Origin of the sequence: Geminicoccus roseus DSM 18922 (genome assembly GCF_000427665.1) — a bacterium.
GTDB classification, from domain to species: domain Bacteria; phylum Pseudomonadota; class Alphaproteobacteria; order Geminicoccales; family Geminicoccaceae; genus Geminicoccus; species Geminicoccus roseus.
Genome location: NZ_KE386572.1, coordinates 5,301,087 through 5,356,570 on the forward strand (window position 1 = coordinate 5,301,087; position 55,484 = coordinate 5,356,570).

General features: G+C 68.9%; 53 protein-coding genes and 1 tRNA gene (2 of these 54 cut by a window edge). 23 read left to right on the forward strand and 31 right to left on the reverse strand.

The window, feature by feature from the left end:
- The 5 genes from GEMRO_RS0125890 to GEMRO_RS34510 all read right to left on the reverse strand — a co-directional run.
- Window positions 1-332, reverse strand: the start of a protein-coding gene (locus GEMRO_RS0125890; protein WP_035486045.1) for a DUF3483 domain-containing protein. The gene continues 1,594 nt to the left of window position 1, outside the view; 332 of the gene's 1,926 nt are visible here — the first part of the coding sequence; it begins with the start codon at window positions 330-332; the stop codon falls past the left edge of the window.
- Window positions 332-2,377 (reverse strand): NADH:flavin oxidoreductase, encoded by a 2,046-nt coding sequence (locus tag GEMRO_RS0125895; RefSeq protein WP_027136324.1) that lies wholly within the window; start codon window positions 2,375-2,377, stop codon window positions 332-334. Before GEMRO_RS0125895 ends, GEMRO_RS0125890 begins: the two co-directional genes overlap by 1 nt.
- Window positions 2,378-2,582: 205 nt before the next feature.
- Window positions 2,583-4,487, reverse strand: a complete 1,905-nt coding sequence (locus GEMRO_RS33105) for a TfuA-like protein (RefSeq protein ID WP_157505752.1) — start codon at window positions 4,485-4,487, stop codon at window positions 2,583-2,585.
- A gap of 86 nt (window positions 4,488-4,573) precedes the next feature.
- On the reverse strand, window positions 4,574-5,689 hold the full coding sequence (locus GEMRO_RS32000) for a YcaO-like family protein (RefSeq protein WP_051329495.1): 1,116 nt from the start codon (window positions 5,687-5,689) through the stop codon (window positions 4,574-4,576).
- The gene (locus GEMRO_RS34510) at window positions 5,679-6,032 is read right to left on the reverse strand and encodes a hypothetical protein (RefSeq protein ID WP_027136325.1); all 354 of its coding nucleotides are present in this window, start codon (window positions 6,030-6,032) and stop codon (window positions 5,679-5,681) included. Before GEMRO_RS34510 ends, GEMRO_RS32000 begins: the two co-directional genes overlap by 11 nt.
- A 276-nt stretch (window positions 6,033-6,308) precedes the next feature.
- Between GEMRO_RS34510 and GEMRO_RS0125915 the strand changes: the two genes are divergently transcribed.
- The 3 genes from GEMRO_RS0125915 (at window position 6,309) to GEMRO_RS32010 (ending at window position 10,214) form a co-directional block, all read left to right on the forward strand.
- Window positions 6,309-7,967 (forward strand): adenylate/guanylate cyclase domain-containing protein, encoded by a 1,659-nt coding sequence (locus tag GEMRO_RS0125915; protein ID WP_027136326.1) that lies wholly within the window; start codon window positions 6,309-6,311, stop codon window positions 7,965-7,967.
- Entirely contained in the window at window positions 7,964-8,740 is a 777-nt protein-coding gene (locus GEMRO_RS33110) for a Crp/Fnr family transcriptional regulator (RefSeq protein WP_051329496.1), read from the forward strand. The genes GEMRO_RS0125915 and GEMRO_RS33110 overlap by 4 nt, the downstream gene beginning before the upstream one ends.
- Window positions 8,741-8,897: 157 nt before the next feature.
- Window positions 8,898-10,214, forward strand: a complete 1,317-nt coding sequence (locus tag GEMRO_RS32010) for an MFS transporter (protein WP_051329497.1) — start codon at window positions 8,898-8,900, stop codon at window positions 10,212-10,214.
- A 21-nt stretch (window positions 10,215-10,235) separates the two neighbouring features.
- Here GEMRO_RS32010 and GEMRO_RS32015 read toward each other — a convergent pair whose 3' ends face one another.
- Together GEMRO_RS32015 and GEMRO_RS0125935 are read right to left on the reverse strand one after the other, a co-directional pair.
- Window positions 10,236-11,852: a sensor domain-containing protein gene (locus GEMRO_RS32015; protein WP_035486048.1), complete on the reverse strand. Its 1,617-nt coding sequence runs from the start codon at window positions 11,850-11,852 to the stop codon at window positions 10,236-10,238.
- A 255-nt stretch (window positions 11,853-12,107) separates the two neighbouring features.
- Window positions 12,108-13,535, reverse strand: a complete 1,428-nt coding sequence (locus tag GEMRO_RS0125935) for a gamma-aminobutyraldehyde dehydrogenase (protein WP_027136327.1) — start codon at window positions 13,533-13,535, stop codon at window positions 12,108-12,110.
- A 192-nt stretch (window positions 13,536-13,727) separates the two neighbouring features.
- Here GEMRO_RS0125935 and GEMRO_RS32020 point away from each other — a divergent pair, with 192 nt between their 5' ends.
- Window positions 13,728-13,946: a DUF6726 family protein gene (locus GEMRO_RS32020; protein WP_157505753.1), complete on the forward strand. Its 219-nt coding sequence runs from the start codon at window positions 13,728-13,730 to the stop codon at window positions 13,944-13,946.
- A 20-nt stretch (window positions 13,947-13,966) separates the two neighbouring features.
- Here the strand turns inward: GEMRO_RS32020 and GEMRO_RS0125945 are convergent, their stop codons facing one another.
- The 6 genes from GEMRO_RS0125945 to GEMRO_RS0125970 all read right to left on the reverse strand — a co-directional run bounded on the left by GEMRO_RS0125945 (window position 13,967) and on the right by GEMRO_RS0125970 (window position 20,689).
- Window positions 13,967-15,628: a bifunctional metallophosphatase/5'-nucleotidase gene (locus GEMRO_RS0125945; protein WP_157505868.1), complete on the reverse strand. Its 1,662-nt coding sequence runs from the start codon at window positions 15,626-15,628 to the stop codon at window positions 13,967-13,969.
- A gap of 123 nt (window positions 15,629-15,751) precedes the next feature.
- Window positions 15,752-16,558 (reverse strand): ABC transporter permease, encoded by an 807-nt coding sequence (locus tag GEMRO_RS0125950; protein ID WP_027136329.1) that lies wholly within the window; start codon window positions 16,556-16,558, stop codon window positions 15,752-15,754.
- A complete protein-coding gene (locus tag GEMRO_RS0125955; RefSeq protein WP_051329498.1) occupies window positions 16,548-17,480 on the reverse strand; it encodes an ABC transporter permease in 933 nt (310 codons plus the stop codon). The genes GEMRO_RS0125950 and GEMRO_RS0125955 overlap by 11 nt, the downstream gene beginning before the upstream one ends.
- Window positions 17,477-18,460: an ABC transporter ATP-binding protein gene (locus GEMRO_RS0125960; protein WP_027136331.1), complete on the reverse strand. Its 984-nt coding sequence runs from the start codon at window positions 18,458-18,460 to the stop codon at window positions 17,477-17,479. The genes GEMRO_RS0125955 and GEMRO_RS0125960 overlap by 4 nt, the downstream gene beginning before the upstream one ends.
- Window positions 18,461-18,518: 58 nt before the next feature.
- Window positions 18,519-19,601, reverse strand: coding sequence for an ABC transporter substrate-binding protein (locus GEMRO_RS0125965; protein ID WP_322100081.1), 1,083 nt, complete (start codon window positions 19,599-19,601; stop codon window positions 18,519-18,521).
- Window positions 19,602-20,056: 455 nt separating this feature from the next.
- The gene (locus GEMRO_RS0125970) at window positions 20,057-20,689 is read right to left on the reverse strand and encodes a helix-turn-helix transcriptional regulator (protein WP_027136333.1); all 633 of its coding nucleotides are present in this window, start codon (window positions 20,687-20,689) and stop codon (window positions 20,057-20,059) included.
- Between the two features lie 110 nt (window positions 20,690-20,799).
- Between GEMRO_RS0125970 and GEMRO_RS32025 the strand changes: the two genes are divergently transcribed.
- The 11 genes from GEMRO_RS32025 (at window position 20,800) to GEMRO_RS0126025 (ending at window position 29,775) form a co-directional block, all read left to right on the forward strand.
- A complete protein-coding gene (locus tag GEMRO_RS32025) occupies window positions 20,800-21,192 on the forward strand; it encodes a hypothetical protein (protein WP_035486055.1) in 393 nt (130 codons plus the stop codon).
- A 76-nt stretch (window positions 21,193-21,268) separates the two neighbouring features.
- Window positions 21,269-22,753 (forward strand): portal protein, encoded by a 1,485-nt coding sequence (locus GEMRO_RS32030; protein WP_051329499.1) that lies wholly within the window; start codon window positions 21,269-21,271, stop codon window positions 22,751-22,753.
- The gene (locus tag GEMRO_RS34515; protein ID WP_027136334.1) at window positions 22,750-22,980 is read left to right on the forward strand and encodes a Bbp19 family protein; all 231 of its coding nucleotides are present in this window, start codon (window positions 22,750-22,752) and stop codon (window positions 22,978-22,980) included. Before GEMRO_RS32030 ends, GEMRO_RS34515 begins: the two co-directional genes overlap by 4 nt.
- A 44-nt stretch (window positions 22,981-23,024) precedes the next feature.
- Entirely contained in the window at window positions 23,025-23,843 is an 819-nt protein-coding gene (locus GEMRO_RS0125990) for a capsid assembly protein (protein ID WP_240476774.1), read from the forward strand.
- A 172-nt stretch (window positions 23,844-24,015) separates the two neighbouring features.
- The gene (locus tag GEMRO_RS0125995) at window positions 24,016-24,834 is read left to right on the forward strand and encodes a phage capsid protein (protein ID WP_027136336.1); all 819 of its coding nucleotides are present in this window, start codon (window positions 24,016-24,018) and stop codon (window positions 24,832-24,834) included.
- Window positions 24,835-24,837: 3 nt separating this feature from the next.
- Window positions 24,838-25,107, forward strand: a complete 270-nt coding sequence (locus GEMRO_RS0126000; RefSeq protein WP_027136337.1) for a hypothetical protein — start codon at window positions 24,838-24,840, stop codon at window positions 25,105-25,107.
- Window positions 25,108-25,167: 60 nt separating this feature from the next.
- Window positions 25,168-25,740: a hypothetical protein gene (locus GEMRO_RS0126005; RefSeq protein WP_027136338.1), complete on the forward strand. Its 573-nt coding sequence runs from the start codon at window positions 25,168-25,170 to the stop codon at window positions 25,738-25,740.
- Window positions 25,737-27,662 carry a hypothetical protein gene (locus GEMRO_RS0126010; protein ID WP_027136339.1) on the forward strand — a complete coding sequence of 642 codons (1,926 nt, stop codon included), beginning with the start codon at window positions 25,737-25,739 and terminating at the stop codon, window positions 27,660-27,662. The genes GEMRO_RS0126005 and GEMRO_RS0126010 overlap by 4 nt, the downstream gene beginning before the upstream one ends.
- A complete protein-coding gene (locus tag GEMRO_RS0126015) occupies window positions 27,662-28,093 on the forward strand; it encodes a hypothetical protein (protein ID WP_027136340.1) in 432 nt (143 codons plus the stop codon). Before GEMRO_RS0126010 ends, GEMRO_RS0126015 begins: the two co-directional genes overlap by 1 nt.
- Window positions 28,094-28,147: 54 nt before the next feature.
- Window positions 28,148-29,641: a phage terminase large subunit gene (gene terL / locus GEMRO_RS0126020; RefSeq protein WP_027136341.1), complete on the forward strand. Its 1,494-nt coding sequence runs from the start codon at window positions 28,148-28,150 to the stop codon at window positions 29,639-29,641.
- A gap of 46 nt (window positions 29,642-29,687) precedes the next feature.
- Window positions 29,688-29,775, forward strand: a tRNA-Ser gene (locus GEMRO_RS0126025).
- A gap of 171 nt (window positions 29,776-29,946) precedes the next feature.
- Here the strand turns inward: GEMRO_RS0126025 and GEMRO_RS0126030 are convergent.
- Entirely contained in the window at window positions 29,947-30,936 is a 990-nt protein-coding gene (locus GEMRO_RS0126030; RefSeq protein ID WP_027136342.1) for an aldo/keto reductase, read from the reverse strand.
- 301 nt (window positions 30,937-31,237) lie between these two features.
- Here GEMRO_RS0126030 and GEMRO_RS0126035 point away from each other — a divergent pair, with 301 nt between their 5' ends.
- The 3 genes from GEMRO_RS0126035 (at window position 31,238) to GEMRO_RS0126045 (ending at window position 35,101) form a co-directional block, all read left to right on the forward strand.
- Complete coding sequence (locus tag GEMRO_RS0126035; protein WP_027136343.1) at window positions 31,238-32,416, forward strand: sugar ABC transporter substrate-binding protein; 1,179 nt, start codon at window positions 31,238-31,240, stop codon at window positions 32,414-32,416.
- A 101-nt stretch (window positions 32,417-32,517) separates the two neighbouring features.
- Window positions 32,518-34,035 (forward strand): sugar ABC transporter ATP-binding protein, encoded by a 1,518-nt coding sequence (locus tag GEMRO_RS0126040; protein ID WP_051329501.1) that lies wholly within the window; start codon window positions 32,518-32,520, stop codon window positions 34,033-34,035.
- A gap of 13 nt (window positions 34,036-34,048) precedes the next feature.
- On the forward strand, window positions 34,049-35,101 hold the full coding sequence (locus tag GEMRO_RS0126045; RefSeq protein ID WP_027136345.1) for an ABC transporter permease: 1,053 nt from the start codon (window positions 34,049-34,051) through the stop codon (window positions 35,099-35,101).
- A gap of 76 nt (window positions 35,102-35,177) precedes the next feature.
- On the opposite strand, the gene GEMRO_RS32035 is transcribed toward GEMRO_RS0126045, so the two are convergent.
- On the reverse strand, window positions 35,178-36,377 hold the full coding sequence (locus GEMRO_RS32035; RefSeq protein WP_240476775.1) for an AI-2E family transporter: 1,200 nt from the start codon (window positions 36,375-36,377) through the stop codon (window positions 35,178-35,180).
- 597 nt (window positions 36,378-36,974) lie between these two features.
- Here GEMRO_RS32035 and GEMRO_RS0126055 point away from each other — a divergent pair.
- Complete coding sequence (locus tag GEMRO_RS0126055) at window positions 36,975-37,799, forward strand: BKACE family enzyme (protein ID WP_035486057.1); 825 nt, start codon at window positions 36,975-36,977, stop codon at window positions 37,797-37,799.
- A 292-nt stretch (window positions 37,800-38,091) separates the two neighbouring features.
- Window positions 38,092-38,910 (forward strand): IclR family transcriptional regulator, encoded by an 819-nt coding sequence (locus tag GEMRO_RS0126060; RefSeq protein WP_027136347.1) that lies wholly within the window; start codon window positions 38,092-38,094, stop codon window positions 38,908-38,910.
- Here the strand turns inward: GEMRO_RS0126060 and GEMRO_RS0126065 are convergent.
- The 11 genes from GEMRO_RS0126065 to GEMRO_RS0126115 form a co-directional block, all read right to left on the reverse strand.
- Complete coding sequence (locus tag GEMRO_RS0126065; protein ID WP_027136348.1) at window positions 38,889-39,248, reverse strand: VOC family protein; 360 nt, start codon at window positions 39,246-39,248, stop codon at window positions 38,889-38,891. The genes GEMRO_RS0126060 and GEMRO_RS0126065 overlap by 22 nt on opposite strands.
- A 15-nt stretch (window positions 39,249-39,263) precedes the next feature.
- On the reverse strand, window positions 39,264-40,610 hold the full coding sequence (locus tag GEMRO_RS0126070) for an aspartate aminotransferase family protein (protein ID WP_027136349.1): 1,347 nt from the start codon (window positions 40,608-40,610) through the stop codon (window positions 39,264-39,266).
- Between the two features lie 21 nt (window positions 40,611-40,631).
- The gene (locus GEMRO_RS32040) at window positions 40,632-41,198 is read right to left on the reverse strand and encodes a flavin reductase family protein (RefSeq protein WP_051329502.1); all 567 of its coding nucleotides are present in this window, start codon (window positions 41,196-41,198) and stop codon (window positions 40,632-40,634) included.
- Window positions 41,199-42,266 (reverse strand): LLM class flavin-dependent oxidoreductase, encoded by a 1,068-nt coding sequence (locus tag GEMRO_RS0126080; protein ID WP_027136350.1) that lies wholly within the window; start codon window positions 42,264-42,266, stop codon window positions 41,199-41,201.
- Between the two features lie 99 nt (window positions 42,267-42,365).
- Window positions 42,366-43,124 (reverse strand): SDR family NAD(P)-dependent oxidoreductase, encoded by a 759-nt coding sequence (locus GEMRO_RS0126085; RefSeq protein WP_027136351.1) that lies wholly within the window; start codon window positions 43,122-43,124, stop codon window positions 42,366-42,368.
- A 125-nt stretch (window positions 43,125-43,249) separates the two neighbouring features.
- Window positions 43,250-44,020 carry an SDR family NAD(P)-dependent oxidoreductase gene (locus GEMRO_RS0126090; protein WP_027136352.1) on the reverse strand — a complete coding sequence of 257 codons (771 nt, stop codon included), beginning with the start codon at window positions 44,018-44,020 and terminating at the stop codon, window positions 43,250-43,252.
- A 1-nt stretch (window position 44,021) separates the two neighbouring features.
- The gene (locus GEMRO_RS32045) at window positions 44,022-45,167 is read right to left on the reverse strand and encodes an ABC transporter ATP-binding protein (protein WP_051329503.1); all 1,146 of its coding nucleotides are present in this window, start codon (window positions 45,165-45,167) and stop codon (window positions 44,022-44,024) included.
- A complete protein-coding gene (locus GEMRO_RS32050; protein WP_051329504.1) occupies window positions 45,164-45,976 on the reverse strand; it encodes an ABC transporter permease in 813 nt (270 codons plus the stop codon). The genes GEMRO_RS32045 and GEMRO_RS32050 overlap by 4 nt, the downstream gene beginning before the upstream one ends.
- On the reverse strand, window positions 45,973-46,875 hold the full coding sequence (locus GEMRO_RS32055; protein WP_084507654.1) for an ABC transporter permease: 903 nt from the start codon (window positions 46,873-46,875) through the stop codon (window positions 45,973-45,975). Before GEMRO_RS32055 ends, GEMRO_RS32050 begins: the two co-directional genes overlap by 4 nt.
- Window positions 46,876-46,884: 9 nt before the next feature.
- Window positions 46,885-47,970, reverse strand: a complete 1,086-nt coding sequence (locus GEMRO_RS0126110) for an ABC transporter substrate-binding protein (protein ID WP_027136353.1) — start codon at window positions 47,968-47,970, stop codon at window positions 46,885-46,887.
- A gap of 67 nt (window positions 47,971-48,037) precedes the next feature.
- Window positions 48,038-48,784, reverse strand: a complete 747-nt coding sequence (locus GEMRO_RS0126115; protein WP_205625096.1) for an SDR family NAD(P)-dependent oxidoreductase — start codon at window positions 48,782-48,784, stop codon at window positions 48,038-48,040.
- Window positions 48,785-49,081: 297 nt separating this feature from the next.
- Between GEMRO_RS0126115 and GEMRO_RS32060 the strand changes: the two genes are divergently transcribed.
- Both GEMRO_RS32060 and GEMRO_RS0126130 read left to right on the forward strand, forming a co-directional pair.
- Complete coding sequence (locus GEMRO_RS32060) at window positions 49,082-50,449, forward strand: NAD(P)/FAD-dependent oxidoreductase (RefSeq protein WP_051329506.1); 1,368 nt, start codon at window positions 49,082-49,084, stop codon at window positions 50,447-50,449.
- A 72-nt stretch (window positions 50,450-50,521) separates the two neighbouring features.
- The gene (locus tag GEMRO_RS0126130) at window positions 50,522-51,397 is read left to right on the forward strand and encodes a BKACE family enzyme (protein ID WP_027136355.1); all 876 of its coding nucleotides are present in this window, start codon (window positions 50,522-50,524) and stop codon (window positions 51,395-51,397) included.
- 140 nt (window positions 51,398-51,537) lie between these two features.
- Here GEMRO_RS0126130 and GEMRO_RS0126135 read toward each other — a convergent pair whose 3' ends face one another.
- A complete protein-coding gene (locus GEMRO_RS0126135; protein WP_027136356.1) occupies window positions 51,538-52,269 on the reverse strand; it encodes an SDR family oxidoreductase in 732 nt (243 codons plus the stop codon).
- A 137-nt stretch (window positions 52,270-52,406) separates the two neighbouring features.
- Here GEMRO_RS0126135 and GEMRO_RS0126140 point away from each other — a divergent pair, with 137 nt between their 5' ends.
- Complete coding sequence (locus GEMRO_RS0126140; RefSeq protein WP_240476776.1) at window positions 52,407-52,982, forward strand: TetR/AcrR family transcriptional regulator; 576 nt, start codon at window positions 52,407-52,409, stop codon at window positions 52,980-52,982.
- Between the two features lie 26 nt (window positions 52,983-53,008).
- Here GEMRO_RS0126140 and GEMRO_RS0126145 read toward each other — a convergent pair whose 3' ends face one another.
- From GEMRO_RS0126145 to GEMRO_RS0126160, 4 genes are all read right to left on the reverse strand, one after another.
- A complete protein-coding gene (locus GEMRO_RS0126145; protein ID WP_027136358.1) occupies window positions 53,009-53,446 on the reverse strand; it encodes an ATP-binding protein in 438 nt (145 codons plus the stop codon).
- 23 nt (window positions 53,447-53,469) lie between these two features.
- Window positions 53,470-53,838 carry an STAS domain-containing protein gene (locus GEMRO_RS0126150; protein ID WP_035486061.1) on the reverse strand — a complete coding sequence of 123 codons (369 nt, stop codon included), beginning with the start codon at window positions 53,836-53,838 and terminating at the stop codon, window positions 53,470-53,472.
- A gap of 9 nt (window positions 53,839-53,847) precedes the next feature.
- The gene (locus GEMRO_RS0126155) at window positions 53,848-55,098 is read right to left on the reverse strand and encodes a PP2C family protein-serine/threonine phosphatase (RefSeq protein ID WP_084507656.1); all 1,251 of its coding nucleotides are present in this window, start codon (window positions 55,096-55,098) and stop codon (window positions 53,848-53,850) included.
- 155 nt (window positions 55,099-55,253) lie between these two features.
- Window positions 55,254-55,484 carry the end of an endo-1,4-beta-xylanase gene (locus GEMRO_RS0126160; RefSeq protein ID WP_035488152.1) on the reverse strand. It continues 867 nt past the right edge of the window, so 231 of the gene's 1,098 nt are visible here — the last part of the coding sequence; the start codon falls outside the window, past its right edge; it ends in the stop codon at window positions 55,254-55,256.

A 55,484-nucleotide genomic window follows, 5' to 3' on the forward strand; every position in this document is an offset into this window, starting at 1 on the left:
TCCACGCCCACCAGGGTGATGAGGCAGGCGGCCAAAAGCGGCCAGGCGGTCCAGGGACCGCCCAGATGGACGACATGGACCAGGAGCAGCAGCAGCAAGGCCGCCACCAGGCCGCCGGCCGCCAGGATGTGCATGGTCGAGGCGTAGCGGTCGCGGGCGACCACGTGGTGGACGTCGACCAGGTAGCGGCGCGGCAGGGCCAGCAGGCCGGACCACCAGTCGACCCTGGCCGGGCGTCCGGCCAGCCAGCCGGCGGCCCGGCCCAGCAGGCCGATCGCCGCCCACAGAACGGCACCCAGCAGCACAACCGGGACGATCAGCGCCGAGCCCATCAGAAGGTCATGCAGAGGCGGAGGGAATCGTAGAGGGCGGCGTGGATGTTGCGGCAGGCGACCGCGTCGCCGACCCGGAACAGCATGAAGCTGCCGTCGGGGTTGTTGACGATCTCCTGGGGCTGGCGGTCGCGCAGCCGGCGGACATCGACCTCGCCCAAATTGCGGCTGAACGGTTTCAGACTGAAGTAGATCTCGTCGTTCGGCAGGGTGCCGTGCTCGATCACCACCTGGTCGACGACCCGCTCCTCCTCGGCGTCGGTGTACTCGTTGACCAGCACGGCGATCAGCTTGTTGCCCTCGGGATAGACCTCGGTGAGCCGGGTGTCCGGGGTGATCACCGAGCCGGACTGGTAGAGGTCGCGCAGGTAGTGGGGGAAGTTGGTCATGCCGACCTCCACCAGCAGCTTGCGCTCGGGCGTCACCACCTCGACCTTGCTGCCGCGCTTGGCCATGAAGGTCGCGACCGAGGGGCCGTGATGGTCGGCATGGTCGTCGAACAGCAGGACGTTCTCGCCGGGCGCCACGGCGCCGTTCAGGATGTCCCAGGTGCTGACCACGTGGCCGGGTGCGGCCTTGACCTCGTTCAGGTTCGGGTGGCCGCCGGTGGCGACGATCACGATGTCGGGGTCAAGATCCCGGACCGCCTCGGCGCTGGCCTCGGTGGAGAGGCGGAGCTCGACGTTTAGCCGGCGCAGCTGGCCCTGCAGCCAGCGGGTGATCCCGTTCAGGCCCTCCCGCCAGTCGGCCTTGCCGGCAAGGGCGATCTGGCCGCCCAGCGCCGGGGCCTTCTCGAACAGGACGACGCGGTGGCCGCGCTCGGCGGAGACCCTTGCGGCCTCCATGCCGGCCGGGCCGCCGCCCACCACCACCACGGTCCTGCCGCCCTGCCCCTTGGGCACGATGTGCGGCAGGGTCGCCTCGCGGCCGGTGGCGGGGTTCTGGATGCAGATCGCGTCGCCGCCGGTATAGATCCGGTCGATGCAGTAGCCGGCACCGATGCACTGGCGGATGTCGTCGGGCCGGCCTTCCCGCAGCTTGTTGACGATGTGCGGGTCGGCGATGTGGGCGCGGGTCATGGCGACCATGTCGACATGGCCTTCCTCGATCGCCCGGGCCGCGGTGTTGACGTCGGGGATGCGGCCGGCATGGAACACCGGCACGGTGCCGATCTCGCGCTTGATCAGGCTGGCCAGCGCCAGGTAGGGCGCCACCGGCATCGACATGTTGGGGATCAGGTTGGCGAGGCCGCGCTCGGTGTAGACGTGGCTGCAGTTGACGTTGAGATAGTCGATGTGGCCGTCGCCCACATGCAGGCGGGCCAGGCGGATCGCCTCCTCGGGCGTGATGCCGTCGTCCAGGAGCTCGTCGCCGGACATGCGGATGCCGAACACCATGTCGTCGCCGATGGCCCGGCGCACCCCCTCGAACAGCTCGCGGGTGAAGCGGCTGCGGTTCTCGGTGGAGCCGCCATAGGCGTCGGTGCGGCGGTTGACGTGCGGCGACCAGAACTGGCCGGGCAAATGGCTGTCGACCAGCACCTCGACCCCGTCGAAGCCGCCCTCCTTCAGGCGCAGCGCCGCGGCGGCATAGTCCTTCTGGATCCGCCGGATGTCCCAGTCCTCCATCTCCTTGGGAAAGGAGCGATGCGAGGGCTCGCGGACCGGCGAGCTGGAGACCGTGGCCATCCAGTTCTCGGCATCCCAGCGGGTGCGGCGGCCCATATGGGTGATCTGGCAGAAGATCTTCGCGCCGTGCCTGTGCACCCGGGCGCTGAACTCCTGCAGGTAGGGGATCACCTTGTCGTCGCTGATGTCCAGCTGGTTCCACAACGCCGCCGGGCTGTCCGGGGCCACCGAGGAGGAGCCGCCGACCGAGGTCAGGCCGATGCCGCCCTTGGCCTTTTCCTCGTGGTAGAGCTGGTAGCGCTGCTGCGGCATCCCGTCCTTGCCGTAGGACGGCGCGTGGGAGGTGCTCATCACCCGGTTGCGGATGGTGCAGTTGCGGATGGTCAAGGGCTGGAACAGCGCGTCGGTCGACGCCATCGCGAAAGGTCCCCTTCGGGCGCGGCTCCCAGATGGAACGGCGCGCGTCGGATGCGATGGTGGCCAGCGGCTCCGGGGGGCGTCAAGCGCGAGAGCGACGCAAGCTGACGCTGAAGAAAAAAACCGGCCGCCAAGCTATCGGGGGGGATTAAGCGCCTAGCGGCCGGACCTCTAAAATCTGTGCGAGGGAGGCACGAGGGAGATGCTAGCTCCCTGGTGCTGCAGCAGATGTGACATTCATCACATTGGCATCGGGGGCGCCAGAACCGAGAGCTGCGTCCAGAAAGCGCACCCAGCCGGCGCCGCCCGACTTGGCGAAGCGCAGTCGGCCATAGCTGCGCCGGGCCTGGTGCCAGACACCGGGGATCCGCGGCCAGAACAGCGACAGACCGCAGCGATGCTCGTCTGGGCTGCCGACCCCATCCTTGTCGATGGCGCGGATCGAATTCTTGTACACGACTGCCTCGTCCAGCCGGTCGAGCACCCGGCCGGCCGCGCTGCGCAGCCGCCGATCATCGGACAGCCCCACGACCCGCCGGACGATGTCGCCGATATCGACCAGGTCGCCGTTGCGAAAGCAGCGGGCCATCATCCGCTCGGTGTCGAGCGGCTGCGCCAGGCCTGGCAGGAGCGGCACCAGCGCGTCGCCCAGATGGCCGAGTGCCGCGCCCAGATCGTCGGCGCAGGCGGTATCCAGCAGCGCCAGGTCGACATCCGCCTGGCGGCGGACGGTGTGGTCGGCGACATAGCTGTCGACGATCAGCCGGCCGAGCTCCTCGGGCTGCAGGATGGCGCTCCCCAGCCGGCGCAGGACCGTGTCATAGGCCCAGCCCTCGTTGGGCACGACCTGCTGGGAGGCCACCACCCATTCCGCGAACGGCGCCGATTCGACCAGGCACTCGGCGCTGGACATCATGCAGGCATCGAAGCCCAGGATCGCCAGGCGGCGGTCGGTGTCGAGCCCGGCGATCGCCAGGGCCTTGCCCAGCTCGTCCAGATCGATCCAGCCGCCCTCGGTATCGTCGCCCAGCACCGACAGGCCGCGGCCATGCCCCCAGAGCACCAGCACCCGGCGGTCGGCGGGAAAGGCGGTGAGGCTCCATTCCAGGAAGCCGGTCAGCGTGGCGGGATCACCGGAATCGCGCGGCCCGAACGGGGCGATCTCGATCGGCGCGCGCAGCCCGTCGGCGGGCCGGGGCCCGACCAGGAACCGGCCGGACACCGAGGAGGCCGGCACATGGACCTGGCCGGCCACGTGCACCCCGGAGGAATCGCCGGCGCTCCGCATCGAATCGATGTCGCCGCCCACGTCGGACGCGAGGTCGTTGTCCGCGCCGACATAGACCGACAGCGCCCAGGGGCGGCGGTCCGGGGCGATGAGTGGCGGTCGGTCGAACCAGCTGGGCATGGGCACCTCTCCGGGGCTTGGGGATGATCGGCGGGGCGGTGAAGCGGGGCTGTCCCCGCCCAGGTCCGGCAGCTTCAGCCGGGCCGCCCGCCACGGCAGGGTCTCCTCGAACGGGAAGGGCTGCGGCGCCGGCGGCACGCCCGCTGCCAGCAGCCGGGCAAGCTCGTCCACCAGCAGCAGCGCGTCGGCTGCCTTCACCGACACCCAGTCGTCCCGGCAGACCTGCCGGACCACCGCCGCCCGCGCCTGCCCCAGAAGGCTCTCCGCGGCCTCTACCAGGCGGGCGCGGCTGCGCTCGGGAAACCAGATCCGGCGCATCGCCTCCACCAGCAGCACCGTCTCGTGGGGGGCCAGCAGGCCGCGCGCGCAGGCAGCGTCCAGGGTGGCGCGGATGTCGACCTGGGCGTCGCTGCCGGGCAGGTAGGAGGTGGCGGCCGGGCCGTGCACCACCGCGACCTCGTCGTCGGCGGCCAGCTTGCGATCGCGGAAGGCGGCATAGACCTGGCCGATCCCGACCATGCCCAGGGTGTCGAGCTCCGCGGCGCGCAGCGCGCCCATGCTGGAGGCGCCCACTACCCGGACGCCCCGGTCGATCACCGCCAGGATCTCCTGGTGCCACGGCGCCGGCACGTCGCCGAAGCGGCCGTCGACCAGGCCCAGGATGGCAACGCCTTCCTGGGCGGCACGCCACAAATCGCCCATGGCCGCCGGCGGGCGCAGCTCGATGCCCGGGTGGTGCGGCAGGACATGGCCGTGGAGGGTCGGGCCGATGAACAGGGCGGCGCGGTTCAGTGGACCGGCTCCTGCAGGGCCGGGGCAGCCAGCTTGACCACCGCCAGCGGTGCCGGGCCACAAGGCAGGTCGACGGCGCGGAACGGCCCCTTGCCCGCGCGCAGCAGCGCCGAAAGGATCTTGTGCACATCCTCCTGGATGGTGACGCCGGGCGCCAGGCGGCCGGGCCCGGGCAGGCCCTCCATCCGCCCGCCGCCCTGCAGGGCGGCGCGCTGGCGCTCGACCCGCTCGGACGAAAGCGCCTGGAAGCGGTCCCAGCCGGTATCGTCGCGGGCGCCGGCGATATGGGTGAGCCTGGCCTGCAGCGCCTCGGTGACCGCGCGCAGCCACGCGATCACCGGGTCGGGATGGCAGCCCGAGCCGTGCGCCCAGCCGCGGCCGTCATCGCCCACCGCCTGATCGTCCATGACATGGCAAAGGAAGACCGGCAGCTCGACGCAGGCCGGCAGCCGCCAGACCGCGTGCAGGACGCCGGCATCGTCCAGCTGGCGGAGCAGCCGGCGCACCAGCGGATCCTCGATCCCGCCCGGGTCGATCCTGGGCAGCCCGCCGGCGAACCTGGCGGTCGGCACCGCCCTGGCCAGCGCGTCGCGCTCGACCAGCTCGCACAGGCCATGCAGGATCGCCTCGTCGCGGCAGTTGCCGCCGGAAAGCCCGTTGGAGCTGGCGCGCGGGCGCGGCCTCGTGGCGGTGCGGGCGTCCAGCGACACCTCCGCCCAGGGCAGCGTGGCGGCCTGGCCGGTATCGAGGTCGCTCGCCTCCACCAGCGGCTCGCCGCCGCGCCGAAGGCCGGCCGGCTCGACCCGCTCGGCGCTCCATAGCTCGATCGCCTCGACGATCGCCGAGACCCGGGCCTGGATCGGGTCGATCCCCTTGCCCTGGGACACGGAAAGCGAGCGCGTGCGCGGGCGGACGGCCGCCCATACCGGCACGCCGACCCGGTCCAGCCCGGTCAGGTCGGCGAGCCGGGTGATCCCGTAGAACGGCAGCAGCGGCTCCAGGTCGGCCAGGGTCGCTTCGGGCAGGCGGATCCGGTGGCTGCCGGTCCACCAGCGCTTGGCCGTGGGCGCCGTCTGGGCGGGATCGGTCCGGGTGCCGTGATCAGTCGTCACCGAACCGGCCGGGCGCGAACTTGTCCTTGCCGCCCCGGTCGCTCGTGGGGTCGGGGACGATCGAATCGATCTTGAACTTGTCCTTGCCGCCGCGCGGGCTGTTCGGATCGGCCTCGAACTCCATGCCGTCTTCGCTGAGGATCGCGTTCTTCAGGCGATGGATCGGGGCGGCGGCGTTCAGGGCGTCGATGGCCCGGTCGCCCATCGGCGAGCCGCGCTGCTGGTCATCCGGCAGGCGGAAGTTCCTCAGATCATCAAGAGGAATGAAATAAGTCACATCCTGCTCGTCGCGGATCAGGACGCCCGGCCTCTTCCCGGAAGCTGGCGTGGCCGTGGTCGTCATCTTGTCGCCTCCATAATCAATGGTTCATGCAAACGATTGCGAATATGTCGTGACGGTCCATGCATTCAGCCTACGCTTGGTCTTGGGCTGGATCTGTGATTTTTCTCACGTCGTGGGTGCGGTAGGTTCTGGCCCGCGCTTTCCGAACGCCCTCAGAGAAAAACGTACAAATCCGTGCCTCAACGTTCCGCACCGCCATCGACCGACGTTGCCGACTTGTCGGCCCGCCGGGAAGCTATTCTGCTTCATGCGGATGTAGAAAACTACACCGGGCGCATGGGTCGCGACGAGACGGGCACGTTCCGGGCGCTCAAGCGCTCGTTCGCCCTGTTCCAGGAGGCGGTCGACCGTGCGGGCGGCCGGATCGTCAACCTCGCCGCCGACAGCATCCTGGCCGAGTTCCCCGACTGCCAGCAGGCGGCATTATGCGCGATCGAGATCCAGAGCGAGCTGGCCGCCGACGACGACAAGACCCTGCGCTACCGGATCGGCCTGAACCGCGGCACCGTGCTGGTCGACGGCGACGGGATCTGGGGCGACGCGGTCAACGTCACCGCGCGGATCCAGGAGCAGGCGGCGCCGGGCGCGATCTTCGCCTCCGAGCAGTTCGTGGAGAAGCTCAGCCCGATCGACGGGCTGGAGTGCGAGGACAAGGGCGAGGTCCGGGTCAAGAACGTCTCGCGGCCGATCCGGTTGTGGCGCCTGCGCCGCCAGGACGAGCCGGCCGATGCCGGCACGGTGTTCACCCGGATCCACCTGCCGGGCATCCCCTCGATCGTGGTCCTGCCGTTCGGGCTGCGCGGCGAGCCCGGCCAGTACGCCTATCTGGCCGAGGGCATGACCGAGGACGTGATCACCGACCTGTCGCGCTTCCGCGAGCTGTTCGTGATCGGCCGGACCACCTCGTTCGCCCTGCCCAGCCGGGGCGGCAACTTCCAGCAGATCGGCCGCGCCCTGGGCGTGCGCTACATCCTGGAAGGCGTGGTGATGATCCAGGGCGACCGCTTCCGGATGAACGCCAACCTGGTGGAGGCCGATACCGGCTTCGTCGCCTGGTCCGACCGCTACCATCGCGGCTTCGCCGAACTGGCCGAGGTCCAGGACGACCTGACCCGGCAGATCGTCAGCCATCTGGTGGGCGGCCTGGTCCGCCACGAGGAGCGCAAGGCGCTTGGCCGCGGCACCAGCAACCTGGAGGCGTACCACCTGGTGCTGCGCGGCCGCTACCTGCTGAACCGCTACGACCGGGAGGCCAACCAGCAGGCCCGCGACCTGTTCCAGCAGGCGATCGACCTCGACCGCAACTTCGCCCGGGCGTGGGCGAACCTGTCGCGGGCCTACAACCATGAGTGGCGCTACCGCTGGAGCGAGACCCCGGAGCGCTCCATGGACCTGGCGCAGATCTGCGCCGAGCACGCCATCGGGCTGGATCCGAGCGATGCGCGCGCCTATGGCGAACTCGGCTGGGTGCAGCTCTACCGGGCCGACCGGGAGCGGGCGCTGGCCACCTACGAGACCGCCCTGCGCCACAACCCGAACGACAGCGAGATCCTTTCCCAGCTCGCCATCGTCCATTCCTATGCCGGGCGGCCGCGCGAGGCCGAGGCCCTGCTCGAGCGCGCCATCCAGCTGGAGCCGGACACGCCGGACATCCTGTTCTGGCGGCTCGGCGACGTGTATTTCCAGATGAGCGATTACCGGCGCGTTACCGAGGTCATCCAGAAAATGCGCGATCCCGGCGAAGGTGCACGGCTCCTGGCTTCGGCCTATGCCCATCTGGACATGATGGACGAGGCCCATCGCTGGCGCGACGAGGTGCTGCGCCGCCAGCCCGGCTTCACCGTGAGCAACTGGATGAGCACCCAGCCGGACGCCTCGGACGACGACAAGGAGCGGTTCAGTTCCGGGATGCTCAAGGCGGGCCTGCCGGCATGAGCGATCCGGACGGCCTGCAGATCGGCGGACGGCCCCGCCCGGTCATCCGGCCGCGGCCGGCCTCGGCGTGGAACGGCCAGGAGGCGATCCTGGACGTGCTGGCGCAGTGCCGCTGGTTCCGGATGCTGTCGCGGGACGAATTGCGCGAGGTGTACCGCGAGGGGGTGGTGATCAGCCTGCCCAAGGGCCGCACGGTGTTCCGCACCGGCGACACCAGCAGCGACATCTACATCCTGATCTCCGGCCGGATCGCGATCAGCACCACCGGGCTGAGCGGGCGCGAGATCGGCTTTCGCCAGTACGGCCCGGCCGACGCCTTCGGCGAGCTGGCCGCCCTGGACGGCAAGCCGCGCTCGGCCAACGCCAAGGCGATGCAGGCCTCCCAGCTCCTGCGCATTTCACCCAGCGGCTTTCGCCGGCTGCTGGCGACCTATCCGAGCGTGGCCGAGGAAGTGCTGAAGTCGCTGGCGCGGCTGGTCCGGGCCTTGAGCGACCGGATCGCCGAGAACAGCGCCCGCGCCCCGGTGCGGATCGTGGGCGGGATCGTCCAGATGGCGGCCGAGGCGGCGCCCGCCCCGGACACGATCCGGGTGCAGATCCACCCCGCCCCCACCGACGAGGAACTGGCGGCCCGCTACGACAGCCACCGCGAATCGGTGAACCGGGTGATCAACGAGCTGAAGCGGCGCGGCCTGGTCAGCCGCTCGCGCGCGGCCCTGACCGTGCTCGACCTGCCGGGGCTGCGCCGGCACCTGGCGGAGATGCGCGGCTAGCAGCTGGCCTCCGCCGGCCCGGCCGGCTAAAGACCCGCCGACAATCGACAGGACCCGGGTGGCGAAGCGCGGGCGGGGATCTTCCTCGTCCGGCGATGCCGCATGTCGCCTGCGCGACCTGCCCCGCCCGGGCCATGGTCAACCTGGACAAATCCCGATGAGCGCCCCCATCCCCGCCTCGACCCCGGACTCCCCGCGCCGCGTGCTGGCCGCCAGCCTGGCCGGGACCACGATCGAGTTCTTCGACTTCTACATCTACGCCACCGCCGCGGTGCTGGTGTTCCCGCATCTGTTCTTCCCCGCCAGCGACCCCACCAGCGCGATCCTGCAGTCGTTCGCGACCTTCTCGATCGCGTTCTTCGCCCGGCCGATCGGCGCCGCGGTGTTCGGCCATTTCGGCGACCGGATCGGGCGCAAGGCGACCCTGGTGGCGGCCCTGCTCACCATGGGCGTCTCCACCGTCGTGATCGGCGTCCTGCCGACCTATGAGACGATCGGCGTGGCGGCCCCGCTGCTCCTGGCCCTGTGCCGGCTGGGCCAGGGCCTGGGGCTTGGCGGCGAATGGGGTGGTGCCGTGCTGCTCGCCACCGAGAACGCCCCGCCCGGCCGGCGCACCTGGTACGGCATGTTCCCGCAGCTGGGGGCGCCCCTCGGCTTCATCCTGTCGGCCGGGCTGTTCCTGGTCCTGACCGAGACCATGGACGACGCGGCCTTCTTCGCCTGGGGCTGGCGGGTGCCGTTCCTGCTCAGCGCCTGCCTGGTGATCGTCGGGCTCTATGTCCGGCTCAAGATCAGCGAGACCCCGGCGTTCCGCCGGGCGATCGAGAAGGAGGAGCGGGTCAGCGTGCCGGTGATGACCATCCTGCGCGAGCAGAAGGCCAACGTGGTGATCGGCACGGTGGCCGCCCTCTCCACCTTCGTGCTGTTCTACCTGATGACCGTGTTCGCGCTGAGCTGGGGCACCACGGCGCTGGGCTACAGCCGGGTGGAGTTCCTGCTCTACCAGATGACCGGCGTGGTGTTCTTCGGCCTGACCATCCCGGTCTCGGCCCTGCTCTCCGACCGCTATGGCCGCAAGCTGGTCCTGGCCCTGGTCACCGTGGCGATCGGCGTGTTCGGGCTGTTCATGGCCGGGCTGTTCCAGGCGGCCAGCCCCCTGACCGCCATGCTGTTCTGCATCCTGGGCCTTGGCCTGATGGGCTTCACCTACGGTCCCCTGGGCGCGGCGCTGTCGGACCCGTTCCCGACCGCGGTGCGCTATACCGGGGCGTCCCTGGCGTTCAACCTGGCCGGGATCTTCGGCGCCTCGCTGGCGCCCTATGTCGCGACCTGGCTGGCGAGCAGCTACGGCCTGGCGGAGGTCGGCTACTACCTGAGCGGCTCGGCGGTGCTGAGCCTGGTGGCGCTGGCCTGCATCCACGAGGAACGGCCGCTGGCGGCCACCGGCCGGAAGGCGGCGGTCCAGGCGGGCTGAGCCGGCCGCGCCCGGATGGGGTCAGGCGGCGCTGGCGGTGACGAAGCAGTTCCGGCCGGCGCGCTTGGCCGCGTAGAGCGCGCTGTCGGCGCGGGCATAGAGCTGCTCGTTGCTGTCGGTGGGTGCGACCAGCGCAATGCCGGCGCTGCCGCTGATCCGGATCACCAGCCCGTCGATCCGGTAGGGCTCGGCCAATGCGGTGAGCAGCCGGGTGATGATCCCCTCGTCGCGGCCACCCTGGAAGCCCGGGCAGAGCAGGGCGAACTCGTCGCCGCCCAGGCGGGCCACGATGTCGCTGCGCCGGACGGTGCCGCGCAGGCGGCTGGCGACCTCGACCAGCAGCCGGTCGCCGACGTCATGGCCGTGGGTGTCGTTGACCGGCTTGAAATGGTCGAGATCCACCAGGACCAAGGCGGCGGCGGCCTCCTCCACGCGCAGCCGGGCGACCGCCTCCCAGAAGGCGGTGCGGTTGAGCAGGCCGGTGAGCGGGTCGTGAAGGGCCCGGTACTCGAACTCCTGCATGGCCCGCCGGCGGTCGGTGATGTCGCCGAGCAGGCCGACCAGGCGCAGGGCGTGGCCGTCCGGCCCGCGCTCCAGGGCGCTGGCCCGGTTGTTCACCCAGAGCACCCGGCCATCCCCGCGGCAGATCCGGTACTCGATCGCGCACTCGGCCCGGCTGCCCTCGATCAGCGCCTGCATCGCGGCGTCGACCTCGGCGCGGTCCTCCTCGTGAACCAGGGCGAGCCAGCCCTTGGCCGGATCGTCCGGCGCCAGGCCGAGCAGCAGGGCGGCGCGCTCGCTGAGTTCCATGCGGCCGGTGCGGACATCCAGGTCCCAGAGCCCCTCCCGGGCGGCCTGGAGGGCGAACTGCAGCCGCCGCTCGCTCTGCCGAAGCCGGTTCTCCGATTCGCGCCGCTCGGTCACGTCGGACAGGATGCCGAACACCCGGTCGCCGCTGCGGTCGATCGCGACCGAGTGGAGCCAGATCCAGCTGCCGGCGGCGCTGCGCGCGCGGTACTCGACGTCCCAGTCGAGGCCGCCCGCCTCCACCGCCGCCCATCGCCGCTCCAGGCCCTGCCAGTCGTCGGGATGGACGCATTCCGCCCAGGAGGGCAGGACGTCCCTCGGCACATCGTCGCCATAGCCCATGATCCGCAGCGCCCGCGCATCCAGCCGGTTCTCGCCGGTGCTGAAATCATAGTCCCAGGTGCCGACGCCGGTGGCGGCGAACGCCCGGCGCAAGCGGTTCTCGACGGCCAGGCGCTCCTCGCGCTGCTGGACCTCCTCGGTGATGTCGCGCCCGACGCCGTGATACTCCACGACCCGGCCGTCAGCGTCGAACAGGCCGTGATCGGTCCATTCCTGCCAGACGACGCTGCCGTCGGCGCCGAACGAGCGATGCCGGGTGACGATGCGGGGCTGCTCGGGCGTGATCCGGGCGAGGTTGCGGCGGATGGCGTCCCGGTCGGCGGGCGGCAACAGGTCGAGGAAGCTGGAGCCGACCACATGGCGGCCATGGATCCGGGCATAGGCGTGGTCGATCCAGAGCAGCCGCAGATCGCGGTCGTAGCGGCAGGTGATCTGCCGCCTGAGATCGGCGATCGCCCAGACCGGATCAGCAGGATCGACCCGGTTCATCCCATGCCTGTCCAACGCTTCAAGGCGCGGCATCCAACTGGCGATCCGTCGACGGATCGGTGGTGGCGCGGCAGACTAGGGCGAGTGGCAGGCGACAATCAAGAAGCAAACGCGCGACGTCTGTTACGGGCCATGAATCTCCCAAAGTGCAAACGATCTCATCCTTCAAAAAAAATCAGTATATATCCATCTTTGGCTCCCGCTTACCGGGAATGCGGCGTGACGAAGCAAACAGAAGCATGGAGTTCGTCCAGGCTAGTCGTGCGCGATCATGATGTGGCGCGGGATGGTATAGTCCTCGAGCGCATAGCCGGAGAGATCCTTGCCGTAGCCGGACCGCTTGAACCCGCCATGCGGCATCTCCGAGCAGAGCATGAAATGGGTGTTGATCCAGGTGCAGCCATACTGCAGCCGGCTGGCCACCTGCATCGCCCGGCCGACATCCCGGGTCCACACCGAGGAGGCCAGGCCGTACTCGCTGTCGTTGGCCCAGGTGACCGCCTCCTCCACGTCCTGGAACCGGGTCACCGACACCACCGGGCCGAACAGCTCCTCGCGGACGATCTCGTCGCCCTGCCGCGCGCCGGCGATCACGGTCGGCTCGAAGAAATAGCCGGTGCCGCCACCCGGCCCGCCGCCGGCCACCGCCTCCATGTGGCCGCTCTCCAGCGCCCGGCCGACATAGCCGGCGACCCGGTCGCGGTGCTGCGCGGAGACCAGCGGGCCGATCTCGGCGGCAGGATCGTCGCGGTCGCCATAGGAAATCGAGGAGGCCGCCCCGGCCAGGTCGGCCACCAGCCGGTCGTGGATCTTCGGCCCAGCATAGATCCGGCAGGCGGCGGTGCAGTCCTGGCCGGCATTGTAGAAGCCGAACATCTTCAGGCCGTTCACCACCGCGTCCAAGTCGGCATCGTCGAACACGATCACCGGCGCCTTGCCGCCCAGTTCCAGATGGGTGCGCTTCATCGACTTCGACGCGGCTTCCAGCACCTTGGCGCCGGTCGCGATCGAGCCGGTCAGCGCGATCATCCGCACGCCCGGATGGTCGATCAGGGCGGCGCCGGTGGAGGCTCCACGGCCATGGACGATGTTGACGACGCCCGGCGGGAAGATTTCCGCCAGCACCTCGCCCAGCGCCAGGGTGGTGAGCGGGGTCATCTCCGAGGGCTTCAGCACCACGCAGTTGCCGGCCGCCAGCGCCGGGGCGAGCTTCCACGCCGCCATCATCAGGGGATAGTTCCAGGGTGCGATCGAGCCCACCACCCCAACGGGGTCACGGCGCACCATGCTGGTGAAGCCCTTCAGATACTCGCCGGCGGCCGGCGCTCCCTGGTGGCGGACGGCGCCGGCGAAGAAGCGGTAGCAGTCGGCGATGGCCGGGATCTCGTCCTCCTGGACCCGGGCCAGGGGCTTGCCGCAGTCCTGCGATTCCAGCCGGGCGAGATGGTCGGCCTTGGCCTCGATCGCGTCGGCCAGGCGCAGCAGCAGGGCGGAGCGCTCGGCGGGCGTGGTCCGCGACCAGTCGGCAAACGCACGGGCCGCCGCGCCCACCGCGGCATCGACCTGGGCCGGGCTGGCTTCGGCGACCTCGACCAGGACCTGGCCGGTCTGCGGGTCGAACACCGGGACAGGGTCCCTCTCGCCGCTCACGAACGCGCCGTCGATCAGCATGGAGAGATGCATCGTCGCCTCCTCGGTCCGGGGTCGATGGCCGCGCGTCCAGGGCGTTCAGATCCAGCCGCGCCTGCCTGCGGCGTCGAGCGTAGCGGAACCGCCGGGGCCGGCGGAAGCACCTGCTTGCGCCGGCTACCGAGCTATCCGCCCCGCCCGTTTCGTGGAACATTGCCGGAAAGCCTGCTGCCCTCCGGAGGAATGATGCGGTCCCTGATCGGTCGTGAAGCCGTGGCCCGTCTACGGCCGCAGGCCGGGTGGCTTCTGCCGGCGGCGCTGCCCGTCGCCCTGGCCCTCGCGCTGTCCGGCTGCGGGCTGACTGCCCTGCCCTTCCGGGTGACCGGCGACGTGCTCAAGGTGGTGCCGGTGGCCGGCGACGTCGCCGCGGCGCCGTTCGACCTGGTGGGCGACGCCATCGACTGAGACGGCGCAGGCCCGCCCGGTCAGTCGACCCGGCCGATCCGGTCCAGCGGCGGCGCCTGCAGCTCGCCGGCCGCCTCGACATAGGCCGCCAGCGCGTCGACATCGTAGGGGCCGGTGACCCGGTCGGTGCCCTCGCGCAGCACCGTGAAGCCGTCGCCGCCATCGGCCAGGAAATTGTTGACCGTCACCCGGTAGCTGGACTGCGGGTCGACCGGCGTGCCGTGCAGCTTCATGGTGTCGGGATCGACCCGTTCGCCCACCGGCCTGCTGCCGTCCCAGCGATAGGTGAAGCCGTCGGAGACGTGCAGGATGCGGGGCTTGGGCTGGTCCAGCCATTGCTGCTCCAGCATCCGCTCGATCTGCGCCCCGGTCAGGCTCATGGTCACCAGCGAGTTGCCGAACGGCTGGACCGCGAACAGCTCGGCATAGGTCACCTGGCCGTCCTCGTTCCGCGGCAGGTCGGTGCGCACGCCGCCAGGATTGGTGAAGGCGATCTCCGCGCCGCTGGCGATCTCGGCCCTGGTCGCGGCAAGCTGGGCGTCGGCGACCACGTCGCCGAGCGTGGTCTCGCCGGCATGGCTCTCCTCCTTGGTGAGCGACTGGGCGATCCGGCCGACCACCCGCTCGGCCAGGGGGGCCACGATCTCCTGGTAGCGCTGGATCAGCGCGGTCTGGCCCGGGTCCCTGGCCAGCTCCTCGGTGCGGACGATCAGGTTCTGGGCCTGGGCCGAGACGACGTCGCCGCTGGCGCGGTCGATCTCCAGGCCGATCTCGGTGACCAGGGTGCCGAACTTGTCGCCGCTGGTGACCAGGCGGTTGTCGATCTCGCAGACATAGGCCTTGTGGGTATGGCCGCTGACCACGACGTCCACGGCCCGGTCCAGCTTCGGCACGATCTCGGTGATCGCCCCGGAGATGCCGGGGCAGTCGTTGATGCCGCCGGTGGGGTAGCCGCCCTCGTGGAGCAGCACCACGATCGCCTGGGTGCCCTGGCCCTGCAGTTCCGGCACCAGCGCGTTCACGGTCTCGGCCTCGTCCTTGAAGGTCAGGCCCTCCACCCCGCTCGGCACCACGATCCCGGGGGTGCCCTTCAGGGTGAGCCCGATGAACGCCACCGGTATGCCCTCGAACTCCTTGATGACATAGGGCGACAGGACCGGCTGGCCGGTGGCGTCGTCGATGGTGCTGGCGGCAAGGTACTGGAAGCTGGCGCCCCCGAAGCGGCGGTCGCCGCAATCGTCGTTCGGATGGCAGCCGCCGTTCTGCATGCGCAGGAGCTCGGCCAGGCCGTCGTCGAACTCGTGGTTGCCGACCGCACTGGCCTCCAGCCCCATCAGGGACAGGGCCTCGATGGTGGGCTCGTCGTGCAGGATGCCCGAGAGCAGCGGGCTGGCGCCGATCAGGTCGCCGGCCGCCACGAACACGCTGTTCGGCCCGGCCTCGGCGCGGCGCTGGCGGATCAGGGTCGCCATCGCCTCCGCCCCGCCGGCGGGGACGCGGATGGTCTGCGACGGGTCGGCCGGGTCCGGGACCTTGATGCCGCCGTCGGGCGGCAGGAGGTTGCCGTGGAAGTCGTTGATCGCGAGCAGGGTGACGTTCAGTGGCCCGGCGGGATCCGCCGCCGCGACGGGCTCAGCGGGATCCGCGGCCATGGCCGGCAGGGGGACCAGGAGCGGCGACATGGCCAGAGAAAGGGACAGGGCCAGCGCGTCGATCGTCCTGCGCGTCATGGTGCTCCAACCTCGTCGGGTGCGGCGTCCTCTCCTGCCTAGCAGAGCCTTGTGCGCGGGCAAGGGCAGGATCCGCTACTTGCCCGATCCGGCAACGCTGTCGGTGCCGCGGGTCAGGCGGTAGGCCAGGAGGATCGGGACCAGGGTCACCACGAACACGAACACCGCGACCACGTTGGTGACCGGGCGCTGGCGGGGGCGGACCAGCTCGGACAGCATCCAGATCGGCAGGGTGGTCTGCTGGCCGGCTGTGAAGGTGGTGACGATCACCTCGTCGAAGCTGAGCGCGAAGGCGAGCATCCCGCCGGCCAGCAGCGCGGTGGCGAGGTTGGGCAGGATGACGTGGCGGAAGGTCTGCCAGGGCCCGGCGCCCAGGTCGTAGGATGCCTCCACGATCGACCCGGCGGTGCGGCGCAGCCTTGCGATGGCGTTGTTGTGGACCACCACGATGCAGAAGGTCGCGTGGCCGATCACGATCGTCCAGAAGCTGAACGGGATCTCCATGATCCCGAACGCGGAGCGGAGCGCGATGCCGGTGATGATCCCCGGCAGGGCGATCGGGAGGATCAGCAGGAGAGTGACCGTCTCACGGCCGAAGAAGCGGGCGCGCACCAGCGCCATGGCGGCGAGCGTGCCCAGCACCATCGCCACCAGGGTGGCGACGGCTGCCACCCGCACCGACAGGCCCAGCGCGTCCCAGACGTCCTGGCGGTTCCAGGCGACCTGGAACCAGTCGAGGGTCAGGCCGGGCGGCGGGAACTGGTAGGACTTGTCCTCGGTGGTGAAGGCGTACAGGAATATGAACGCCATCGGCAGATGCAGGAACAGAAGCCCAAGGATCGCGGCGATGGTCAGTCCGGCGGGCATGCGGTCAGAGCGCATCGAATGCGCCCAGGCGGCGGGCCACGGCCAGGTAGAGCGCCATCACCAGGATCGGCACCACCGAGAAGGCGGCGGCGAGCGGCACGTTGCCGGCAGTACCCTGCTGCAAATAGACGACCTGGCCGATGAACAGGCGCGACGAGCCGATCACGTAGGGCAGGATGTAGTCGCCCATGGTCAGCGCGAAGGTGAAGATCGAGCCGGCGACGATGCCCGGGAAGGCCAGCGGCAGGACGATGCGCAGGAAGGTGGTGCGCGGCTTGGCGCCCAGATCGCCGGACGCTTCCAGGAGGCTCGGCGGCACCCGCTCCAGCGCCGCCTCGACCGGCAGGATCATGAACGGCACCCAGAGATAGGTGAACACCAGGAACATGCCGAGATAGCTGACCGACAGGGAGGGGCCGCCCACCACCGGCAGGCCCAGCATCGCGTCCAGCAGGCCGATCAGCCCGGTCTGCGCGAAGATCCAGGTGATGGCGCCTTCTTTCGCCAGGATCAGCTTCCAGGCGTAGACCTTGACCAGGTAGCTGGACCAGAGCGGCAGCATCACCAGGACGTAGAGCAGCGCCTTCCAGCCGCCCTTCGCATAGCGCGCCATCAGATAGGCGATCGGAAAGGCGATGATCGCGCAGGCCAGCGTCACCGCGGCGGCCATGGCGAGGGTACGCAGGACGATGTCGAGATTGGCCGGCTCGGACAGGAACTGGCGCCAGGTCGACAGGGTCGGCTCGTAGATGATCACCCCGGAGAACTCGTCCAGCGCGAAGAAGCTTTGCGCCAGCAGCGCCAGGAGCGAGCCGGCATAGACGATGCCCAGCCACAGAAGGGGTGCGAGCAGGAGCAGCAGGGTGACGAGGCCGCTCTTGCGCCAGAACGCGCGGGCCAGGACGGCGCCGGGCCCGGTGGCCAGCGCCGCGGTCACCGCTCCAGTTCCAGAAAGGAAGCGGCATCGGCGCCCAGCACGACCGGCGCCCCCTCGGGCGGCAGCCGGGCGGGATCGGTCTCGGCGACCAGGGCGGCGATCGGGCTGCCGTCGGCGAGCCGCGCCTCGATCCGGGTGCCGGCCCCCAGGAAATGGCGGGCGACCACCACCGCCTCCAGCCGGCGCTCGCCGCCGTCCAGGCGCAGGCGCTCGGGCCGGATCGCGACCGGGCGGCCCAGGCCCAGCAGCGCGCCGGGCAGCACGTTGGCCGCGCCCACGAAGTCCGCGACGAACGAGGTGGCCGGACGGTCATAGACCTCGCGGGGCGTGCCGACCTGCTCGATCCGGCCATGGTTGAACACGGCGATCCGGTCAGACATCGCCAGTGCCTCGCCCTGGTCGTGGGTGACATAGACGAAGGTGATCCCGACCCGGCGCTGCAGGGCCCGCAGCTCGCCCTGCATCTGCTGGCGCAGCTTCAGGTCGAGGGCACCCAAGGGCTCGTCGAGCAGGAGGACGCGCGGCTCCAGCACCAGCGCGCGGGCCAGCGCCACCCGCTGGCGCTGGCCGCCGGACAGCTCGGCGGTGCGCCTTTCGCCGAAGCCCTCCAGCGCCACCGAGGCCAGCATGGCGTCGGCCCGGCGGGAGCGGGTGGCGCGGTCCTGGCCGCGGATCATCAGGCCGTAGGCGACGTTGTCGCGCACGCTCATGTGCGGGAACAGGGCGTAGTCCTGAAAGACGGTGTTGACGTCGCGCTCCCAGGGCGGCGTGCCGGCGGCAGGCCGGCCGGCGATCCGGATCACCCCGGAGGTCGGCCGGTCGAATCCTGCGACCAGGCGCAGGCAGGTGGTCTTGCCCGAGCCGGACGGGCCCAGCATCGAGAAGAACTCGCCGTCGGCGACGCTGAAGGAGACGCCGTCCAGGGCGCGCAGCGGCCCGAAGCTGCGCACCACGTTCTCGAAGCGGATCGCCTCGCTCACCGCGTCCTGCCGCCGGCGGGAGGGCGGGCCTGTCCCGCCGATGGCCGGGCCATCCCGTTCAGCGGCCGCCCAGGATGGCGATATAGTCGGTGACCCAGCGGTAGTAGGGCACGCAGGCCTCCTGGCTCGCGCACTTGGCTACCGGGGTCCGCCAGAAATGGATCTGCTCGAAGCTGTCGATGCCGTTGGTCTTGCAGCCGTCCGGGCCCAGCAGCTCGTTGTTCTCGCAGGCGGCCGGCACGGCCGGAACCGAGCCGAACCAGGCGGCGAGGTCGCCCTGCACCTTGGGCGTGAGCGAATGCTCCATCCACATGTAGGCGCAGTTCGGATGGGCGGCCTCGGCATGCATCATGGTGGTGTCGGCCCAGCCGGTGGCCCCTTCCTCGGGGATCGTGCTGGCGATCGGCTCGTTCTTGGACTTGAGCAGGTTGACCTGGAACGGCCAGGAACTGGAGGCGACCACGCCCTCGTTGGTGAAGTCGTCGATCTGGACAAAGGCGTCGTGCCAGTAGCGATGCACGATCTGGCGCTGCTGGCGGAGCAGGTCGAGGGCGGCTGCGTATTGCTCCTCGCTCAGCTCGTAGGGGTCCTTGATGCCGAGATCCGGCTGGTGCGCCATCAGGTAGAGTGCTGCGTCGGCGATGTAGATCGGGCCGTCGAAGGCCTGGACGCGCTGCTCGTTGCTCTGGCCGTCGGGCAGGTCCTGCTTCTCGAACACTACGCTCCAGGAGGTCGGCGCCTCCTTGAACACCTCGGTGTCGTAGGCCAGGACGTTGCCGCCCCACTGGTAGGGCGTGCCGTAATGCTTGCCGTCCACGAAATGCCAGGGCGCTTCCTGCAGGCGCGGGTCGACCTTCTCGAAGGACGGGATCAGGCCGGTGTTGATCTCCTGGACCCGCTTGCCGGCGATCAGCCGGAGCGAGGCGTCGCCGGAGGCGGTGACCAGGTCGAAGCCGCCCTCGTTCATCAGGGCGACCATCTCGTCGGAGGTGCCGGCGGTCTTGACGGTGACCTTGCAGCCGGTCTCCGCCTCGAACGCGCTGACCCAGTCAAAGGCCGGGTCGGTCTGGCCGCGCTCGATGTAGCCTGGCCAAGCGACGATATCGACCGCCCCCTCCCCCTCGCCGAGCTCGGTGACCATCTGGGCGCGGGCGGTGCCGGCCCCGGAAAGAACGGCGACCGCGGCGACCGCGGCCAGAAGGTTCGCCCGCATCCTATCCTCCGGCCCCAAGGCCTCTGCGTGGATCCGAACACATCCCGTTACGTCTTTTGGCGCGGCAGGATCAAAATAACCGCGCCAACCGGCGTTCCGTTAACCTTTGATTCAACATTGCCGGCGTAAAGTCCAGGGCATGGACCGGCCGGTCTCTTCCCCCCAGTGGATCGGCCGGTCCTGTTCTCCCTGACGTTGTGATGCCTGACTTGGCGGTCGCCGACCTGTTCGGCGGCCGCCTTTTTTTTCCGAGGAGCCGCCGGCGGGGCGCCGGACTGGCGCAAGCGGGCCGGCTGGCGGCGGCGACGGGCCGATCCCGCACGGCGGCGCCGGCTGGGACGCGCCGGCTGGGACGCGCCGGCTGGGACGCGCCGGGTGCCGGGCTACTGGCTGGCCCAGACGATCCGGGCGATCCAGGCGACCTCGTCGATTGCCCAGGATTCCTCGCTGCCGCCGGGCAGGTCCACCACCACGCGCTGCGCGGTCCGCCGGGACATGATGCCCAGATGGAGCTTGTTCTTGCGGTCGCGGAGCAGGATCCGGTCGCCCCGGCGGGTCGAAGAGGCCGGGGAGACCACCAGCACGTCGCCGCGCCGCCAGTAGGGCGCCAGGTCCTCGCCCAGTTCCAGGGCATAGGCATGGCCGTCGTCCAGGCCGGGGAAGTCGACATCCTCCCACTCGTCGCCGATCGGGAAGCCGGAGGCGTCGAAGACCTGGCCCGTGGCCGCCCGATCCAGGGGCAGCGAGCGCAGGCGCCTGGAGGCCGGCGCGGGCTCCTCACCGTCGGTGCCGTTCATCAGCGCGACGAACTCGGCCATCGGGGTCATGGTGGCCTCGAGGATCTTGGCGATGCTCTCGGTGGACGGCCAGCGCGCCTTGCCGGCCTTGGTGGCGCGCTTGCTCTTGTTGAAGGTAGTGGGGTCCAGTCCGGCGCGCTTGGCGAGGCCCGAAGCGGAAAATCCGTTCTTGGCGGCCAGGCGGTCGATCCCCACCCAGACGTCGCTATGCGTCATCATAGGAAACAGCTCCGAGCAATACAGCAGGCACTATGGCAGTAGGAACATCATCTTGACGTTTGCTGGTCCTGTCACTAGGCTCATGATCCTAACTTCAGAAGTATGGTCCCATGGCCGCCCACGACCGGTTTCAGGCGATCGTAGTGTTCGAGGACCGCGCCGAAAGTCGCTGGCTGTCCTGGCTGCGGCCGGGCTTCCGCCACTGCTACTGCCTAGTACGCGCCGAACGCGGCTGGATCCTGGTCGATCCACTTCTGCATGATCTCCGGGTGGCTTGGCTAGACCTGCCGGATCAATTTGATCTCGTCGAGCACTATGTCCAGCAGGGCCGCATCGTTCTGGCAGGATTCGCCGAAAATTCCGGCTTCGGCGCCAGCACATTCCGCCCGGTTACTTGCGTCGAGATCGTCAAGCGCACGCTCGGGTTGGGCCGGGCAGCGGCGTGGACACCTTACCAGTTGCATCGGGTCCTGTTGGCGCGCGGATGGCAACGATTTCTCTGATTGACCAATGTCCGATTATAGGAATATAGTCTGAAACACCGCACGAGCCCCCGGCGTCCCATCTCGGAGCCCCGCCATGCCCCCCGTCGATCCCGATCTCGACCAGCGCTATCGTCGGGCACGCGAACGACGCCGGCAGTTCGAGCCGATCTGGCGCGAATGCCTGGCCTTCACCGCGCCGCAGCGCAGCCCGGGTTTGGAGGCTGCCGGCCGCGCGCCGGAGCGCCTGTTCGACTCCACCGCCGCGGATGCCGTGGAGCAGCTCGCCGCCAGCCTCCTGGGCGAGCTGACCCCGCCCTGGTCGTCCTGGTTCGGCCTGCGCGCCGGGCCGGACGTCCCCCGCCAGGATCAGGCCGAGGCCACCGAACTGCTGGAGCAGGTCGCCGCCCGCCTGCAGAGCCATTTCGACCATGCCAACTTCACCGTCGAGATCCACCAGGCCTTTCTCGACCTGGTCACCCTCGGCACCGCCACCCTCCTGTTCGCCGAGGCCCCGGCCGGCCGCGCCTCCGCCTTCCGCTTCACCGCCATCCCGGCCGCCGAGATGGCGGTGGAGGAGGATGCCGACGGCACCGTCACCGGCCATTTCCGCACCAGCGCCATGGCGCTGACCGCCCTGCGCGCCCGCTGGCCGGACGCCCTGCTGCCGGCCGACCTGGCCCAGCAGAACGCCGAGCATCCCTGCCGGGTGGTCGAGGCGGTGGTCCCGGCCGGCAGCCAGTTCCACTACCGGGCCTGGCTCACCGACGACGAGGAGACCGGCCGGCCGCAGGCCCTCCTGGCGGAGGGGATCTTCGAGCAGCCGCCCTTCATCACCTTCCGCTGGATCAAGACCGCCGGCGAGGTCTACGGCCGCTCGCCGATGATGACCGCCCTGCCCGACGTGCGCACCGCCAACAAGGTGGTGGAGCTGATCCTCAAGAACGCCTCGATCGCGGTCACCGGGATCTGGCTGGCCGAGGACGACGGCGTGCTCAACCCGGCCAACATCAAGCTGATCCCGGGCAGCATCATTCCCAAGGCGGTGGGCTCCGAGGGGCTGAAGCCGCTGGAGATGCCCGGCCGGTTCGACGTCAGCCAGCTGATCCTGGACGATCTGCGCGCCCGGATCCGCCACACCCTGCTGGTCGACCGGCTGGGCCCGGTCCAGGACGCCCGGATGACCGCCACCGAGGTGCTGGAGCGCTCGGCCGAGACCACCCGCCTGCTCGCCGCCGTGTTCGGCCGGCTGCAGTCCGAGCTGCTCACCCCGCTGGTGGCGCGCGGCCTGGCGATCCTGGCGCGCCGCGGCGAGATCCCCGACCTGCGCCTGGACGGCCGCTCGGTCGAGCTGCGCTACCAGTCGCCCCTGGCCCGCCGCCAGTCCCGCCTCGACGTGCAGAACACCCTGCTCTGGCTGCAGACCGTCCGCGAGATGGGCGACCACGGCGCGTCCGTGGTCGACGTGCCGGGCGCTGCCCGCTGGCTCGGCCACACCCTGGGCGTGCCCGCCGAGCTGATCCTGGAGCGGGATGCGCTGGATGCCTTCCAGGCCGAGTTCCTGCGCCAGGTGCTGCCGTGAACGGCGAGCCACTGGCGGACGAGCCTGCCGCGGACGACCTGGCGCGCTGTGCCGCCAGGCTGTTCGCCTCCGCCGACGGACAGCGCCTGCTCGACCACCTGGAGCGCGCCTACCTGCTGCGCCGCGTGCCGCCGCAGGCCAGCGACCAGGAGCTGCGCCACATCGAGGGCCAGCGCTTCCTGGTGGCGCATCTGCAGTCCCTGGCGGCGCGCGGCCGCGGCCGCTGACCCCCGATCCCCGACCCAAAGGCCATCCCGCCATGGAACAGGACATGATCGCGAACATCCCGGAGGCGCTGCCCGACCCGGACGACCTCCTCGCAACCGCGCCGGCCGTCGACGAGGCCGCCCTGCCCGGGCCGGAGACGGAGGCGGAGGCGGAGGCGGAGACGGAGGCGGCGCCGGCCCTGGAGATCCCCGAGAAGTTCCGGGGTCCCGACGGGCAGCTGCGCGCCGACATGCTCCTCAAGAGCTACCTGGCCCTGGAGCGCAAGATCGGCGGGATGCTGCCCATGCCGGGCGATCCGGAGGACCGGGCGGCGCAGGAGCGGCTGTTCGCGGCACTCGGCCGGCCGGCCGATCCGTCCGGCTACGCGATCGAGCAGAAGGCCGAGTGGCTGGAGCGCGACCCGGAGCTCGACCGGCAGCTCCACGAGGCGGGCTTCAGCAACCGCCAGGCGCAGCTGGTCTACGACCTCGCTGCCGAGCGGATCGCGCCTTTGCTCGAGGCGACGCTGGCCGAGGTCGAGGACGCCCGCCAGGCACAGGCCAGCCGTGGCCGGCTAGAGGAGCATTTCGGCGGGCCCGAGCGCTTCGGCGCGGTGGCGCGCCAGCTCAAGTCCTTCGGCGAGCGGCACCTGGATCCGTCCACCTACCAGGCGCTCTCGCGCACCTATGACGGGGTGATGGCGCTGCACGCGATGATGCGCGCCAAGGAGCCGGAGATCGTCACCGGCGGCGATCCGTCCAACCTCGCCCCCGACCCGGAGAAGCTCGGCCGGATGATGCGCGACCCGCGCTACTGGCGCGACCGGGACAAGGATTTCGTGGCCAGGGTGACCGAGGGCTACCGCCGCCTCTACGGCGGCTGAGCCCCCGCACCCCGGCCCGATCTCGACGGGACCGGCGCGGACAACCCCTGTCCCTGGGCCCGCGCCGCCCCTCTCACCCTCCACGGCTTCCTGCCCCGGGCCCGGCGCCAAGCACGTCGGACAACCCTTGCGCACGGCCACCAAGGCACCCAACGACAAGGGAAGGACCATCATGTCCACCTCGATCGACCAGGCCTTCGTCAAGCAGTTCGAACGCGAAGTGCACGAGGCCTACCAGCGGCAGGGCAGCAAGCTCCGCCACACCATCCGGGTGAAGAACGGCGTCATCGGCAGCTCCACGGTCTTCCAGAAGGTCGGGCGCGGCGCGGCGGCGACCAAGGCGCGCAACAGCTTCGTGCCGGTCATGAACATCGAGTTCGCGACCGTCGAGGCGCGCCTCTACGACTATTACGCCGGCGAGTGGATCGACCAGCTCGACGAGCTGAAGACCAACATCGACGAGCGCAGCGTGCTCGCCAACACCGGCGCCTTCGCGCTCGGCCGCAAGACGGACGAGCTGGTGATCGAGGCGCTCGACACCTCCAATCAGGAAGCCGGCAGCGATGCCGACGGGCTGACCAAGGCCAAGGTGCTCAAGGCCTTCGAGATGCTGGGCGAGAACGACGTCCCTGATGATGGCCAGCGATACGCGATCGTCGGCTGGAAGCAGTGGTCGGAGCTGCTGAACCTGGCCGAGTTCGCCAACTCCGAGTTCGTCGGCGACGCCGAGCTGCCCTGGAAGGGCAGCCAGGCCAAGATGTGGCTGGGCACCACCTGGATCCCGCATTCCGGCCTGCCCCGCGAGAGCACGACCCGCACCTGCTACTGGTACCACAAGTCGGCGCTCGGCCACGCCATCGGCCAGGACGTCAAGACCGACATCAGCTGGCATGGCGACCGCGCCGCCCACTTCATCTCCTCCTCGATGTCCCAGGGTGCCGTGATGATCGAACCCAAGGGCGTCGTGAAGATGCCCTGCCTGGAGGACTGAGCGATGGCCTACAAAGCCGAGAACCTGAGCGTCCTGTCCTACGCCAACGGCTTCACGCTCTGGCACTACCGGACCGAGGACGTCCACACCACGGTCGACGGCGCCGGCTACTTCAACGTGGCCGCCAAGATGCTGCGGGTCGGCGACTTCATCATGCTGAACGCCGGCCTGGGCACCTCGCCCAGCCATGGCGTGATGGTGGTGGTCGCCAATGCCGCGGGCGTCGTCGACCTCTCCAACATCGTCGCGTTCGGCTCGATGAACTCCGACTGACCGGCCGGACGGTCCGGGCGGCGGCCTGCCGCCGCCCGGATCCTTTTCGAGGACAGGCTCATGGCTTACAGCGACATCGACCTCTGCTCGCAGGCCCTGGTGCGTCTGGGAGCGGCACCGATCGGCTCGTTCTTCGAGAACAGCGCCGAGGCGACCGTCGCCCAGCGCCTGTACGGCCTGGTGCGCGACGGCCTGGTCAGCGCGCATCCCTGGAGCTTCTCGATCGGCCAGGCCGCCCTGGACCAGCCGGTCCCGGCGGATTCGCAGGATTATGCCTTTCGGCACCAGCTGCCGGCCGACTGCCTGCGGGTGATCTCGGCGGGCGCGCACCGCGCCGGCCGCGGCCTGGACTACCGGGTCCAGGGCGGCGGCCTGCTCGCCGGCCAGGCGGCGATCACCCTCACCTACCAGCGCCGGGTGCCGGAGAGCGAGTTTCCCGCCTTCTTCGCCGCGGCCCTGGTGGCGCGGCTGGCCGCCGAGTTCTGCCTGCCGGTCACCGAGAGCGCCAGCCGCGCCGAGGTGCTGCGCAAGGCGGCCGACCTGGAGCTGCGCCAGGCGCGGCTGGTGGACAGCCAGCAGAGCACGCCCCGGCGCTTCGAGGACTTCACCCTGATCGAGGCGCGATTCGGATGAGCGCGGTCACCCTGGTCACCGCCGGCTTCACCGCCGGCGAACTCGACCCGCGCCTGCTCGGCCGCTCCGACCTGGAGGCGCTCGGCAAGGGTGCGGCGCGGCTGGAGAACGTGCTGGTCCAGGTCACCGGCGGGGTGACCAGGCGGCCGGGCATGCGCCGCTCGGTGGACGTGCCGGGCGGCATCCGCCTGGTGCCGTTCGACGCCCCGGACGGTGGGGCGCTCTTGGCGTTCGGGCCGTTCAAGGTCGACGTGCTGATCAACGACGCCCTGGCGGCGACGCCGAATACCCCCGCCGCCGCCAACTGGACCTCCGCCCAGGTGCCGCAGCTGGCGTTCGCCAGGCTGGGCGAGAGCCTGCTGATCTGCCACCCCGACCTCGAGCCGCGCCAGCTGGTGCGCCTGGCCACCGGCGGCTGGCAGCTGCGCAAATGGGCGTTCGCGATCCCGCCGGGAGCGCCGGCCCCGTTCGCCTACCGCGAGCCGTTCGCGCGCTTTGCCGCCGACGAGGTGGCGATCCAGCCGGTCAAGGCCGGCCTTGCCGCCGACCAGCCGATCCCGCGCGATTCGCTGGTCACCCTTTCCGCCAGCGCCTCGGTGTTCACCGCCTTCCACGACGGCACCCGGATCCGGATCAAGGGCCGCCAGGTCGTGATCCAGAACGTGCAGAGCGCCACCCAGGCGCTGGGCCTGGTCCTGGAGGAGCTGAACGACGGGCAGACCACGCGCAGCTGGGACGAGCAGGCGTTCAGCCAGGCCCACGGCTATCCGGCCACGGTCGGCTTCTGGCAGGACCGGCTGGTGGTCGGCGGCTCGCGCGACCTGCCGGACGCGGTCTGGATGTCGCGCACCGGCGCCTATTTCGACTTCGACGAGGGCACCGGCCTGGACGACGAGGCAATCCGCTTCCGGCTCGGCACCCAGCGCAACCACGCGATCCGGGCCCTGGTATCCGGCCGCCAGCTGCAGGTGTTCACCAGCGCCGGGGAATGGGCGCTGGCCGGCGATCCGCTCACCCCCGCCACCATCCGCGCCGACCAGCAGACCGGGATCGGCTCGATGGTCGGCCGCAACATCGCCCCGGTGGAGATCGACGGCGCCACCCTGTTCCTGAGCCGCAGCGGCAAGGAGCTGCGCGAATTCCTGTTCACCGACGACCAGCAGGCCTTCCAGGCCGCCGACCTCGCCGTGCTGGCGCGCCATCTCCTGGAGAACCCGGTCGACCTGGCCTTCGACCCGATCCGCCGGCTGGTGCTGGTGGTCAGGGCCGACGGCAGCATGGCCGCTTCCACCATCGACCGGGAGAACGGCATCGTCGCCTGGTCCAGGATCTCCACCAACGGCGCGATCCGCTCGGTGGCGCACCTGGATGGCCGGACCTGGCTGCTGGTGGCGCGCGAGGGCGTGGTCGCCGCGGAGTACCTGGACGATACGATCGGGGTGGACGGCGCGCTCCGCTTCAGCGCCTCGCCCGGGCGCACGGTCTGGTCGGGCCTTGGCCGCTTCGACGGCCGCCAGGTCTGGCTGGTCGGCGACGGCCGGCCGGTGATGCGGGCGGTCGTCGCCGGCGGCAGCGTCACCCTGCCCTATCCGGTGACCGACCTCGTCGCCGGGCTTGCCTTCACCCACACGGTGGAGCCGGGCAGGACCCTGCCGCTGGCCAGCCGCGCGCAGAACGCGCGCTACCGGACCGTGCGGATGGCGTTCCGCCTGCTCGGAACCAGCGCGCTGCGCCTGGACCTGGGCAGCGGCGCCATCCCACAGGCCCTGCCGGACCTGGCGGGCGGCTTCACCGGCGACCACGCCGTGCGCGTGCTGGGCTGGCGCCGCGGCATCGAGGCCACGCCCTGGAAGATCGTCCAGGACGATCCCAGCCCGTTCACGCTTCTCTCCGTGTCCCACCAACTGCAGGTGATCGACTGATGGGTGCCGCAACCAGCCTCGCCACGCTCGGCCTTTCCGCCGTGCTCGGCCAGCAGAAGAAGAGCCGTGCCAACGACCTGATCGAGGTCGACCGGATCCGTTCCGCCCAGGAGCTGAAGCTCCAGCAGGACATCGACCGGCGCAAGCGCGAGCAGCAGCTCGCCCGGGCCCTGGCCAGCGCCCGGGCCCGGGCCGGCTCTGCCGGGATCGGTTCCTATCGCAGCGCCGCCGACGCGATCGCGGCCGGGCTGCAGCGCCAGGCGCGCACCGAGCAGGCCGAGGCGGACGCCCGCGCCAGGCTGGCCCTGGACGGCAACGACACCCGCGCCGCCCTGCGCCAGCGCAACAACCTGCTGGACCAGCAGGGCAGCATTCTGGGCCAGGGAGTGCGCACCCTGGGTGGCCTGGCCGGCGGTTCGCTGCTCGACTGAGCGGCGGCCGGCCGCCCGTCGCACGGAGGACCCCTTCCCCGGAGCCGAACGACCATGCTCGAGACCGGTGGCCGCAGCTTTCGCCAGTTCGTCTGGGTCTACAACCAGCTGCAGAACCGCGGCACGCCGGCCCTGCATGGCCGGGTGACCGACTGGCTGGAGCACAGCTGGCGGGACGGCGACAAGCGCCTGCTGCTCATGGTGTTCCGCAACGCCGGCAAGTCGACCCTGGTCGGGCTGTTCTGCGCCTGGATCCTGGCGAACGATCCCGATCTCCGGATCCTGGTGCTCTCCGCGGAACAGAATCTCGCCGACAAGATGGCGCGCAGCGTGCGGCGGATCATCGAGCGCCACCCGATGGCACGCCATCTGCTGCCCGAGCGCAGGGAGCAGTGGGCGGCCGACCAGTTCACCGTGGCCAGGCCCCGCGACTTTCGCGATCCGTCGCTCTGCTCGCGCGGGATCACCGGCAACCTCACCGGCCTGCGCGCCGACGTGGTGATCTGCGACGATGTCGAGGTGCCCAACACCTCCGACACCCCCACCAAGCGCGAGGACATGCGCGAGTGCCTGCGCGAGCTCGACTACATCCTGATGCCGCAGGGCACGATCCTCTATGTCGGCACGCCGCACAGCTTCTACTCGATCTATGCCGACCAGCCGCGCAAGGAGCTGAAGGAGGACGCGCCGTTCCTGGCCGGCTACCGGCGGCTGACCATCCCGCTGCTCGATCCGGCGACCGGGGCGTCCGCCTGGCCCGAGCGCTTCTCGCCGGACGTGGTCGAGCGGATGCGCCGGCAGACCGGCCCGGCCAAGTTCCGCTCGCAGATGCTGCTGGAGCCGACCCATGTCCATGACGTGCGGCTGGAGCCGGAGAAGATGCGCCGCTATGCCGGGGCAATCGAGCTTGCCAGCGGCAACGGCGAGACCGTGCTGACCATTGGCGGCCGGCGCATGCTGTCCAGCACCTGCTGGTGGGACCCCTCCTTCGGCGACCCGAAGAAGGGCGACGCCTCGGTGGTCGCCTGCGTGTTCGTGGACGAGGAGGGCGGCTACTGGCTGCACGGCCTGCGCTACCTCACCCACGACCCGGCCAGGGTCGAGGAGCAGGACGAGGCCGACCAGCTCTGCCGCCAGGTGGTGGCGTTCGCCGAGGCGATGGCCCAGCCGGCGATCCGGATCGAGACCAACGGGATCGGCAAGTTCCTGCCCTCGCTGCTGCGCCGGGCGGTGGCGCGTTCGGGCTGCGGCTGCGCGGTGATCGAGCACGTCTCCACCCGCAACAAGGTCCAGCGCATCCTGGACGCGTTCGACCCGCTGCTGGCCGCCGGCCGCCTGCATGTCCACGAGGATGTCTGGCAGGGCGGCTTCGTGCAGGAGATGCGCGAGTGGCTGCCCGGGCGGGAGAGCCGCGACGACGCGCTGGACGCGGTGGCCGGCTGCATCCTGGAGGAGCCGGTGCGCCTGCGCGGCCTGCACGCCCTGCGCACCCGCAGGCAGTGGCGCGGCGGCGCGCCGCTGATGGCCAGGACCGGCTTCGACCTCTAGACCAGTTGCATCCCGGCCCGCCGCGGATTAAGCGCCTCCTGGTGCTGGAAGCGTGGCCGAGCGGTTGAAGGCAGCGGTCTTGAAAACCGCCAGGGGGCAACCCCTCGTGGGTTCGAATCCCACCGCTTCCGCCAACACAAGCAGCGACCACCATGGAACGGCGAGGTCTTCGCTGATGGATCGTCCAGCGGTTCCGTGGGCACGCCATGCCCTTGGTCGCGAACCTGTCGCCAGGCTCTTGACCAGCGTCCGGTGCCGTTCTCGTTTACCTCTCCACCTGCCGCCCCATGGCGAACGCCGGCCGTTCAGCCCGCGGGGGTCGGTGCCGCCGCTGGCAGCACGCCGGCGTCCTTGAGTTCCTGCCAGAAGGCGGCCGGGATCGGCTGCTGCATCAGGGCGGCGTTCTGGCGGACCCGTTCTGCATTCTTGGTGCCGGGGATGACCGTGGCGACCACCGGGTGGGCGGCGCAGAACTGGAGGGCGGCGGCACGCAGGTCGACGCCGTGGCGCTCCGCGATCGCGCGCAGCCGGTCGCGCGCGGCGACCTTGTCGGGCGGCGCCTCCTGGTATTCGAAGGTCGTGCCGCCGGCGATCAGGCCGGAATTGTAGGGGCCGCCGACCACCACGTGCACCCCCCGCTCCGCGCAGCGCGGGAAGAACTCGTCCAGGGCCGGCTGGTTCAACAGGCTGTAGCGGCCGGCCAGCAGGAACACGTCCGGGTCGGCCTGCTCCAGCGCCAGGATGCAGGGCTCCACCAGGTTCACGCCCAAACCCCAGGCGCGGATCACCCCCTGCTCCCGCAGCCGCGTCAACGCCACGGCCGCCCCGTCCATGGCGGTCCGGAACGCCTCCTTCCAGTGGGCGCCGTGATGGTCCTCGGCGCAGTCGTGGATGTAGACGATGTCGATGCGCGCCATGCCCAGGCGCTGCATGCTGTCCTCGAGCGAGCGCTGCACCCCGTCGGCGGTGTAGTCGTAGTCGCTGCGGAACGGCATGCAGTTGATGAACGGGCCCTGCGTCCCCCCCTTGCTCTCGTCGGCGCGCAGCAGCCGGCCGACCTTGGTGGACAGCACGAACTGGTCGCGGGGATAGCGGCGCAGCGCATGGCCGAAGCGGTGCTCCGAGACGCCCGAGCCGTAATGCGGCGCGGTGTCGAAATGGCGGATGCCGGCATCCCAGGCGGCCTCCAGGGTGGCGTCCGCATCCTGGTCCGAGATCTCGGCGAACATGTTGCCCAAGGGCGCGCCACCGAAACCAAGCGGCCCGGGAGGGAGGAAATGCTGGTGGTTCGACATGATGTGCTCTCCCCGGCGGCCTGGTCGGTCGTGCCTGCCGGTCCTGGTGGCGCCGGCCGCAGCAGTTCGACGGCAACCATTGCGCAGCATCGGACCTGAGACAAGCCGGAGCGGCGCCATGGTCAGCGGACCATCGTCCCGGGTTGCATCGCCTCCTGATTCACCTAGGCTCTCCCCCAGGCGCACGGCCGGCCTTCCCGATGAAACGATTTTCTTCGGGGGTGGCCATGACCGGAAGAACGGCGGCAAGCCGCGGCATGCGACGGCATCGATGCGCCAGATCAGGGACGGAACAAGACCAATGAGATCCATCATCAGGAAGACGGCTGTCGTGGCGGGCATGGCCGCCTTGCTGCTCGGCAGCGCTGCCGTGGGCGAGGTGCAGGCCCAGGAGCCGATCAAGGTCACCATCGGCTGGGCGCCGCCGGACATCACCGGCGTGTTCAAGACCGCCACCAACTTCTTCGAAAAGTCGGCGCAGGACGCCAACCAGCACGGCTTCCAGGTCGAGGTGATCACCCGCGCGCCGACCAGCCACCTGGCGTTCGCCGAGCAGGTCGCGATCATCGAGGACTTCATCCAGCGCCGGGTGGACGTGATCGCGGTCTCGCCCTCGGAAGTGCAGACGGTGCGCTCGGCCCTGGCGGCCGCCGGCGAGGCGGGCATCCCGGTGATCGTGGTGAACCTCCTGGAGCCGATCGAGGGCCTCGACATCGCCTCCTATATCGGCTTCGACAACACCCAGGGCGGCATGGTCAGCGCCTATTCGGTGGCCGACTATCTGGGCGGGCCGGGCGTGCTCGGCACCGGCACCGAAATCGAGGCGAAGCCCGGCGACTATCTCGACCTGGAGTTCTGGCAGAAGGCCTATGCCGACCTGTCCGAGGAAGAGCGGGCCAAGGTCCAGGGCAAGGGCGCCATCATCGAGGGCGTGGCCGGCGGGTTCTATTCCACGGCCCGCCTGAACGGCTTCCGCGAGGTCATGGAGCAGTTCCCGAACGTGGAGATCGTCGGCAACACCTGTGCCGCCGACTGGAACCGCGAGAAGGCGGTGCGCTGCACCGAGGACTTCCTGCAGAGCACCGGCCAGGACCTGGACTTCATCTGGGCAGCCTCCAACGAGATGGGCCTGGGCGCCATGCTGGCGCTGGGCAACGCCGACCGGCTGCAGCGGGCCGACCAGCCGCACGAGGCAGGCGACGGCAAGATCGCGGTGTTCACCAACGACGTGACGCCCGAATCGGTCGACCAGATCGCGAACAACGGGATCATCGCCGAAACCACCCACGGCTTTGCCGACTGGGGCTGGTTCGGCACCAAGTTCGCCGTGCAGCTGGCCTGCCAGGAAGAGGCGCCGGCCCAGTTCGACATCCGCCCGCGCACCGTCTACGTCGCCAATGCCCGCGAGTTCTATCCGGACCCGCAACTTCCCGACATCGACTGGGACGCGATCCGGGCGAACTGCAAGAAGAACGGCTGAGGCGGCGCTGCCGCCCGATCCGTGACGGGCTCCGCTGCCGCGGAGCCCTCGTTCCGGCGCAGGCTGTCCGCGCGCCGCGAGGTTCCCTGGAACAGGTGCCGATGGTGACCGCTGCAACTCCCGCCGCCGCGCCCCCCGCCAGCGCGCCGGTGCTCCTGAAGCTCGAATCGATCGAGAAGCAGTTCGTGGGCGTGCGCGCGCTCAAGGGTGTCTCGCTCGAGGTCGTGGCCGGCGAGGTCCAGATGCTGCTGGGCGAGAACGGCGCCGGCAAGTCGACGCTCATGAAGATCCTGGCCGGCGAGTACACGCCCAGCGCCGGGCGGATCGTGGTGCGCGGCCACGAGGTGTCCGGGCTCACCCCGGACAGCGCGAAGGCGCTGGGGATCGGCCTGATCCACCAGGAACTGAGCCTGATCCCGGCGCTCACGGTGGCCGAGAACATCTTTCTTGGCCGCATGCCGACCACGCGATTCGGCCAGATCGACTGGAGCCGGGCCTACGCCATGGCGGCCGAGGCGGTTGGGCGCCTCGGGGTGTCGATCGATCCCCGGGCGGAGGTCCGGCGGCTGCAGATCGCCGAGCAGCAGCTGGTCGAGATCGCCCGGGTGCTCGAGGGCAATCCGGAGATCCTGCTGCTGGACGAGCCAACCTCAGCCCTGTCCGATTCCGAGCGCGAGCGCCTGTTCGACGTGATCCGCCGCCTGAAGGACCGCGGCGTCGGCATGATCTACATCTCGCACCACCTTGCCGAGATCCCGATGATCGCGGACCGGGTGACCGTCCTGCGCGACGGCAGCGTGGTCGGCACGATCCTGCCGGAGGAGGCCGACGAGGACAGCTGCATCGCGATGATGGTCGGCCGCTCCCTCAAGGACCAGTTCCCGAAGGCGGCCGTGGAGCCTGGCCTGCCCGTGCTGGAGGTCGAGGGCCTGCAGGCGGGCCGGACGCTCCAGGACATCTCCTTCACCCTGAGCAAGGGCGAGATCCTCGGGATCTTCGGGCTGATGGGTGCCGGGCAGGAGGAGGTCGCCGCGGCCCTGTTCGGCCTTACCGGGCGGCGTGCCGGCCGCATCCGGGTCAACGGCCGGGACAAGGCGATCCGCTCGCCGGCGGATGCGATTGCCGAGGGTCTGGGCCTCCTGACGCGCGACCGGCGGCAGAGCCTCGTGCCGATGCTCACCGTGGGCCCCAACCTGTCGCTGCCCTGGCTCAGCAACCGGTCGTTCTTCTCGGCGCTGCAGCACAGGCGGGAAGCCCAGGAAGTCGAGCGCTACGTCGCCGACCTCAAGATCCGCCCGGCCACCACCACCAACCCGGTGCGGTTCTACAGCGGCGGCAACCAGCAGAAGGTCATCCTGGCGCGCTGGATGTCGAGCGGCGCCAGCATCCTGGTCTTCGACGAGCCGACCCGCGGGATCGACGTTGGCGCCAAGGCGGACGTGTTCGCGCTGATGGGCGAACTGGTGCAGCGCGGCATGTCGATCCTGATGATCTCCTCCGAGCTCAACGAGCTGATCGGCATGGCCGATCGCGTCCTGGTGATGCGCGGCGGCCGCGTCTCGGCCGAACTCGGGCGCAACGAACTGAGCCAGGAAACCCTCCTGCGCCACGCGAGCTGAAAGAAACGAACCGATGGCTTCCCAGCAGCGAACCGGAGCGGACCTGCCGTCCTCGACGAGCACCGGCCTCAGATACCGCGACCTCCTTCTCCGCGGCGGGCCGTTCATCGCGCTCCTGATCCTGTGCGTGCTCCTGTCGATGGCCACGCCCTACTTCGCCACCGTCGACAACGCCTTCAACATCACCCGGCAGTCGGCCTTCACGGCGATCCTGGCGGTAGGCCAGACCTTCGTGATCCTGACCGGCGGCATCGATCTCTCGGTGGCGGCGGTGGCGGCCCTGTCCGCCTCGGTCACCACGGTGCTGCTCACCAGCCCGCTGGTCCTGTTCGGCCATGATTTCGGGATCCTGCCGGCCCCCGTCTCGATCGCCATCGGCCTGCTGGTCGGCTGCGCCTGCGGCGCGCTCAACGGCTGGATCATCGCGCGGTTCAAGATCCCCGACTTCATCACCACGCTCGGCACCATGACCATCCTGCGCGGTGTCGCCCTGATCGTCACCGACGGCCTGCCAGTCCCCTCCTTCCAGGCGACCGCCAGCGGCGCCGGCCTGCCCGAGGCGTTGATCCAGGCCGGCAGCGGCTCGCTGTTCGGCATGCCGATCAGCGCGATCATCGCGCTGATCGTGGCGCTGGTCGGCTTCTACATCCTGCGCTACCGGGCACTCGGCCGCGCGATCTATGCGGTCGGCGGCAACCGGGAAGCCGCGCGGGTGTCCGGCATCGACATCGGCCGCACCAAGATCATGGCCTACATGATCTCCGGCCTCACCGCCGCCATCGCCGGCCTCATCATGGTGGGCCGGCTGAACTCGGCCAACGCGCTGATGGCGGACGGGGAGGAACTGCGCTCGATCGCTGCGGTGGTGATCGGCGGGACCAACCTGTTCGGCGGCGAAGGCGGCGTGATCGGCTCGCTGGTGGGCGCGGTGATCATCGGCGTCCTGAACAACGGCCTCAACCTTTTGAACGTCAGCCCGTTCTGGCAGCGGATCGTGCAGGGCCTTGTGATCGTCCTGGTGGTCATCTTCGACCAGTGGCGGCGCCGGAAAAGCACAAGCACATGAAGCTTCGGTCCCGCGTCGCTGACTTCCCGGCCTCCCGGAGATGGGTGGCTGGGACCAACCACCATCCAGAGAGGGATCAATCGGTTCGACGAGGAGGCGATGCCGCAGGGGCATCCGCCTCGTCCGAATCCGCCCCTCCCTCTCCGGCGGGTGCCTGGCGTTCGGAGAGGAACTCGCCCAGGCCGGACAGGCCGTCGACATGCTGGGCGAACACCTTCAGCAGCACGAGAATGGGCACGGCGATGACCGCGCCCACCAGCCCCCACAGCCAGCCCCAGAAGGCGACGGAAAGGAAGACCACCACGGTGTTCATCTCCAGCCTCCTGCCCAGGACTGCCGGCGTGAGCAGCTGTCCTTCAGCGGTGGTGCTGAGAAGATAGATGGCGGGCGGCAGCAGCGCCTGCCCGATCGGGTCGAAGGTGACGAAAGCCACGGCCCCCACCAGCGCAGCCCCGATCAGCGCGCCGAGATAGGGGATGAAGTTGAGCACGAAGGCGAGCGCACCCCACAGCACCGGGTTGGGCATGCCGGCCAGCCAGAGACCGGCGCCGATCCAGATCCCGAGGCAGAGGTTGATGGCGAAGACGGTCGCCAGGTAACGGGACACCTCGCGCTCGACACCGAACGCGATGCGCAATGCCTGCTTCTTGTCGTGGAGCGTCGGCAGCACCCTGACGATCTTCTCGTAGAAGAGATCGCCGGAAGCCAGCAGGAAGAGCAGCAGCACGAGGGTCAGGCCGACGGACGCGACCATGTTGGTCAGGCTGTTGGCGGCGCGGTCGATCAGGTCCGGCTCCTTGACCACCACCTCCGGCGCCGCTGTTTTGCCCTGGGTGGCCTGCTCCATCTGTTCGGATGCCTGTCGTACCGCATCCACGGTCCCGCGCAGGGCATTGGCCTTCTCCATGATCCGCTCGCCGATCGCGGGCGCATTGTCGATCCAGCCCGCCACCGGGCCGCTCAGGGAGTAGGCTCCGCTGGCGACGACGATGAGGAGCGTGAGGACCAGAACGAGGGCTGTCGCTGGAGCGGGCACACCGCGCTTCTTGAGGAAGCGGACCACCGGGCTGAGCACCAGGGCGAGGAGGAAGGCGAACACCACGGGGACCAGGAAGCTCTGGGCGAAGTAGAGTGTCGCGACGATCGCCAGGATGAACAGGCCGACGATCGACACGGTCACGGGCCCCGGCAGCGATCGCCCCTGATCGTCGGACCGGTCGGACCCGTTGGCGCAGGAAGCAGCGCGTGCTGTGGCCTCATCTTCCATGGTGGTCATCTCAAGGGCTCCCTGCGCTCACACATCCATCAACACCTTGCCCCCCGCTCCGGCTTCCCGGACCAAAAGAAGTTGTACCCGCCGCTCAGGATCCTGCCTCTTCCGGCACTGTCGAACAGGCCTCCGCCCGTTCTCGTCACATGTCTTCCGGATGGCCCGGCACGCAGCTAGATTGGTGCCAAAGATGTCTCTTGAGCAATGCAGATAAAAATGAGCAGGTTCTTGAAGATGCAGGGAAGTACGCTGCCACGGATCAACGAACGGCCAGGAGGTTACCGATAACCTGACGTAGTTCCGCTGGCATCCCGGACATTTGGAGCCAAACAGCTCCATGAACCGGCATCGGCGCATTGACGTCCAGGCAGCCATACCAAGCATCAGCAGCATTCATGCCGCCGGAAAGCCGCACAACCGCACGCTCAAGCATGACAGCCGCAAGGCTCAAACGCCGCCTCGACCAGCGGCCCGGGCCATGGCTGCGCCGGCTTCGATCGCGCGCCGCAGGACCAGGGGCAGCGCTGCTCGATCTTGATTCTCGCAACGAACTGGAAGGTCGGCGGGTCGGTCGGTGACCCGAGAAGAAAAAGGTATCGGCTCATGCGGCCCATCATCATCAGCGTCGCCATCACCGGTTCTGTGCCGCGGAAGGCGCACAATCCCGCCGTGCCGATCACGCCGTCGGAGCAGATCGAATCGACGCATCAGGCGTTCGAGGCCGGGGCGACGCTGGTGCACATCCATGTCCGTCACGACGACGAGACGCCGGCCTCGGATCCCGAGCGCTTCGCCCAGGTGCAGGATGGGGTGCGCCGGCACTGTCCGGGCATGATCATCCAGTTCTCCACGGGCGGGCGCGGCCGGGCGCCCGCCGAGCGCGGCAGCGCGCTCAAGCTTCGCCCGGACATGGCGTCGCTCTCGACGGGCTCGGTGAACTTCCCGACGATCGTCTACGAGAACCAGCCGCCGCTCGTGACGGAGCTGGCCGGGACGATGAAGCAGTTCGGCGTGAAGCCGGAGATCGAGATCTTCGACCTCTCCCATCTTCATGGCGCGCGCCGGCTGGCTGATGCCGGGCTGATGGACGAACAGGCGCATCTCCAATACGTGCTGGGCGTCCAGAACGCCATGCCGGCCGAGCGCCATCTCCTGGAGATCCTGGTCGAGGAGGGGCTGCGGCTGTTCCCGCAGGCGACCTGGACGGCGGCCGGGATCGGCCGGCACCAGAGGCCGGTGGCCGGATGGGCGATCGAGCTCGGCGGGCATGTCCGGACCGGGCTGGAGGACAATATCCGGGTGTCCAGCGAGCGCCTGGCCGGCAGCAATGCCGAACTGGTCTCGATCGCCGCCGGGCAGATCCGAGCGGCGGGGCATCGGGTGGCGACGCCCCAGGAGGCGCGCGCGCTGCTGCGGCTTTCGGACTGATACCTGCGGGACACCATGTCCCTTGATATCGGTCGCACTCCGCGAGAACTACCCGGCGCCGACCGAGGGCCCCGAGCGGCGCGACACCGGGCTGAAGCTCCGCCCCATGGGCCGGCGCAGCCAGGCCCACAAAGCGGGCGAACCGGCTGCTCGCCGCTCACAGAACAGGTGCCGGGGCAGGTTCTTATCGACTATTGATTCTGCATATTGGTATATGACACCCACGCTCGGCCCCCCGGCATGTTTCCATGCGGAGGACGCGGCTGGCCGGCGGGTCACGGAAGGAAGGGTCATGAGCGTCCTGCAGCTGGGCACTCTTGAGAAGGCTTACAAGATACTTGATCTCTACTATGAAAATGCGGAGAGCTTTACTTTCTCCGAAATCGTGGAGAAGACCGGGCTGGAGAAGGGCTCGGTCCAGCGGCTGCTGTTCACCCTGCAGAACCTCGGGCTCCTGAGGCGGCATCAGCGCTACAAGAGGTACAGCCTCTCGCCGCGCTTCGTCTCCTACGCGGTCTCGTTCATCCAGGCCGACCCTTTGATGGCGAAGGCGACCCGCCATCTGGAATCGCTGGCCCGGCAGACGACCGAGTCGGTCGGCGTGGCGATCATGGACAATGCCCATGTCTTCTATCTCAGCCGGATCCCGAACCTCGTCAGCCATGATTTCGCCCTGCTGCCCATCCGTCGCCACGCCTATTGCACGGCGGCCGGACGGGCCATGATGGCCCATCTTCCCGACAAGGACGTGGACCGGCTGCTCGCCCTCTCGCCGCTGCGGCGCCTGACGGCGCAGACCATCGTCGATCCGGACGAAATCCGCCAAAGGATCGGCACGGCTCGCGAGGAGGGTTTCGCCTGGCAGGATGGCGAAGTCCTCGAACGGGAGATCGGCGTCGCGGCGGCCATTCTCGGTGAAGGCGACGTGCCCGTCGCCGCCGTGTCGATTTCCATCGACAAGTCCAACTACGACCTTGGCAAGGCCAAGCAGGTCTTCGGGCCGATGGTGCGGTCCGCCGCCCAGGACATGTCGAGCCCTGCCCTGTCGGCCAGCAGCTTCTCCAGCGCCCTTGCCGGGAGGAAGCCCGTTCAGGCCGATGCGGCCCGCTGATACAGTTGCACGATGTTGCCGTCCGGATCCTCGAAGGCGAGGGTCCGGCCATGGGCGCCCATGTCCCGTTCGGCGATGATCCGCGCGCCGGCAGGCTCGATCCGGGCACGCATCTCTTTCAGCGAATCCACCTCGAATACCGCAATCCCGCCGCTGGCACCGGGAGGCGCTTCCGCCGGACTGCCCAGCGCCATGCCGGCGTCGCCCACGCCGAACTGGACCCAGCGACCGGGGTCCTCGAACTTGAGGCGCAGGCCCAGCACGCCCTGGTAGAAGCTCCGGGACCGGGCCGTGTCGCCGACGACGTAGTAGACGTTCTGCAGGCGCTTGATGGCCATGGCTTGCTCCGGTGCTCAGGCGGCGGCGCGCAGGCCGATTTCCGCAAAGGTCCGCTCCACCGCACGATGCAGCCTGTCCACGAGCTCATCGAGCTGGGCGTCGGTCAGGATGAAGGGAGGCGCCAGCAGGACATGGTCGCCAAGACCGCCATCCAGCGTGTTGCCCGCCGGATAGCAGATCAGCCCCTCCTCCATAGCGTTCGCCTTCAGGCGGAGATGCATGCGCAGCCCCGGGTCGAGCGGCTGTTTGCTGGCACGGTCCCGGACGAACTCCAGCCCCAGGAACATGCCCCGGCCGCGGATGTCGCCGACATGGTCGTGCTCGCCGAACACCTGGCGGAGGCGGGTCATCAGGCCGGCGCCCTGTTTGCGGACCCGGGCCAGAAGATCGTCCTCCTCGATCACCTTCTGCACCGCCAGCGCGCCGGCACAGGCCGCGGCATGGCCCAGATAGGTGTGGCCGTGCTGGAAGAAGCCCGAGCCGCCGCGCACGGCCGCATAGACCGGCGCCGACGCGATCATCGCCCCGATCGGCTGGTAGCCCGCTCCCAGGCCCTTGGCGATGGCGACGATATCCGGAACGACGCCGTCCTGCTCGCAGGCGAACAGGGTGCCGGTGCGGCCCATCCCGGACATGACCTCGTCCAGGATCAGGAGGATGCCATGCCGGTCGCAGATCTCGCGGATCCGCCGGAAGTAGCCGGGCACCGGCGGCACGGCGCCCAGCGTGGCGCCGACCACCGTCTCCGCCACGAAGGCGATGACGCTGTCGCCGCCTTCCCGTTCGATCGCCGTCTCGAGTTCGTCGCCCAGCCGATCGACGTAGGCCGCATCGCTTTCGCCGTCGCCCTGCCCGCGATAGGCGTTGCAGGGCGAGACATGGTCGGCCTCGATCAGCAGCGGCTCGTAGAGCGCCCGGCGGCCGGCATTGCCGCCCACCGCCAGGGCGCCCAGCGTGTTGCCATGGTAGCTCTGCCGTCGCGCGATGAACCGGCGCCGCTGCGGCTCGCCCTTTTCCACGAAATACTGCCGCGCGAGCTTCAGCGCTGCTTCCACGGCTTCCGAGCCGCCGGACAGGAAATAGACATGGTCCAGGTCGCCGGGCGCCCGGTCGGCCAGGAAGGCGGCAAGTTCCTCGGCAGGCTCCGAGGTGAAGAACGCGGTGTGGGCGAACGGCAAAAGGTCGAGCTGGCGCTTCACCGCCTCGATCACCCGCCGCTCGCTGTGGCCCAGGCAGGAGACGGCCGCCCCGCCTGACGCATCCAGGTAGCGCCGCCCTGCCGAGTCGATGATGTAGGGTCCCTCCCCGGCCACCGCGCACGGATAGCTCTGCTTCGGCATCCGGTGGAAGACATGGCTCATCGGAGGCGCTTTCCTGGTTGGTCAGTCGGCTGAAGCAAGGGAGCGGAACGCGCCGTCGAAATAGATCAGCGGCCGGTCGCCGGCGCCGAGTTCGACCTGCTCCACCACACCGGCGACGACGACGTGAGAGAAGACCGGCATCACCCGCCCGACGCGGCAGTCGATATGGCAGGCGGCACCGCTCAGCCGCTGCGCGCTGCCCCGCGGGTGGCTCCACGACACCAGGCCGGCGCGTGGACCCGGGCCCATCCGCCCGGCGAACACGTTCGCTTGGCGCGTCTGTTCCTCGGTCAGCACATGCACGGTGAAGCGCTTTTCCTGGCGTAATGCCGGAAGAATGCTGGAGTTGGCGCGGATCGAGACCAGGAGCGAGGGCGGCTCCATCGACAGGGATGTCACCGACGTTGCCGTCAGTCCCATGAGCTGCCCGCCATGATGGACGGTCACGGCGCACACACCGCCCGCCAGGCGCCGCATGCTCACCCGGAACGCTTCCGCCACGGCCGCTGCCGGTGGGGAAACGGGATCGCCGGCGAGCCAGGGGCCCTCCTCGATGATCTCTCCGATCGGCAGCGTCGCCTCGTCCATTCACGCAGCCTCTTGCGCCGGCTTCTTGCCCTCGTCGTCCAGGGCCTTGGTCACCAGCGGCATCACTTCCTGGCCAAAGCGCTCCATCGAGCGCAGGGCCGCCTTGGCCTCGATCCCGGCCGGCCACATGAAGCAGCTCAGGTCGGTGATCCCGTTGGCGCGCACCTCGGCGACGATGCGCTCGGCCACCGTTTCGGCGCTGCCGATCGGCACCGAGGCCTGAATCTTCTCCAGGCTCGGCTCGCCTTCCAATGGCTGATCGGCGATGACGTGCCCGTCCAGGACCTGCGCACCGACGCGCATGTGCCCGGCACACCGACCGGCATAGCGGATGCCGGCAGCCACCCGGTCAAGTTCCGCACGGTCATCGGTGACATAGACATAGCGCTGGGCGGCAAAGCGGCGGCCCGCCAACTCGAAGCCGGCCTCGGCATACTTGCCGGCGACGAAGTCGTGCATTCCGGCCAGCGCCTTGCTGTCGCCCCAGCCGACCGTGATGAACGGGACCGCGTCGGTGGCGACCGCCTGCTTGATGATGGCAGGCGACCAGGAAACGAAATAGGTGTCGATCCGGCGGGGCGTGTAGAGCCGGATCGCCTGCGGCACATCGGGAAGCTGGTAGAACCGGCCGGAATAGCCGAACCGGTTCTGGTGCACCGCCTGGTCGACGATCTGCCAGATTTCCAGCATCCGGTCCTGCCGTTCGGCCAGATCGGCGCCGAACGCCTCGAACTCGAAGCGCTGGTAGCCTGACCCGATGCCCAAGGCGGCCCGGCCCTCGCTCAGCTGGTCGAGCAGGGCCAGTTCCTCCGCCACCCGGATCGGGTTGTAGAGCGGCGCCACGATCACGGCTGGCCCGAGCCTGATCTGCCTGGTCTCCCGTGCGGCGGCGGCGGCGAACATCAGGGGCGAGGGCGAGAGGCTGTAGTTCGAGAAGTGGTGCTCCGCGAACCAGGCGGTGTCGAAGCCCATCCTGTCGGCGAGCTTCACGCAGTCGAGCGTGCCCTGATAGACCTCGCGCTGCTCGATGCCGAACTGGTTCATCAGGTTGAAAAGGCCGAACCGCATGCCGTAGCCTCATATCGAAGTTTGGTAAATTTTATCTTTATTCGATAATTGGTGTCAATGTGCGTTCCGGCGGGCGCAGCAGGCGATAGCATCCTGGTCTCAGATACCGACGATGACCTCCCCGCCATTCGGGCTGATGACCTGTCCGGTAATGAAGTCGGAGCGTGGCGAGGCCAGGAAGCCGACGGTGTAGGAGATCTCCCGCGACTCGGCATAACGGCCGAGCGGCACCCGCGCGACCTTCTGCGGCATCTTCTTGTCGATGTCCGGCTGGGCCATGACCATCTCGGTCAGGACGCCGCCTGGCGCCACCGCATTCACGTGGATGTTCCAGGGCGCCAGCTCCCTGGCCCATGCCTTGGTCAGGCCGAGCAGCGCCGCCTTGGCCGCGCAGTAGGGCGAGGCGTAGTGATGGCCGACCATGCCCCAGATCGACGAAATGTTGATGATCTTGCCGTAGCGCTGCTTCTTCATGAACGGCAGCACGGCCTTGCCCGCGAAGAAGCTGCCCCGGACATGCACCGCGAAGGTGCGGTCGAAATAGTCTTCGGTGGTATCCTCGATCAGCGGCTCGCCGCCGATCCCGGCATTGTTGACCAGGATGTCGATGCGGCCGAACCGTTCGCCGATGCCGGTGAGAGCGGCGGTGAGCGCCGCGGTGTCGGCGACGTCGCACGCCAGGGACACGGCCTCGCCCCCCTCCGAGCGGACCAGCGCGGCCGTCTGCTCGGCCCGGACGCCGTCGATGTCCTGGGCGACGATCCGGGCGCCGCGCTCGGCCAGGAGCTGGGCGTGAGCCTTGCCCATGCCGGCCCCTGCCCCGGTGATGACCGCGACCAGCCCGTCAAGTTCACGCATCGTCGTTCTCCTTCATGCCCGCGCGGCCGTGGTGATCGCTCGGGGCGCCGGGCCTCGACCGGGCCGGCGCGCCCGGGCGCATTGCTTGTCGTTTCGGGAGCACGGGCCATCTGCCCGCGATGGGCTCAGAAGCCCACGATGGTCTTGCCCCCGTTGGGGCTGATGACCTGGCCGGTGATGAACGCGGCCTCGTCGCTGGCCAGGAACGCCACGGTCGCAGCGATCTCCTCGGGCTGCGCCCAGCGCCCCAGCGGCACCTCGCGCTCCTCCCGGCGCACCCCCTCCTCGCCGAGATTCTCCAGAACCATCCGGCTCCACACGCCGCCCGGCGCGATGGCGTTCACGGTGATCCCGAACGGGGCCAGCTCCTTGGCCCAGGCCTTGGTGAGGCCGAGGATGGCCCCCTTGGCGGCGATGTAGTCGGAAGCCATGTGATGCCCCGCCTGCGCCCAGCGCGACGAGACATTGACGATCCGCCCGCGGCCCTGGCGTTTCATCGCCGGGACGACGGCACGGCCGCAGAAGAACGAGCCCTTCACGTGGACGCCGATCATCTTGTCGAACGCCGCCTGGTCGATGTCCTCGATCACCCGGTCGACGCCGATCCCGGCATTGTTGACCAGGATGTCGACCCGCCCGAATCGCGCCAGCACGTCGGCAGCCATCCGATCGATCGAGGGGACATCGGAGATGTCGAAGGCGTAGGCGGCGACATTCCCTCCTTCCGCCCCTCCTTCCGCCCGGATCAGTTCCTCCGTCTCGGCCAGGCCGTGCGCGTCGATGTCCTGGATCACCGCGATGGCGCCTTCGGCCGCCATCCTCATGGCATGAGCGCGCCCCATGCCCGATCCGGCGCCGGTGACGATCGCGACCTGGCCGGCGAAGGATTGGCTCATCTCAGTCTCCAGCCACCAGCAGGGCATCGCGGCGGTTCCAGCCGACCGTCACCTTCTGCCCCGCCTCCAGCAGGGCGATGTCGGGACGGGACGGGATGCGAACCGTGAGCAGAAGGTCGGTGCCTTCGAGCCAGACCCGGTAGCGGATGCTCCCGGTGGTGTAGACGGCATCCTCGACCCGTCCCCTGAAGACATTGTCCATTCCCTGGGCCTGGTCGCCGAGCAGGATGGCCTCAGGACGCACGCAGATGGCGTCGGCGCTTCCGTGGCTTCGGGGTGCGGTGGCCTCGACCACCAGGCCGCTGCCGATCCGGGCGCTGACGTCGCTGCCCCGACCGGCGGACACGCCCAGCACCGGCAGCAGGCTCGCCTCGCCCAGGAAGCTCGCGACGAAGATGCTCTCCGGCTTCTCGTAGAGTTCGCGGGGCGAGCCGATCTGCTCCAGGGTGCCGCCGCGCATGATCGCGATGCGGTCGGCCATGTAGGCAGCCTCGTGCTGGTCGTGGGTCACGTAGATGACGGTGGCGCCCAGCGCGTCCTGGAACCGCTTGATCTCCTCCTGCATCTCCTCGCGCAGGTTCTTGTCGAGCGCCCCCAGCGGCTCATCCATCAGCAGGAGCAGGGGATCGTAGACGGCGGCGCGCGCCAGGGCGACGCGCTGCTGCTGGCCGCCGGAAAGCTGGGCGGGCTTGCGGTCGCCAAAGCCGGACAGGCGGACCATCTCCAGGACACGCTGGACCTTGGCCGCCATCTCCGCCTTCGGGAAGCCGCGCATGCGCAGCGGAAAGGCGATGTTCTCCGCGACCGTCATGTGCGGGAACAGGGCATAGTTCTGGAAGACCATCCCGAAGTTGCGGTGGTAGGGCGGCGTCGCGACGACATCCACGCCGGCGACCTTGATCGAACCGCCGCTGGGCACGACGAAGCCGGCGGTGATGCCGAGCAGGGTCGACTTGCCGGAGCCGCTCGGGCCGATGATGGCGAAGAACTCCCCCGCCTCGATCCGCAACGACGTGGGCTGCAGCACGGTCAGGGCACCATAGTCCTTGGTCACCCCCCGGAATTCGACCACCGCACCGCTCCTGGCCGTGCTGCCTGGAGCCGGACTGGCGCCCTCCGTACGGGGAAGATCGAGATGGAGGGTCATCGCGTCGCCTCCCTGCGTGGCCCGAACCGGCTGGCCATGGCTGCCAGCATCAGGAGCGCCAGCGTGATCAGCAGCAGGACCACGGTCGCGGCGGCGATGATCGGAGTCATCTGGTAGCTCAGATGCTCCCAGAGCAGACGTGGCACGGTGCGCGTATCCGGACTGGTCAGGAAGATGGCAAGGATCAGTTCGTCGAACGAGAAGGTGAAGGCGAAGATGAAACCGACCATCACCCCCACCCGGATCATCGGGAAGGTCACGTATCGGAACGTGTTCCAGGGGTTGGCCCCGAGCGTCATCGCCGCGAGCTCGTAGGTCGGCGCGTAGCTGCGCAGGGATGCCGCCACGGTGATGAACACGAGCGGCATGCACACGACCGCATGACCCAGCAGGATGCCCGCATAGCTGCCGATGATCCCGAGCCGGACCATGATCGGGAACAGCCCGATCGCGAGAATGATCTGCGGCAGGATGAGGGGCGCGATCATCATCGCCGAGAGCAGCCGCCGGCCCGGAATGTTGCCCCGGACCAGGGCGATGGCCGCCAGCGTGCCGAACACCGTGGCAAGCAGCGCCGCCGGCAGGCCGATCTTCACGCTGTTCATGATGGCGATGCGGTACTCGACGCTGTCGGCAAAGGCCTCGTACCAGCGCAGGGAGAAGCCCGGCGGCGGAAAGCTCAGGAACGTCTCGCTGCTGAACGACAGCGGCACGATCACCAGCGTCGGCATCACCAGGTAGATCAGGGTGAGGATCGCGAAGGCCAGGATGCCCAGCCCGGCGATCCGCCAGCGCGCGGCGGCGGTCATGCCGCCTCTCCCGGGGGCCTGCCACCGCCGACATGGCGCATGGCCCGCTCGTAGAGCAGGAACAAAGCACAGGTCAGCAGCAGCAGCAGCGTCGCAAGGGCGGACGCCAGCGGCCAGTTCAGGAGGCGGGACGCCTGCTGCTCGATCAGCACGGCCACCATGGTCCGGTGGCCGCCCAGGAGCGCCGGCGTGATGTAGAAGCCCAAGGACGAGATGAAGACCAGCACGCACCCGGCGCTGATCCCCGGGACGGAAAGCGGCAGATAGACCGAGATGAACTGCCGGAACGGGTTGGCGCCCATCACGGCCGCGGCCCGCAGCAAATTCCCGTCAATGCTGCGCATCGTGCTGAGCAGCGGCAGGACCATGAAGGGCATCATGATGTGGATCATCGCGATCTGCATGCCCACGCCGTTGCTGGTGAGCCGGAGTGGCCGCTCGATCAGGTCCACCGCCACGAGGAAGTCGTTCAGGATGCCCTTGCGCTGCAGGATGACGATCCAGGCATAGGTCCGGATCACCGTGCTGGTCCAAAACGGGATCAGGATCGCGGCCAGGCAGAGATGGAGCAGGTTCCCCCTGGCCCGGCTGACCACGAACGCCACCGGGTAGCTCAGGACGAGGGCAGCCAGGGTGACGAGCAGCGCCGACTGGAAGGTATAGAGGAGGACCGAGAGAGTGCTGCTGCTGGACAGGATCTCCGCATACTGGGCGAAGCCCGGGGTGGGGCCCGAGAAGCTTTGCACGATCACGGTGCCGAGCGGCAGGACGAAGAAAGCCAGCAGCAGCAGGACGGGCGGCATCAGGAGCAGGGTGTTGCCCCGCCCCGGCGACCACGGACGACGCCGGGCACGTCTGGATGCTGCCAAAACCGTGCCCATCGTCGTCCGCTGCAGCATGTCCCTTCCTTATCCGAGCAGCCAGTTGTTGAAGCGGTCGAACACCTCGGGCCCATGCTCCGCCCAGTAGTCGAAGTCCTGGAACACCGCCGTCTGGCTGTTCTGCGGCGAGTTCGGGAGCCGGGCCAGGGTGGCCTCGTCCAGGAGATCAAACGACTTGGTGTTGACCGGGCCGTAGGGGATCGCCCGGGCAAACGTCGCCTGGTTCTGGGCGTCCATCATGGTCGCCAGGAACTCCATGGCCGCCTTCTTGTTCTTGGCCCCGCGGGGGATCACCATCGCGTCGCAGACATAGAGGGCATGATCGAAGGTGTAGTCGACCGGCGCCCCCTCGTCCTTGGGCTTGAACACCCGGCCGTTCCAGACCGTGCCGACATCCACCTCGCCGTCGATGACGAGCTGGGCCGCCTGGGCGCCCGACGTCCACCAGGTCAAATTGGGCTTGATCCCGTCCAGCATCCGGAACGCCAGGTCCAGGTCGATCGGATAAAGGCTGTCGCGCGACTGGCCCCCGCCCATCGCCGCAACTTCCAGGGTCTGCGGCGCCAGCTTCCACAGGCTGCGCTGCTCGCTCCTCTCCGGGTCGAAGAATTCCGCCCAGTCCTTCGGCCGAGCGTCGCCATCGAGACTTTCGGTGTTCCACGCCATGACGTAGGCGGCGACATCGGCGAGCAGATAATGCTCCTTCGCGGCCACAGGCAGGAGCATGGACTTGTCGATATAGTCGTAGTCGATCGGCTCCAGCAGGCCCAGGCGAGCAAGCGCCGCCGCCTCGGTCGCGTCGATGTTCAGCACGTCGACGTCGACCGCGTTGTTCTCGACCATGGCCTTCACGCGGGACGTGTCCATGTAGGGCGCGCCGACGATCTGGATCCCGGTCTTCTCCTTGAACGTATCGAAATACGCGACCTTGTAGGCCTCCTCGAGCGCGCCGCCGGAATTGGGCACGGTCAGGGTCGCCGGCTGGGCGCGCAGGATGGACGGGAAGCCGGTGACCAGGCCCGCGGCGCCGAGCGCGGTGCCTGCAAGGATGCGGCGGCGGTCCAGGAGGGGGCCACTCCCACCCGGCGGGGCAATCGTCGGAACGTCTTTCATGGTACGTATCCTTTGGTTGTTCGACTGCTCGATCGTTACCGCCGCCCCCCCCGGGTCGGCAGTCTGGCTAGACCATGATGATGCCGCCGCCCGCGATCACCGTCTCGCCGGTCATGTAGCGGTTGCGGTCACTGGCCAGGAAGCACACCACTTCGGCGATGTCCTGGGGCGTGGCTACCCGGCCGAGTGGCGTGGACTTGGCCAGGTCTTCGTAGATGCCGAGGGCGCGCAGGTTGGGCGTATCGATCGGCCCCGGCGACACGGCGTTGACCAGGATGCCGTCGGGCGCCAGTTCCTGCGCAAAGGACTTGGTGAAGCTGATGACCCCGGCCTTGGCCGCCGCGTAGTGGGCATTCTTGGCGTAGGGGATGTAGGCGTCGATCGACGCGATCGAGACGATCCTGCCCGACTGCCGGGGCTTCATGTGACCGGCGGCGGCCACCGTCATGTGGAACATCGACCGCAGGTTGACATCGAACGTGTAGTCCCACGCCTCGTCGTCGATCTCGAGGATCGGCTTGCGCGGATAGACCCCGGCATTGTTGACCAGGATGTCGACATGGCCGAGCTTCTCCGCAGCCCTTGTGAACGCGGCATGGGCATCATCGCGTCGTCGGATGTCGCCCGCCACGCCCACGGCCTTGCCGGCGCCACCAAGGGTGGCCACGGCGCGATCCAGCCCGTCGGCATCGACGTCGATGATGCAGACCCTGGCGCTCCGAGCGATCAGAAGTTGCGCGATGGCATAACCCAGTCCCTTGGCCCCGCCCGTGACGACGACATGCCTGCCCGCCATCTCGCTCGATTCAGTCACATGGGCCTCCATCCCGAGCTGAGGGCCAGCTCGGACACCAAAATCGCTTTTCGATGAAAATTATTGTTATGCGATAGTTCTTGCTTGGCAAGCCTGTTCGGTTCAGTCCTGCTGCATCAAGCCGGCCTGCCCGCGCCGCGCCCGCCGGTGGCTATGCATCCGAAGAGTTCCGGCTGGAAGCGAAACAAGCAGGCGCAGCTTGACGCCCCCTGAAGAGATGCGCTGGTATTCGAACGAGATGACGTTCCCCAGCACAAAGAAGTCCGCAGGCACCACGGTTTATCCGGAGCGATCATCATGCGGCAAATGATCCGGAAGCCGAGCCTGCCAGAGACCCTCCTTGCAGACGATTTTCGCGAGGAACCCTATTGGTGGGCAGCAGCCTCGCCCAAGCAGGGCGACGGTAGCGCGCAAGCTGATCTGCCTCGGAAGGCGGATGTCGCGATCATCGGCGGCGGCATCACCGGCATGGTCGCGGCCCTGGATCTGGCGCGGGCCGGCGCCGAGGTCGTGGTCCTCGATGCGCAGGATATTGGCGAAGGCGCGGCACGCCGCAGCGCGGGCTTCCTGGGCAGGACCCTCAAGCGATCGGTGGACTGGCTCGCACACGCGCACGGCCGCTCCCATGCGGTGCAGGTCTATCGCGAGCTCGACGCCGCGCTGAAAGGCGTCGCCGCCCTGGTCGAGGCGGAGGGCATCGATTGCCACCACACACTCTGCGGTCGGTTCGTGGCCGCCAACTCGCCGGCGCATTTCCGGGCGATGATTGCTGATCTGGAAGCGATGCGGCGCGAGGTCGGCTTCGACTACATGGTGGTCGAGAAGCACGAGCAGCATCGCGAGATCGTTTCGGACCGCTACTTTGGCGGCGCGGTGATCCCCGACCTCGGCTCGATCCATCCTGGCCTCTACCATGAGGGCCTGGTCCGGCGCGCCCAACAAGCCGGCGCACGCCTTCATCCTTTCACGGCGGTCGAGCGGGTCCAGCCGGGCGAGGGCCCCAAGCGGATCACCACCTCGCGCGGTTCGCTGACAGCGCGCGAGGTGGTGGTTGCGACCAATGGCTATACGAGCCGTGGCCTCGGATGGCATGCCCGGCGCGTCATTCCGTTTCGCGGGTTCATCATCGCGACCGAGATGCTGCCGGCTGGCTTGATCGAACGGGTGCTGCCCCGGCGGCGGACCTATCTCGATACCCGGATCAACATCGACTTCATCCGCCCGGCGCCCGATTCCAACCGGATCCTTTTTGGTGGCTCGACCGGGACGCCCAGCGACACAGCGATGCCGCTTGCCGCCACGTTGCGCGACCGGCTTGTGTCGATCCTGCCTGATCTCGGCGGCGTCAGGCTCAGCCGCGCCTGGACCGGCCAATGTGCGGGCACGTTCGACTTCATGCCGCATGTCGGCAAGCATGACGGCGTTCATTTCGGGCTTGGGTACAACTTCGCCGGCATTCCGATCGGAACGCATTTCGGTCGCCTGATCGCGCGTCGCATTCTCGGACGTCCCCATACCCCATCCGTCTTCGAGACCTCCCGTTTTCCGACAGCGCCCTTCTATAGCGGATCGCCCTGGTTCGTTCCTTTGGCGATGCGCTACTTCGACTGGCACGACAAGCGCATCGCCGCGGAGCACGGGCCAGGCCGTGCCGTGCGAGCCTGAGGATCAGAGGCCGGCGGAACTGGCGCTGGAACGGTGTGCCCAATCTCCAGACAGGGCTGGAAGTAAAAGCTGATGCAGAAAGAAACGATCATCACCTGCTCCGTCACCGGCAGCCTGACACGGCCCGAGGACAATCCCAATCTTCCGATCACGCCGGCGGAGATCGCGGCCTCAGCGCTTGAAGCCGCCGAGGCCGGTGCTGCGATCCTCCACCTTCATGTGCGCCATCCGGACGGACGGCCGTCGATGGAGCTCGATCACTATCGGGAGCTTGTCGGGTTGATCCGGGACAAGAACGACGAGGTGATCCTCAACATAACGACGGGGCCCGGTGGACGCTTCCAGCCCGGCGAGGCGGATCCCAAGGTGGCGGGCCCGCGCACCAATTTCGTCACCGCCGAACAACGGGTCGACCACATCCGCCACCTCCGGCCGGAGATCTGCACGCTCGACCTCAACACCATGACCTTTGGCAACGAGGTGGTGATCAACACGCCACCCTATGTGCGCAGGATGTCGGAGATCATCTATGACTGCGGCGTGCGGCCGGAGTTCGAGCTGTTCGACAGCGGCGACGTCGCTCTTCTCAATGATTTTCTTGCCGGCGGCATCTTCCGCGGCCCGCCGCTGGCCAGCCTCGTGCTGGGCGTCAAATATGGCTTCGCGGCCTCGCCCGAGACGATGCTCTACGCCCGCAACCTCCTGCCGCGCGGTGCCATCTGGACAGGGTTCGGCATCGGCCGGGCTGCCTTCCCCATGCTGATGCAGTCCTTTCTCCTGAACGGCCATGTGCGGATCGGCATGGAGGACACGATCCGCATCTCCAGGACGGAACTCGTGCAAAGCAATGCCCAGCTTGTCGAGCGGGCACGCTGGCTTCTGGAAGGACTTGGAGCGGCGATCGCGAGCCCAGGTTCGGCAAGGGCGCAACTCGGACTGACGACCTAGCATGCTTCAGGGCATGCGGTTGAACTGGTTGTGTCGTCGGCCTTCCTGAGCCAGGCGGCTGCCGCCGTTGGCGGCCCAATCGCCGTCGCGGCGCCGGAGACTCCCGGAAGCCGCCGGCGCTGGTTTTGGACCGGCTGGTCCTACCATGGCGCCAAGCCCGCCGGCTCGACGAAGCGCCCGGAGACCGCATTCTCGCCGAGCAGGGCGTACTCGACCGGCAGGTGCGCGCCCTGTTCGGGGGTCATCGTGCCGCGATGGCCGGTCAGGTCGGTCTTCACGTAGCCGGGGCATACCGAGTTCACGGCGATGGCGGTGCCCTCCAGCTCTGCTGCGAGTTGCACGGTCAGCATGTTCAGCGCCGCCTTGGACGCGTTGTAGCCGATCAGGCGGGCCGAATAGTAGGGTGACGAGGGATCGCCGTTGATCGCCAGCGAGCCGAGCGTGCTCGCCAGGTTGACGATGCGGCCCGCTGGCGACTTGCGCAGCAGCGGCAGCATCGCCTGCGTCACGGCGAGCGTGCCGATGAAGTTCGTCTCCATGACCCGGCGCACGGCGGCCGTCGATGCCATGCCGGGCGGGCCGTCGGCGGCATCCGCGATGCCTGCATTGTTGACGAGGATATCGAGCCGGCCATGCCGCTCGGCGATCCACCGGGCAGCCGCGAGGATGGTCGACTCGTCGTCCAGATCGACCCGGACGGCTTCCACGCCCGGCCCGCCCGCCGACAACCCGGCCGCGGCCCGGCGGCCGCGCTCCTCGTCGCGCGACCCGACGATCACGGTCACGCCGGCTTTGCCGAGCTGGCGTGCGATTTCCAGCCCGATGCCCTTGTTGGCACCGGTGACAAGCGCAATGCGTGCAGTGTCGGCCACGCGATTCTCCCTTCAGATCCTGGCTCAGCGGCGCCATCAATCTAGGAAGGATCGTTCACCTTGCGGATTCGCCTATGCATGCGCCGCCGCCACGTCATCTAAGTCCCCGGAAAAGGCCGCGTCAGGCACGGGCAGCCGTGACCGTGGACGCGATGCTGGAGGCGACCCCTCAGGTTCTGCTGTCCGAGGGGATCCCTCGGCTGACCACCACCCGGGTGGCGGAGCGCGCCGGGGTTTCGGTCGGGACGATGTACCAGTACTTCCCCCACAAGCAGGCGCTGCTGTATGCCCTGAACGAGCATTACCTGGACAGGGTCGCGCTGAGGGTGGAAGCGGCCTGCCGGGAGCATCGCGGCGCCTCCACCGCGGCCATGGTCGAAGCGCTCGTTGCTGCCTATTGGGAGGCGAAGACCGAGCGGAGCGATGTCACCCGCGCGCTGTACCGCTCGGTGGTCGAACTCGACAACGAATCGCTGGTCGAGGCATTCGCACAGCGCCTGGACACTGCAACGCTGGCGATGTTCGCCAGCGCATCGGACGCTGCCGGTAGGGATCTCACGCTGGCCAACACCACCCTCCTGTCGGCGATCTTCGGGACGGTGCGCAACGTGTTCGAGCGGAACCTGCCGACGCCCCTGCAGCAGGACATCCGCCGGCAGCTGGTGACCATGTGCCTCGCTTATCTGGAGGCTGTCCGAGCAAGAGAGGATTGAGAGACGTCGCCGGATCTGGACCGCCCTCAAGCCGGCAGCAGCTTCTCCAGAAGCAGGTAGTTGATGCCGTCCTTCACCGTGTAGGTGATCTTGTCCGCGCAATGCATGATCAGCCGCAGGCCCATGCCGCTCTCGGGGAGGCTGTCCAGGTCGTCCGGGTCCACCTCGAACGGGGCGCTGCGCGCCCGCTCCAGGAGTTCGGGCGGGATGCTGGTGCCCTGATCGGCGATCCTGATGGCCACCCGGTCGTCGAGCAGTTCCACCGTGATCAGGATCGGCATGCCTGCCCGCTCGGCAAAGCCGTGCTCGATGACGTTGTTGACTGCCTCGACGAAGCCCAGCTCCAGTTCGTCCAGCGCTTCGGGGTCCAGGACCACAAGGCCGCACACACCGCGCAGGGCGGCCGCGGCCAGCGCGACTTGGGCGAGATCGCTCTCGATGGTGAACGTGATCCTCCGAGCCATGCCGGCCTCTGCCGCAGCGCTTGTCAGCTTTGCCGGATCGCGCTGGCCGCCTGCTCAGGCGTATCGTGCAGCTTCAGGACCCGGTCCAGGCGGGTGAGCTTCAAGAGCTTGAGGACCGCGCCGTGGGCGCCGCTGATGGCCAGGGTGCCCCGGCTGCCGACCGACTTCATGCAGGAGACGACCGCGCCAAGCGCGCTGCTGTCCATGAAGTCGACCTCCGCCAGGTCCAGCACGACATGGTGCTGGCCGGCCTCGACCTGGCGGGTGACGATCGTCTTGAACAAAGGCGCGGTGCTGGCCGTCAGCCGCTTGTGCAGGACCCGGACGATCAGGACGCCGTCCTGATCCCGTGCCTCGACCAGTTGGTCCTCTAGGCTCGCCGACCCGTTCATGTCGCTTCCTCACTTTTTCTCGAGGACCAGTAGGGACACGTCGTCCTCATAGGCCAGCCCGCCTCGCCACAGGCTCAGCTGCTCTCCCAGATCCTGTACCGCTACCGTGAGTGGCAGGTCCATGGAAATACCGACGGATGCCGCGAAGCGTTCCTCGGAATACAGCTCATCATTCGGCCCGCAGCATTCGATGATTCCGTCGGAATAGAGGACCAGGCGGTCGCCTGGCTGCAAGTCGATCTCGACATTTTCGTAAACGGCATCCGGAAACAGTCCTACTACCGGGCCGCCGTCCCCGACCATCACCACCTCGCGGTCGGAGCGCCGGACGTGCAGCGGCGGCGGATGGCCCGCCTGGCAGAGCACCAGCCGGCCCGTCCCCTCGTCGACCAAGCCGAAGACCATGGTGAAGTAGGTCGCATCCTCGTCCGCCTGGAACCGCCGGTTCAGTTCCGCGACGATGGCGGCCGGATCCCACAGAGTTGCACCCCCGCTGTCCGGCCGGCCGCCGATCTGCAGCCCGCCCCCGGAAAGCAGCCGCTGCAGGGTGAAGGACAGAAGGGCGGCCGGAACGCCATGGCCGGCGACGTCGATCTGGAAGAACGCCAGCATGGTGGGGCCCTGCCGCACCACCCCGAACGTGTCGCCGCCGACATGGCTGGAGGGAAAGAACAGCCAGTCGAAGCGCAGGCCCGGCAGGTCGGCCGGACGGGGCAGAAGCCGCCGCTGGGCCAGGGCGGATGCTTCCAGGTCGCGCCTCAGCTGGGCATGGGCCGCCTCCAGCTCCTGGTTGGCGATGCTCAGCGTCTGGTTCTTCGTGGCGAGCTGGCGCTCCAGGTCGAGAACCCGCTGGCCCGCATGCAGGCGCACGCGCAGCTCCGCCAGGTCGGGCGGCTTGATCAGGAAGTCGTCGGCACCGGCTTCCATGCCCTCCACCAGGGCGGCGCTGTCGTTCCGGCCGGTGAGCAGAATGATGTAGACGTAGCTCCTGGCCTGTCTCTCGCGGATGCGCCGGCAAAGTTCCACGCCGTCGACGTTCGGCATCATCCAGTCGGAAACGATCAGGTTGATGGCCGAGCTTTCCAGGATATCCAGAGCCTCCTGGCCATCGCCGGCCACGGTGACGTCATAGCCGATGGCCTCCAGGACCCCGGCCATCAGCTGCCGCATCTGGGGATCGTCCTCGGCCAGCAGCACCTGCGGCCGCCGCTTACTCGCTGCACTCGGCCGGCCGTCTGGCTGCCCGGACTCGAAGATCATCAATCAACAGTTCCAGCTACGAAATCGCCTGTTCCGGTGCTGGAACAGTACAGATGTCGGAGCTACTGCTCCTCGGGAAACAGTCTTGTCCATGTGGTCAGGCCGCACAAGCGAGCAGCCTGTCCCACCCCTCACCCTGGCAGCCTCCTCCCCCTTCAGCCGCGGAGCGCGCTGGCCACCGCCTCCCAGGCAGGCTTTTTCTGCATGCCGTCGGTGTAGAGGAGAGGACGGACCTGCAGGCCGTCCTTGCGGGGACGATAGGTGGCCAGCCAGCTGTGGATGTCGCTGAGGCCCCAGGTCACGGCCGCCACCGTGGCCGGAACGGCAAGGACGCAGCCGAGGATGGCCTGATAGGCCTCGGCCACCAGGGCATCGCGCACCGCGAT

Excerpts from the sequence above, each read along its gene's own strand:
- GEMRO_RS0125895 (WP_027136324.1), bottom strand. The coding sequence starts at position 2,377 with ATGGCGTCGACCGACGCGCTGTTCCAGCCCTTGACCATCCGCAACTGC.
- GEMRO_RS33105 (WP_157505752.1), bottom strand. The coding sequence starts at position 4,487 with ATGGGCGATTTGTGGCGTGCCGCCCAGGAAGGCGTTGCCATCCTGGGC.
- GEMRO_RS34510 (WP_027136325.1), bottom strand. The coding sequence starts at position 6,032 with ATGACGACCACGGCCACGCCAGCTTCCGGGAAGAGGCCGGGCGTCCTG.
- GEMRO_RS0125915 (WP_027136326.1), top strand. The coding sequence starts at position 6,309 with ATGGGTCGCGACGAGACGGGCACGTTCCGGGCGCTCAAGCGCTCGTTC.
- GEMRO_RS33110 (WP_051329496.1), top strand. The coding sequence starts at position 7,964 with ATGAGCGATCCGGACGGCCTGCAGATCGGCGGACGGCCCCGCCCGGTC.
- GEMRO_RS32010 (WP_051329497.1), top strand. The coding sequence starts at position 8,898 with ATGAGCGCCCCCATCCCCGCCTCGACCCCGGACTCCCCGCGCCGCGTG.
- GEMRO_RS32015 (WP_035486048.1), bottom strand. The coding sequence starts at position 11,852 with ATGAACCGGGTCGATCCTGCTGATCCGGTCTGGGCGATCGCCGATCTC.
- GEMRO_RS0125935 (WP_027136327.1), bottom strand. The coding sequence starts at position 13,535 with ATGCATCTCTCCATGCTGATCGACGGCGCGTTCGTGAGCGGCGAGAGG.
- GEMRO_RS32020 (WP_157505753.1), top strand. The coding sequence starts at position 13,728 with ATGCGGTCCCTGATCGGTCGTGAAGCCGTGGCCCGTCTACGGCCGCAG.
- GEMRO_RS0125945 (WP_157505868.1), bottom strand. The coding sequence starts at position 15,628 with ATGTCGCCGCTCCTGGTCCCCCTGCCGGCCATGGCCGCGGATCCCGCT.
- GEMRO_RS0125950 (WP_027136329.1), bottom strand. The coding sequence starts at position 16,558 with ATGCGCTCTGACCGCATGCCCGCCGGACTGACCATCGCCGCGATCCTT.
- GEMRO_RS0125965 (WP_322100081.1), bottom strand. The coding sequence starts at position 19,601 with ATGGTCACCGAGCTCGGCGAGGGGGAGGGGGCGGTCGATATCGTCGCT.
- GEMRO_RS0125970 (WP_027136333.1), bottom strand. The coding sequence starts at position 20,689 with ATGATGACGCATAGCGACGTCTGGGTGGGGATCGACCGCCTGGCCGCC.
- GEMRO_RS32025 (WP_035486055.1), top strand. The coding sequence starts at position 20,800 with ATGGCCGCCCACGACCGGTTTCAGGCGATCGTAGTGTTCGAGGACCGC.
- GEMRO_RS32030 (WP_051329499.1), top strand. The coding sequence starts at position 21,269 with ATGCCCCCCGTCGATCCCGATCTCGACCAGCGCTATCGTCGGGCACGC.
- GEMRO_RS0125990 (WP_240476774.1), top strand. The coding sequence starts at position 23,025 with ATGATCGCGAACATCCCGGAGGCGCTGCCCGACCCGGACGACCTCCTC.
- GEMRO_RS0125995 (WP_027136336.1), top strand. The coding sequence starts at position 24,016 with ATGTCCACCTCGATCGACCAGGCCTTCGTCAAGCAGTTCGAACGCGAA.
- GEMRO_RS0126000 (WP_027136337.1), top strand. The coding sequence starts at position 24,838 with ATGGCCTACAAAGCCGAGAACCTGAGCGTCCTGTCCTACGCCAACGGC.
- GEMRO_RS0126005 (WP_027136338.1), top strand. The coding sequence starts at position 25,168 with ATGGCTTACAGCGACATCGACCTCTGCTCGCAGGCCCTGGTGCGTCTG.
- GEMRO_RS0126010 (WP_027136339.1), top strand. The coding sequence starts at position 25,737 with ATGAGCGCGGTCACCCTGGTCACCGCCGGCTTCACCGCCGGCGAACTC.
- GEMRO_RS0126015 (WP_027136340.1), top strand. The coding sequence starts at position 27,662 with ATGGGTGCCGCAACCAGCCTCGCCACGCTCGGCCTTTCCGCCGTGCTC.
- terL (WP_027136341.1), top strand. The coding sequence starts at position 28,148 with ATGCTCGAGACCGGTGGCCGCAGCTTTCGCCAGTTCGTCTGGGTCTAC.
- GEMRO_RS0126030 (WP_027136342.1), bottom strand. The coding sequence starts at position 30,936 with ATGTCGAACCACCAGCATTTCCTCCCTCCCGGGCCGCTTGGTTTCGGT.
- GEMRO_RS0126035 (WP_027136343.1), top strand. The coding sequence starts at position 31,238 with ATGAGATCCATCATCAGGAAGACGGCTGTCGTGGCGGGCATGGCCGCC.
- GEMRO_RS0126040 (WP_051329501.1), top strand. The coding sequence starts at position 32,518 with ATGGTGACCGCTGCAACTCCCGCCGCCGCGCCCCCCGCCAGCGCGCCG.
- GEMRO_RS0126045 (WP_027136345.1), top strand. The coding sequence starts at position 34,049 with ATGGCTTCCCAGCAGCGAACCGGAGCGGACCTGCCGTCCTCGACGAGC.
- GEMRO_RS32035 (WP_240476775.1), bottom strand. The coding sequence starts at position 36,377 with ATGACCACCATGGAAGATGAGGCCACAGCACGCGCTGCTTCCTGCGCC.
- GEMRO_RS0126055 (WP_035486057.1), top strand. The coding sequence starts at position 36,975 with ATGCGGCCCATCATCATCAGCGTCGCCATCACCGGTTCTGTGCCGCGG.
- GEMRO_RS0126060 (WP_027136347.1), top strand. The coding sequence starts at position 38,092 with ATGAGCGTCCTGCAGCTGGGCACTCTTGAGAAGGCTTACAAGATACTT.
- GEMRO_RS0126065 (WP_027136348.1), bottom strand. The coding sequence starts at position 39,248 with ATGGCCATCAAGCGCCTGCAGAACGTCTACTACGTCGTCGGCGACACG.
- GEMRO_RS0126070 (WP_027136349.1), bottom strand. The coding sequence starts at position 40,610 with ATGAGCCATGTCTTCCACCGGATGCCGAAGCAGAGCTATCCGTGCGCG.
- GEMRO_RS32040 (WP_051329502.1), bottom strand. The coding sequence starts at position 41,198 with ATGGACGAGGCGACGCTGCCGATCGGAGAGATCATCGAGGAGGGCCCC.
- GEMRO_RS0126080 (WP_027136350.1), bottom strand. The coding sequence starts at position 42,266 with ATGCGGTTCGGCCTTTTCAACCTGATGAACCAGTTCGGCATCGAGCAG.
- GEMRO_RS0126085 (WP_027136351.1), bottom strand. The coding sequence starts at position 43,124 with ATGCGTGAACTTGACGGGCTGGTCGCGGTCATCACCGGGGCAGGGGCC.
- GEMRO_RS0126090 (WP_027136352.1), bottom strand. The coding sequence starts at position 44,020 with ATGAGCCAATCCTTCGCCGGCCAGGTCGCGATCGTCACCGGCGCCGGA.
- GEMRO_RS32045 (WP_051329503.1), bottom strand. The coding sequence starts at position 45,167 with ATGACCCTCCATCTCGATCTTCCCCGTACGGAGGGCGCCAGTCCGGCT.
- GEMRO_RS32050 (WP_051329504.1), bottom strand. The coding sequence starts at position 45,976 with ATGACCGCCGCCGCGCGCTGGCGGATCGCCGGGCTGGGCATCCTGGCC.
- GEMRO_RS32055 (WP_084507654.1), bottom strand. The coding sequence starts at position 46,875 with ATGCTGCAGCGGACGACGATGGGCACGGTTTTGGCAGCATCCAGACGT.
- GEMRO_RS0126110 (WP_027136353.1), bottom strand. The coding sequence starts at position 47,970 with ATGAAAGACGTTCCGACGATTGCCCCGCCGGGTGGGAGTGGCCCCCTC.
- GEMRO_RS32060 (WP_051329506.1), top strand. The coding sequence starts at position 49,082 with ATGCGGCAAATGATCCGGAAGCCGAGCCTGCCAGAGACCCTCCTTGCA.
- GEMRO_RS0126130 (WP_027136355.1), top strand. The coding sequence starts at position 50,522 with ATGCAGAAAGAAACGATCATCACCTGCTCCGTCACCGGCAGCCTGACA.
- GEMRO_RS0126145 (WP_027136358.1), bottom strand. The coding sequence starts at position 53,446 with ATGGCTCGGAGGATCACGTTCACCATCGAGAGCGATCTCGCCCAAGTC.
- GEMRO_RS0126150 (WP_035486061.1), bottom strand. The coding sequence starts at position 53,838 with ATGAACGGGTCGGCGAGCCTAGAGGACCAACTGGTCGAGGCACGGGAT.
- GEMRO_RS0126155 (WP_084507656.1), bottom strand. The coding sequence starts at position 55,098 with ATGATCTTCGAGTCCGGGCAGCCAGACGGCCGGCCGAGTGCAGCGAGT.